We start from the raw sequence: 57,671 nt of genomic DNA, 5'->3' as shown, positions 1-57,671 counted from the left end.
GGCCCCGCTGAAGGAGGGCGTGGACCGCATCATCGTCTGCCCGCACGGCGCCCCGGCCCGCGACCGGGACGACGACATCACCTTCGCCGAGGTCGCGGCGGCCTGGCAGCACATCACCGGCCAGGACATCAGCGGCGGCAGCGCCGAGTGGGTGAGCTCCTTCAGCGACGCCACCCGCCAGGCCGACGCGTACCGGCGCGGCCGGGTGCTGCTGGCCGGGGACGCGGCGCACATCCATCTCCCGGCCGGCGGCCAGGGGTTGAGCACCGGCGTGCAGGACGCGGCCAACCTGGGCTGGAAGCTGGCCGCCACGGTGCGCGGCACCGCCCCGGCGGGCCTGCTGGACACCTACCACGGGGAGCGGCACCCGGTGGGGCAGCGGCTGATGATGAACACGCGCGCGCAGGGCACGGTGTTCCTGGGCGGTGAGCAGTCGGACCCGCTGCGCGCCCTGTTCGCCGAGCTCATCGAGCACGACGAGGTCAAGCGGCACCTGGCGGGGATCGTCAGCCACCTCGACATCCGCTACGACGTGAGCGCCCCCGGCACGCTTCCCGCCCACCCGCTGGTCGGGCGCCGCCTCGCCAAGCGCCCGCTGACCGGCGCCGACGGCGAGAGCGACACCGCGCGCCTGCTGCACCCGGCGCGCGGCGTGCTGCTCGACCTGGCCGACGACGCCGGGGTGCGCGCCGTCGGCGCCCGCTGGGCGGGCCGCGTCGAGGTGGTGACGGCCGCCGCCAAGCCCGTGGAGGGCGCCACCGACGTGCTGGCGGGCCTGGACGCGGTCCTGGTGCGGCCCGACGGGCACGTGGTGTGGACGGGCGAGGGCTTGGCGCACGGGCTCGAGGGCGCGCTGGGCCGCTGGTTCGGCGAGGGGCGAGCCGCGTAGTGGCGGCGGCCGCCGGGACACCCGTGACCGGCCAACCCGCGGGCGGGGTCCGCGAGATCGTCCTGGACGCGGCCGGTGTGTCCCTGTCCGCGCTGCTGAGCGAGCCCGCGGGCGGCGCACCGCGCGCCCTGGTCGTGGCGGTGCACGGCGGCGGCATGAGCGCCGGGTACTTCGACGGGCAGGCGCGCCCGGAGCTGTCGCTGCTGCGGCTGGGGGCCCGGCTTGGCTACACGGTGCTGGCGGTGGACCGTCCCGGTTACGGCCGGTCCGCCGCCGCGCTGCCGGACGGGCTGCGCGTCGCGGAGCAGACTCCGCTGCTGCGTGCGGCCGTTGCCGACTTCGCCCACCGTCGTCCCGTCGGCGCGGGCGTCTTCCTGCTGGCGCACTCCTTCGGCGGCAAGCTGGCCCTGTCGGTTGCCGCGCAGGCAACGGGCGGGGACGGGCTGCTCGGTGTGGACGTCTCGGGCTGCGGGCGGCGCTATGCGCCGGGTGCCGAGGACGATGTGCGCCGCGGCCGGCAGGGCGACCGGCGCCGGCACTGGGGGCCGTTGCGGCTGTATCCGCCGGGCACCTTCCGGGCCAGTGCGGGCACGGTCGCGCCGATGCCCGCGCGGGAGGCGGCCGACCTGCTGTCCTGGCCGGGGGCGTTCGACCGGCTCGCGCCCCGGGTGCGGGTGCCGGTGCGGGTCACCTTCGCCGAGCACGAGCTGTGGTGGCGCCACGAGGAGGGCGAACTGGCCGCCCTGGCGGCCGCGTTCACCGCCTCGCCCCGCGTCGTGGTGGCGCGGCAGCCGGACGCGGGGCACAACATCAGCCTGGGCTGGGCGGCCCGCGCCTACCATCTGCGGGCCCTGGCGTTCCTGGAGGAGTGCCTGCGCCCGGATGCCACCGGGCGCTGACCCTCCCCACCTCTCAGCCGTCCAGGACCACGATGTCCAGTTCCCGCAGCCGCTCGGGCCCGGCCACCAGGTCGATCGCGGTGATCTTCCCGTCCTCGATGGTGAAGTTGAAGACCACGATGGGGCGCACCTTGGACTGCCACACGGCGCCCACTGATCCGTCGACGAGGGCGATCCGGGCCGCTTCGGCGCCGCCGGAGAAGATGCTCGCCACGCCCCGCGCGCCCTCGGTGAGGGGGGCGGCGCCGATGCGGACCGCCGTGTCGTCGGCGTGCATGGTGGCGTCGGGGGCCAGCAGGGCAAGGAGACGGTCGAACTCGCCGTTGCGGGCGGCGGTGAGGAAGGCGTCCACGACCTTGTGCTGGCGCTGCAGGTCGGGCAGGGGAGAGGCGCCGTGCACGCGCCGGCGGGCGCGGCTGGCCAGCTGCCGGGTGGCCGCCGGGCTGCGCCCGATGATCGCGGCGATGTCGGCGAACGGCACGGCGAACGTGTCGTGCAGGACGAAGGCGAGCCGCTCGTCGGGGTCCAGGGTGTCCAGGACCACCAGCATCGCCAGGCCCACGGAGTCGGCCAGTACGGCCGCCTGTTCCGGGTCGGAGGTGTCCTCGGTGCGGGGCTCGCCCGAGGGTTCGGCGTGCTCCGCGAGGAACTCCTCGCGGCGGTTGCGGGCGCGGAGCATGTCCAGGCAGACCCGTCCCACGACCGTGGTGAGCCAGCCGTCGAGGTTCTCCACGCTGTCGGTCTCGCTGCGGTGCAGCCTGATCCAGGCCTCCTGCACGGCGTCCTCGGCCTCATCGGTCGAGCCGAGCATGCGGTGGGCCACGGCCTGCAGCCGCGGACGCTTCTCCTCGAACGCGCGCGCCAACCGTTCGTTTTCCTGCATGACCACCGTCGTCCCCTTCGATCCCGGTCGGTGTGTGACAAACGCCTGTCACATCTTCGCGCTGCCGGGCGTCATAGCAGTGACGAACGGGACCACCCGCGTGTGACGGGATGCGGCAGCCGCAGGCTACGCAAGGGCGCCGCGCCCCTGGTCGCGCTCTCTCCCGGATTCGGACCGGAGCTGTCGAGAGCAGGCTCCCTGACCCTTTGCGAGCATCCATGACAACACTACGTCGGCGACCAGACACCCGCAGTGACGATCCCAGCGCCGCAGCCGGTTTCTTGACCCGCTATGCCCGAATGGTCAGCGGCCGCCGCTCCAAGTGGGCCGTGCTCGTGATCTGGCTGGTGCTGATCTCAGCGGGCGGATCCCTGGCGGCCAAGCTGGGAGACGTACAGGACAACGACCCCGAGACCTGGCTGCCCTCCAGCGCCCAGTCGACCCAGGCGGTGAAGCTGGCCGAGGAGCACTTCGCCGACAAGGACAGCAGCACCGCCATCATCATCTACGCCCGCGGCGGCGGCCTCACCGACGCCGACCGGACCAAGATCGACGCGGACCGCGCCACCCTCCAGGACGACGTCGCCGTCGGCGACGTCGCCAAGGCCCAGGTCTCCGAGGACGGCAAGGCCGCCTTCCTCAGCTACCCGCTGCGCACCAGCCCCAGCGACAACGGCGTGCTCACCGACGCCGTCGGCGACTCCGAGGACATCGTCAAGAAGGGCGCACCCGACGGCCTCGACATCCGCATCGCCGGCGAGGCGGGCAGCGTCCGCGACTTCGCCGACGTCTACAGCGGCATGGACGGGGCCCTGCTGGGCGCCGCCCTCGGCGTCGTCGCCCTGCTGCTCCTGCTCACCTACCGCAGCCCCGTGCTGTGGCTGGTCCCGCTGCTGACCGTGTTCCTGGCCAGCCAGGTCGCCAGCGGCGTCGTCTACCTGCTGGCCAAACACGCGGGCCTGCTCGTCAACGGCCTCAGCGCGTACATCCTGATGATCCTGTGCGTGGGCGTCGGCACCGACTACGCCCTGCTGCTCATCGCCCGCTACCGCGAGGAACTCCACCGCCACGAGGACCGGCACGAGGCGATGCAGATCGCCGTGCGCCGCTCCCTGCCCGCCCTTGCGGCCTCCGCGGCCACCGTCGGCGTGGCCACGCTCTGCCTCGTCTTCGGCAGCATGAACTCCACCCAGGGCCTGGGCCCGGTCGTGGCCATCGGCATCGCGGTGGTCTTCCTGGCGATGACCTCGCTGCTGCCCGCCCTCCTCGTCATCCTGGGCCGCTGGACGTTCTGGCCCTTCGTACCGCGCCACACCCCCGGCTACGACGCGAGCGCCGAGAAGGAGCACGGCGCCTGGGCCCGCGTGGCCCAGGTCGTGGGCCGCAGGCCCCGCGTGGTGTGGGCCGCCTCCCTGGGCGTCCTGGCCCTGCTGGCGCTCGGCACCACCACGGTGGAGACCGGCCAGACCCAGGCCGAGCAGTTCACCAAGTCCGTCGACTCCGTCGAGGGCCAGCACCTGCTGGCCGACCACTTCCCCGCGGGCTCCTCCGCGCCCGCCGACATCTACGTGCCCGCCGCCGGCGCCGGCACCGCGCTGCGCACCGTCCAGGACGTGCCCGGCGTGCAGTCCGCCGCCACCGGACGCACCGCGGACGGCTGGACCCACCTGACCGCGGTGTTCGAGGACGCCCCGGACACCGCGGCGGCCAAGGACACCGTCGACCGGATGCGCACCGCACTGGACAAGACCGACGGCGAGAGCGCCGAGGCCGTCGTGGGCGGCCAGACCGCGATCGTGCTGGACACCTCCGACGCCCAGAAGGACGAGGAGATGCTGCTGATCCCGCTGATCCTCGCGGTCGTCTTCCTCATGCTGGTCCTGGTGCTGCGCGCGGTGGTCGCCCCGCTGGTCCTGCTCGCCTCGGTGGTGGTCTCCTTCGCCTCCGCCGTCGGCGCCGCCTCCCTGCTCTTCCACGCCATCGACTACCCGCGCATCGACCGCGGACTGCTGCTGATCGGCTTCCTGTTCCTGGTCGCACTCGGGGTGGACTACACGATCTTCCTGATGGCACGGGTCCGGGAAGAGGTCAAGGTGCGCGGACACCGCGAGGGCACCCTCACCGGCCTCACCGTCACCGGCGGGGTCATCACCTCCGCGGGCGTCGTGCTGGCGGCCACCTTCTGCGTCCTGGCCGCGATCCCGACCGTGTCCTCGCTGCAGCAGGGCCTGCTCATCGCGATCGGCATCCTCCTGGACACCTTCCTGGTGCGCAGCCTGCTGATCCCCGCACTCTCCCTGTCCATCGGCCCGCGCATCTGGCGCCCGGGCCACCCCGAGGACGAGGCGCCGCTGCCCAGCGAGCACCCGTCACAGACCGCCCGCGTCGACGTCGGCACCTGACCGGCGCGCCGGACGGAAGGGGCGCCGCGTCGAATTCCCCCGCGGCGCGGCGCCCGCGCCCCCCTCCGTCCAGGTCCCCGCAGACCCGGTGACCTGCAGCTGTCACACTCGCCCGCCCCCGTTCGTCATAGAAGTGACGCCGCCTGACAGCGGCGTCGGATGTTGGTCCAAGAGAGGAATAACCATGGAAGCGCGCCTGCAGAACCCGGCGATGATCCTTGACGCCACGCAGCCCGTCCAGGACATGTACAAGGCGATCTACTCCGGCGGGGTCCCGAAGACGACCCTGGACCTGGTCCACCTGCGCGCGAGCCAGATCAACGGCTGCAGCCCCTGTGTGGACTCCGGGGCCCGCGGCGCCCGCAAGGCCGGCGAGACCGAGGAGCGCCTGTTCGCCGTCGCCGCCTGGCGGGAGACGTCCTACTTCACCGACGCCGAGCGCGCCGCGCTGGAGCTGGCCGAGGCCGCCACCCGGCTGTCCGACCGCTCCGACCCGGTGCCGGACGACGTGTGGGAGCGGGCCACCGCCCACTACGACGAGAAGGGCCTGGCGGCACTGGTCCTGATGGTCGCCCTGACCAACTTCTTCAACCGCCTGAACGTGACTACCAAGGCGATCGCCGGCGCCTGGGGCTGACCGGCACAGCACACGGCTGAGGCCGGCCACCTCCCCCCGGGGTGGGCCGGCCTCAGCCGCGTCTGCGGCCCCTCAGAGCCTGTGTCACCGCCCGCGCGACCCCCGCAACGGCACGAGATTGATGCGCCACGACACCCCGAACCGGTCGGTCAACCACGCGAACCGGGCACTGAATTCATACCCGCCCGCCGGCATGATGACCTCACCCTTCTCGGAAAGGGACGTGTAGAGGCGATCGAATTCACTTTCCGATTCGCACTGCACATATATCGCGGTCGCGGGCGAGAACTCATACGAATCCCACGGGGCGAGATCGTATCCAACGGCCCCCGGCGGCGGCATGTTCGTGCACATGAACATCTGCCCGTCGAGTGTAAAGAGCGCGTGCTGCAGCACCCCTTCCTCCCACCCCGGCTCCCCGGCGCGCGCCCGGATCATCCGGTGCACCTCGGAGTTGTCGAAGAGCGAGGTGTAGAACTGCAGCGCCTCCTCGGCCTCCCTCCTGAAGGTCAGGAACGTCATCAGTTTCGGCGCCGGTGTCGCAGGCATCGTGGCTGCTCCTGTTCGTGGTGGTCGGTTGCCGGGCTGTTGCCCGGCACGACGGTATCCGCCGGTCACCACTGTTCAACCGAGCAATTCACCGGTTGAACAAAGCAGTCGAGTACGCCACCACCGAAGCTCATGGAGTGGTCGAGACACCGTCGTAACGATGTGGGCGTCTCGAACCGACCCGAAGGGTGAGTGTTCCGTGAGCGAGAACGCATTGCCGGCGGCGAAATCCGCCCGTTCCGAGCGGATCGCCGCGCGAACTCGCGGCGAGAACTGGAAGAAGCCACCGCGCCGCATAGAGACCTCGGAGTGCATCACCTGCGACAGCTGTCTGCGCGGCTGTCCCGAGGAGTTCGGCGCCATATTCGACCGCGGACTCGACGTCATCATCATTCCCGAGCTGTGCTCGGGCTGTCCTGCCTGCGTGTTGGAGTGCCCCGTCGACTGCATCTACGTCGACGAGGACTGGGACCCCACCGACGCCGCCCTGTGGAGCCACATCGACCTGTCCACGGGCACCTCATGAGCGGGCCCTCCGAGCGCGAGAGCCGCCGCGCCGCCAACGCCAGGAAGCGCATCAGCCGCCGCCCCAGCAGGCTGGGCACCCCCGCGGGCACCGCGGCAGGACCCGACCGCACCCGCGAGCCGGGCGCCGGCTTCCCCACCCTGCTGGCCCGGGTCTGGGAGCGGGCCCGGGCCAAGGAGGACCTGCGCTCCTGCGTGGACATCCTGCTCAGCCTCGACGGACACGTCCCGCCCGAGGTGCAGCTGCGGGCCCTGAGCACCTCGCAGGAGGCCGCCTTCAGGGCCCTGTGGGGCCTGACCTGGCGTCAGGACGAGCCCGGCCCGGCAGGCCCGGCCGCCGAGACGGCCCCGGTCGACCTCATCGAAGCGGCCGCCGAGGAACCCGTCTTCGTCGGCGAGCTGGCCCTGGCCACCACCGGCCGGATCGTCCTGCGCGGCCCCGCCCAGGGCCCCCTGGACCGCCGGGACCTGGTCGGCGGAGTACGGCGCGTGCCCTGGTCGCTGCAGGCCGCCCGCGCCTACCACGCCGAGCTGAGCCGCGCCGCCGCCCGCACCGCCGACACCGTCGCCGACTGCCGCGCCTGGCTGGACCGGCAGGGCGAGAAGGGCCGCGACGAACTCCTGGACCAGGCCAAGGAAGCAGCCCTGCGCACCGCCCCCTTCGTGCTCTACCAGGAGCACCGCCAGTACACCAACTTCCGCGAGCAGAACAGCCTCACCGGCAAGACCCTGTGGCCCGGCCACCCCGACTGCGTCCTGAGCAGCCTGCAGCAACTGCCCCTGGAACTGTGGTCGGACCACGACGTGCAGCTGGTGGTCGGCCTCACCCTGCTCATCCGCTCGGCCGGCGCGGGCCGGGTGGAGGAGGCCAACGGCACCCAGCTGCGCATCGACCACGTCGCGGCCATGCTGGAACGCATCCGCCGCTCCTACAACAGCGTCCCCGGCGAGCCGGTGGCCCCCGCCGCGTCCCACGGCGCGGAGGACCTGAAGACCCTCGCCGAGGCCCTGGGCGCACGCCGCCGGCAGGTGATCCGGCAGGTGCCGCTCTACCGCGAGATCCACGGCACGCTGATGCACAAGGTGGAACGCATCGCCACCGACACCCAAGAGGTGCGCCGGCGCGACGAGGAGGTCAGCCTGCGGCTGACCCGCAGCCTCCCGCTGACCGGCACCACCCTGGACGAGCTGGGCCACAGCGCGGCCGCCGCCCCGCAGTGGCTGGCCCGGCCGCACGGGCCCTATGCCACCGGCTTTGAGGCGCTGGTCCACGAGAGCGTGGCGGCCGTCGCCGAGGTCTTCGACGCCGACTTCGCCATGAGCCGCGGCATGCGCTCGCTGCCCGCCCTGATCGCCGGGCTGCGCGCGGAGAGCTGGGCGGAGATCTGCGGCTGGGACATCACCCACTACTTCTGCTGCGTGGTCCCAAGGCCCCGGGCCCGCGCCCACTTCGGCGGCTCGAAGGAGGCGGTGGCGGACGCGGCGTGGGCGATGTCCTCGCGCATGCAGTACAACTCCTGGCACTTCGTCCCCGGCAGCCTGCCCCGCCATCCCGCGGTGGTGGCCCGCGACCACTTCGTGCCGCCGACCATCCCCGACATCGCGTTCTTCTCCGACCAGCACCACCACGGGCACGTCAGCAACAACGTGCGGTTCTCCATCCGTTCCCCGCAGCCCGTGGAGGTGGCCGGACGCACCTTCAACGGCTTCGTCGACCTGCGCCTGCTGCGCTGCGCGGGCCGCCCCTTCGAGGAGGCGGACCTGCTGGCCGCGCACCGGGCGTCGCGCTTCGTGGCCCGCGCCACCACCCTGGCCGCCGAACTGACCGCCGCCGGGGCGCCGGTGGAGGTCACCGCATTCGACGCGGCATGGCACTGGCGCACGATCACCGGCACCGAAACCGGCACCGACACCGCCCGTCCCGGCCCCCTGGGCACCCCACGATGACCGCCCGGGGAATCGGCGAACTCACCCAGCACCTGCGCCGCAGGGAAACCACCGTCCTGGAGCACGTCCAGGCCGTGCTCGGCGCCGTCCGCGACCAGGACACCCTGGGCGCCTTCGTCACCGCCGCGGGAGACGAGGCACTCCAGGCCGCCGAACAGGCCGACCGCCGCATCCGCGAACGCGGCGACGACGCCTGGCACGGCGCCCCGCTGCTGGGCGTCACCGTCTCGGTCAAGGACCTGCTGCAGACCCGCGACCTGCCCACCACCCGCGGCTCCCTGCTGGAAAACCGGCGCGCCCGCGAAGACGCCCCGGCCGTCGCCCGGCTGCGCGCGGCCGGCGCCGTCATCATCGGCAAGACCACGACCTCCGAGTACGGCTGGAGCGCCGCCACCCTGGGCCGCCTCACCCCGCCCACCGCCAACCCCTACGCCCCCGGCCGCACCGCGGGCGGCTCCAGCGGCGGGGCCGCCGCCGCCGTGGCCACCGGCCTGGGCGAGGGCGCCCTGGCCACCGACGGCGCCGGCTCCATCCGGATCCCCGCCGCGTTCTGCGGAGTGGCCGGCTACAAACCCTCCTACGGACGCGTCCCCTACGTCCCCAACGGCGTCGACCGCCTCGCCCACCAGGGCACCCTGGCCCGCACCGTCACCGACGCCGCCGCCCTGGCCGCCGTCATCGCGGGCCCGCACCCCGCCGACCCCGACTCCGGACTCGGCTCGATCGACCAGCCCCCGGGCCGCCGCTCCCAGCACATCGGATGGATCGAGTACGACGGCACCACCGACGAGATCCGCAAGGTGACCGAACAGGCGATCGCCGCCCTCACCGGCCAGGGACACCGGGTCGAACGCATCGAGGTGCGCTGCGACGACCTCTACCCGGCCCTCGTCGACATCCTGGCCGCCGCCGAAGCCGCCGGCACACCCCGCGAGGACGAAGAACACTGCGACCCCGGACGCCTGGAAATCGTCCGCCACGGACGCTCCCTGAGCGGCACCGCCCTGATCCGCGCCGAAGAGGTCCGCCAGCAACTGCGCACCCGGCTGCGCTCGGTGATGCGCCGCCACGGCCTGCTGGCCATGGCCACCGTCCCCATCGAGCCCTTCGACCTCGGCGCCATCGCCCCGCCCTGGGCCGCCGACCCCCGCGACCTGCTCTGGCTGGCCTGGTCGCCCGCCTCCTACCCCTTCAACATGACCGGCCAGCCCGCGGTGACCCTCCCCGCCGGCCTCACCGGCTCCGGACTGCCCGCCGGGATCCAGCTCGTGGGCCCCGTCGGCGCCGACGAACTGGTCCTGACCGTGGCCCACCGGCTGGAAGCAGAACTGGGACCGCTGCCCCCGCCCCGCCTGCAGCACGCACTCGTCCCCGCCACCGAAAGGACCCCCTAAAACCATGTACACCCGCTCATGGCGCTCCGTAGCCGCCCAGGACGCCGTCGGCACCCCCTCCTTCGTCGCGGACCACGCACTGTGGAGCCAGGAACAGCTGGCCGCCGCCGAACAGATCGAGGCCGACCTGGCCCAGCTCGACTTCGTCCGCCTGGTCTTCTGCGACCCGCACGGCCTGGCCCGCTCCAAGACCCTGACCGCCGACACCTTCCGCTCGGTCCTGCGCAACGGCATGAACTTCAGCCCGGGCCCCTTCCTCTTCGACACCGGCCACGCCATCGCCGTCGACTTCCTGGGCGAGCCCGGCCTGGGCGTCGAAGAACTCGCCGGCGCCGGCAACTTCATCCTGGTGCCCGACCCCCTGACCTTCCAGCCCCTGCCCGGCACCCAGCCCCGCACCGCCTGGGTCATCGGCGACGAATACCTGCGCGACGGCACCGCACACCCCCTCTCCTCCCGCGCCGTGCTGCGCCGCCTGGACGCCGCCTACACCGCCCACGGCTACACCCCCGTGGTGGGCCTCGAAGTCGAGTGGTACCTCACCCGCCTGCTCGAGGGCGCGCCGGGCAACGAGGGCAACGGCTTCGGCCTGCAGGGCAGCGCCCCCCAGGTGGCGCCCCTGAACGCCGGCTACCAGTTCAACCTGGACGCCCGCTACGACTCCGTCGCCCCCCTCACCGACCCCCTGGCCCTGCACCTGAGCGCGCTGGGCCTGCCCCTGCGCTCGATGGAACACGAGTCCGGGCCCGGCCAGGTCGAATCCACCTTCAGCCCGATGCCCGCCCTGGACACCGCCGATGCGATGCTGCTCTTCCGCACCACCACCAAACGCTGGTGCGCCCAGCGCGGCCACCACGCCTCCTTCATGTCACAGCCGGGCCTGGACGCCTTCGACCCCAGCGGCTGGCACGTGCACCAGTGCGTCCTGGACACCGCCAGCGGACGCAACCTCTTCACCGCCGAAGGCCCATCCGGCGGACCCTCCCCGCAGGCCAAGGCCTACGCCGAGGGCCTGCTGGCCTGGAGCCGCGAGCTGTTCCTGCTGTCGGTGCCCACCGTCAACGGCTACCGGCGGCTCAACTCCCGCCACGCACTGGCCCCCACCCGCATCGACTGGAGCGTGGAGGACCGCAGCGTCATGCTCCGCATGGTCGGCGCAGGGCCGGGCGCCCACATCGAAAACCGCAGCGCGGAACCGTGCGCCAACCCCTACCTCGCCATCGCCGCCCAGCTGTTCGCCGGCCTCGAAGGCCTCACCGGCACCCCGGCCCCCGAGACCGGCCGCCCACCGGGCACCGCCTCACCCCAGTTCGTACCGCAGTCCCTGCACGAATCCCTGGACGCCTTCCGCACCGGCCGCGCCGAACAGCTCCTGGGCCGGCCCCTGGCGGCCTGCCTCACCAAACTCAAGGAGAGCGAACTGCACCGCTACGACACCTGGCGCGCCACCACCGGAACAGGCGAGGACCAGGTCACCGCATGGGAACAGCGCGAGTACTTCGAGGCGTACTGACCACCGCAGAACAGAGGTCGTTGCATGATTGCCCGATACACCCTGCCCGAGATGGCGGATCTCTTCTCCGACCAGTCGCGCTACGCCACCTGGGTCCGCGTCGAGATCCTGGCGACCGAGGCCCAGGTCCACCTGGGCCGCGTCCCCGAAGAAGCGCTCCAGGACATGCGCCGGGCCCGGGTACCGCTCGCGCACCGCATCGCGGAGATCGAGAAGGAACGCGACCACGAGGTCCTCTCCTTCCTCGCCGCCTACTGCGAGGACATCCCCGAACCCTCCGCCCGCTGGGTCCACCTGGGCATGACCAGCTACGACCTGGTGGACACCGCGCTGGGCCACACCCTGGCCCGGGCCGTGGACCTGCTGAGCACCGCGGGCAGGCGCCTGCGCCGCACCCTGGTGGCCCGCGCCCAGGAGCACTGGGACACCCTGATGGTCGGACGCACCCACGGCATCCACGCCGAGCCGACCACCTTCGGGCACAAACTCGCCGGCTACGCCTTCGCCGTCGACCGCTCCCTCAACCGCCTGGCCGCTGCCCGCGAAGCCGTCGCGGTCGGCACCGTCTCCGGCTCGGTGGGTACCTACGCGCTCATCGACCCGTTCGTCGAGGAACACGTGTGCCAGGCGCTGGGCCTGGGCATCGAACCCGCCCCCAGCCAGGTCGTCGCCCGCGACCGCCACGCCCAACTGGTCCAGGCCGTCGCCGCCCTGGGCGCCTGCGTCGAACAGATCGCCCTGGAACTGCGGCTGCTGCAGCGCACCGAGGTCGCCGAGGTCGAAGAACAGCGCGCCGGCGCCTACCAGGGCTCCAGCGCCATGCCGCACAAACGCAACCCCACCACCAGCGAACGGCTGTGCGGCCTGGCCCGCCTGCTGCGCGGCTACGCCACCACCGCACTCGAAGACGTCGCCCTGTGGCACGAACGCGACCTGGCCCACCAGGCGGCCGAGCGGGTCATCCTGCCCGACAGCCTCTCCGTCGCCCACTTCCAGGCCACCCGGGCCGAAGAACTGGTGGCCGGCCTGCGCGTGCACCCCGACCGGATGCGGGCCGCCCTGGACCACACCCACGGCCTCATCCACAGCTCCGCCGTCCTGGTGGAACTGCTGGGCGAGGGCACCGAACGCGAGCGGGCCTACCGCTCCGCACAGGCCGCCGCGAACCGCACCGCGGCCACCGGCACCCCCTTCAAGGACACTCTGGCCCAAGAAGGCGTCCACCTGCGCCAGGAGCTGCGGCCCGAACACTTCCTGGTCCACCACGACGTCATACGGCGGCGATTGGAGATGCTCGATGAGCTGGAAAACTGAACGCGTCAGCGGCACGGACCTCGACCTGGACGAGGTGCTGGCCGTCTACCACGACTCGGGCCTGGGCGAGCGCCGGCCCGTCCAGGACCGCGACCGGATGGCCGCGATGATCCGCGAGGCCAACCTCGTCGTCATCGCCCGGGAAACGGACAACACCCTCATCGGCATCGCCCGCAGCATCTCCGACTTCTCCTACGTCACCTACCTGTCGGACATCGCCGTCATCCGCCGCCACCAGCGCTCCGGAGTGGGCACCGCCCTGCTGGACGCGACCCGGCAACAGGCCCCCGACGCCAAGGTGGTGCTCCTGTCGGCCCCCGCCGCCACCGGCTACTACCCGCGCGTGGGCTTCACCCGGCACGACTCCGCATGGGTCCTCAACCCCGGACAGCCCCTGCAGGGACCGCCCCGCGCCCACCCCTAGACGGGCAGACCGTCACCACGATCCTCCGGGCCGCCGGCCGCACGTCCGGCGGCCCGCCCGGGCACAGCACACACCACGGGGGAGGCATGAGCCACATACCGTCACCGGCACTGCTGGAGCCCTTCGCCCCCGTGCCCGAAACCGCCCGGCCCCTGGAGCCCGGCGGCCCGGCACCGGCCCGCCCGCCCACCGGCCAGCGCATCCTGGTCGTGGACGGCGACGCGGCCCTGGCCGGATCACTCACGGCCCAGCTGCGCCGCCACGGACACGACCCGGTCGGCGTCCGGCACGGCAGCGCCGCCCTGCAGGCCTACGAGGACGTCGAACTGGTCCTCCTCGACCTCGACCTGCCCGACCTCGACGGCCTGGAAGTGTGCCGCGCGATCCGCGAGGTCAGCAGGGTCCCCATCATCATCGTCACCGCCCGCCGCTCCGAACTGGACTGCGTCCTTGGCCTGCACGCGGGCGCCGACGACTACGTCACCAAGCCCTACGGGCTGCGCGAACTCATGGCCCGCATCGAGGCGGTGATGCGCCGCACCCGCTGGCAGCCCGCCACGGCCAGGGAACTGGACCACGGCCGGCTGCGCATCGACGTCGACTCCCGCCAGGTCACCGTGGACGACCAGCCGGTCGCCCTCACCCGCAAGGAGTTCGACCTGCTGTACCTGCTGGCCTCCCAGCCCGACACGGTCATCCCGCGCAAGCAGCTCCTGCAGCAGGTGTGGGGCGACTCCTGGTCACGCCGCACCATCGACACCCACGTCAGCAGCCTGCGCGGCAAACTCGGCGCCAGCGCATGGGTCGTCACCGTGCGCGGCGTCGGATTCAGGCTGGGCACCGGATGAGCGGCCCGCCCACGCGAGCACCACGCGCAAGCCGCACACCAGTGCACCCCGCCACACCACCGCAGCCCCCACCCCGGCAGCGGTGCAGACACGCCCTGGAGACCACCATGCTCACCCGACGCAGTGCCCTGAGCGCCACGCTCGCCACCACAGGAGTGGCCCTGACCGGCGCCGGCCTCACCCCGCTGCTCGCCGCCCGCGCCCGCACCCAGCCCCCGCCCCAGGCGGCCCCGGCAGCCCCCGCGGCACCGGAGAAGTTCCGGCGCCCGATGCCCCTGCTGCCCGAGAAGAAGCCCCTGGCCCGCACCGGCCGCTCCGACCTGTACGTGATGACCATGAAACCCGCCCGCGCCGAGATCCTGCCCGGCATCCAAAGCGACGTCCTCACCTACGACGGCCACTTCCCCGGCCCCGTCATCAGAGCCCGCACCCACCACCCCGTGGTCATCAGACAGCGCAACCGCCTCACCGTGCCCACCGCCGTCCACCTGCACGGCGCCGCCGTCCCCCCGGACAGCGACGGCGACCCCATGAACGTCATCGAACCCGGCGCGGAGCGCACCTACCACTACCCCAACCGCCAGCCCCACGCCCCACTGTGGTTCCACGACCACACCCACCACCTCGAAGCGGAGAACACCTACCGCGGCCTGTCCGGCTCCTACCTCCTGACCGACCCCACCGAAGCCGCCCTGCCCCTGCCGGGGGGCCGCTACGAAGTCGTCATCGCCCTGCGCGACGCCCGCCTGGACGAACAGGGCCAACTCGCCTACGCGATGGGCGACCGGGCCCGCAACACCATCCTCACCAACGGCGTGCCCTACCCCTACTTCCAGGTCGCCGCCCGCAAGTACCGGCTGCGCCTGCTCAACGCCTCCAACCAGCGCCGCTTCGAACTGCGCCTGGCCGACGGCGGCCCGCTCGTCCAGATCGGCTCCGACGGCGGCCTGCTCACCGCCCCCCACACCACCGACCGCATCGCCCTGTCCGCGGGCGAACGCGCCGACGTCATCGTCGACTTCTCCCGCTACCCCCTCGGCAGCAGCGTGGTGCTGGACAACACCACCGGCACCGGACCCGCCGAAGAGATCGGCGAGGTCCTGCGCTTCGACGTGGTCCGCACCGCCCACGACCCCAGCCAGATACCCGCCCGCCTGCGCACCCTGCCGCCCCTGCCCCGCCCCGACACCGAGCGCACGGTGGTGCTGCGCATGGACGAGGGCGGCGAACACCCCGGCGCCTACATCGACGAGAAGGTGTACGACCCCGGGCGCGTCGACGCACACATCAAGTTCGGCACCAGCGAGATCTGGACGGTCACCAACGCCAACGCGCGCGCCGAGCACAACTTCCACCTGCACCTGGTGCAGTTCCGCATCCTGGAGCGCGCCGGAGGGCCCCCGCCACCGGGGGAGGGCGGCCTGAAAGACACCGTCTTCCTCGCCCCGGGCGAAACCGTGCGGCTCCAGGCCCTGTTCAACAGCTACCGCGGCCACTACCTCTACCACTGCCACATGTTCGAGCACGGCGTGCGCGGCATGATGGCCACGATGCAGATCAGATGAGGCGTTCCGGCCAGAAGGAGGAGCCCGTGGACGCGACGACGGGCGAGGCCGAGGGGACCCGGCGCGGCCCCCGGCAGCGCAGCGTACGCCTCGCGCTGATACCCCTGCTGCTCGCGATGCTGCCGTCCTCGCTGGGCACCACGATCGTGGCGACCTCGATGCCGACGATCGCCGGTGAACTCGGCGGCGTCGCCTACCTGTCCTGGGCCGTCACCTCCTACACCCTGGCCGCCGCGGCGTCCATCCCGGTGTGGGGAAAGCTCGGCGACATGTACGGGCGCAAGCGGTGGCTCGTCGTGGCGATGTCGGTCTTCCTGACCGGCTCCCTGCTGTGCGGACTGGCCCAGGACATGGGCGAACTGATCGCCGCCCGCACCATCCAGGGGCTCGGCGGGGGAGGGCTCGCGGTCGGCGTCATGGCCGTCATCGGCGAGCTGATCCCGCCCCGCGAACGCGGCCGCTACCAGGGCATGATCACCAGCGTCATGGTGTTCTCCATGATCGTCGGCCCGCTGGCCGGCGGCGGCATCACCGACGTCTTCGGCTGGCGCTGGGCCTTCTGGTTCAACCTGCCCGTCGGCGCCTTGGCCCTGCTCCTGATCGCCCGCCTGGTGCGGGTGCCCGGCCGGCGCCGCAAGGCACACATCGACTACGTCGGCGCGGTGCTCCTGGTCGCCTGCATCGTCTCCTTCGTCCTGGTGGTCACCTGGGGCGGCGTCGAGTACGCCTGGAACTCCGGCATGATCCTGGGCCTCACCGCCCTGTCCGCAACGGCCCTGGCGGGCTTCGTCCACGCCCAGTCCCGGGCCACCGAACCGGTCCTGCCCCCGCACCTCTTCGCCGACCGCAACTTCTGCCTGATGGCCGTCCTCAGCTTCACCAATGGCTTCGTCATGTTCGGCGCGGTCCTCTACCTCCCGCTCTACCAGCAGGCCGTGCACGGCGTCTCCGCCACCGGCTCCGGCCTGCTGCTCCTGCCGATGCTCGGCGCCCTGGTCCTGGCCTCCCAGTTCTCCGGGCGCACCGTCGCCCGCACCGGCCACTACAAGCTCCTCCAGGCGGGCGGCGCGGCCGCCATGCTCACCGGCACCCTGCTCCTCACCCAGGTGGACACCCACACCGCACGGCTGACCGCCGCGCTCTTCATGGCCCTGCTCGGGGCGGGCATGGGCTTTCTGGGGCAGAACGTGATGACCGTCGCGCAGAACAGCGTCGCCACCCAGGAAGTGGGCGTCGCCTCCGCCGCGATGACACTCTTCCGCACGCTGGGCCAGTCGGTCGGCGTCGCCGTCATGGGCACCCTGTTCAACCACCGCGTACGCGACGTGATGAGCGAAGGCACCGGCGCCACCGCCCTGTCCGGCACCCGGCTGGACGCCGACGGCATGAGCCGCCTGGATCCCGGCGTACGCGCTGTGTACCGCAGCGCCGTCGCCCAGGGCGTCCAGGGCGCCTTCGTGCTGGCCTCACTGGCCGCGGGCCTCGCCCTGCTCGCCGCGCTCCTGGTCCGCGAGATCCCCCTGCGCGCCGCCCGCAAGCAGCCCGAACAGCGCTCCTGACACACGAAACCGGCGCCGCGGGCCCCCTGTGCGGGACCGCGGCGCCGGAGACGGCGCAGGGGCGGCGCTCAGCGCGCACTGGCCTCCACCACGGAGATCGCCGCAGGCGTCTGCACCACACGCTCCAGCCGGAACCCGGCCTTGCCCAGCAGCTCGGAGTACTGGGCACGGGTACGTTCCTTGCCGCCGACCAGCAGCATCAGCCACAGGTCGACCAGCTTCCCCGAGTGCGGGCCGTTCAGCTTGTCCGGGACGACCATCTCCATCACCAGCAGCCGCCCGCCCGGGTTCATCGCCTTGCGGACGTTGCGCAGGATCTCCAGCGCCTGCGGCTCCGGCCAGTCGTGCAGGATGTGCTTGAGGATGTACGCGTCCCCGCCGCCGGGCACCGCATCGAACAGGCCGCCGTCGGCGATCGTGCACCGGCCGGACACGCCCTGCTCCGCCAGGAAGTCGGCGGCGCCGTTGGTGCCCACCCGCGGATCGGAGAGGATCCCGCGCGCCGAGGGATTCTTCTTCAGGACCCCGGCGAGCAGATCGCCCCGGCCGCCGCAGAAGTCGACCACGGTGCCGTAGCGGGCGAAGTCGCAGGCGGCCAGCAGCGGTTCGGTCTCGGTGCCCGACATGGCGCCCATGCCGTTGGTGAAGACGGCCCCGTACTCCGCGTTCGCCTCCAGATACTCGAACGCACCCATGCCGCGCACCTTGGGCAGGCTCGGCTCACCGGTGCGCACCGCATCGACCAGGTGACCCCAGTCCTCCCAGTGGATGGGATGACCCATCAGCCGGGCTATGCCGTACATGGACATCGGGGCGTCCTTGAGCAGCGACCGGGCCATCGGGGTCAGCTTGAACCGGCGGTCCTTCTGCTCGGCGAAGATGCCGTAGGTCGCCAGCAGCCGCAGCAGGCGGTGCAGCGCGTCGGGGTCCGCACCGGCCTTCCCGGCGATCTGCTCCGGCGTCAGCGGCCCGTCCACGAGGGTCTCGGCGATGCGCAGCTCGGCGGCCACGTAGATGGCCTGGCTGACCATGGCGCCCTGGACGAGTTCGAGCAGGGCGAACGGCGGCGGTGCGAGCTTGCGCGTCAGACCCTGCAGAGCGGCGCGCACGCTTTCGACGGCACGGACGACACGGGCGGGCGGCAGTGGCGGCATGACATTCCTCCGGCTTGGCGATTGCTTGACGGTTGAAGAACAGGAAGGGAAGAAGAGAGAGAAGGGGGAGGGGGAAAGCGGCGGGGGAGGGGGAGAGGGGCGGGGGAGGGAAAGGAAGAAGAGGGGCCGCCTCACCCGCGCAGCGCGCGGTCCACCAGCACCCCCGCCGCCCCGGTGTACCGCTGCGGATCGAGCAGCTCCGCCAGCTCACGCCCGCTGAGCACGCCCTCCAGCGCGGGCAGTTCGGCCAGCACCTCACCCAGCGGCCGGCCGGCCGCCCGCGCCCGCTCCAGGGCTCCGGCGAGCAGCTCCTTGGCCGCGGCCCTGCCGAGCCGGTCCGCCAGATACGCCGAGAGCCGCTCCGAAACGACCTGCCCTCCCGTCAGGTCGAGGTTGTCGCGCATCCGTTCCCGGTGCACGCGCAGCCCCGCCGCCAGCTCGGCGGCCGCATGGGCGGCGCCCCCGGTCAGCCGCAGGCACTCGCGCAACGGCTGCCACTCGGCATGCCACAGCCCCGCCGAACGCTCGTCCTCCGCCGGCAGACACTGCGCCAGGATCGAACTCAGCGCGGGCACCTGGACCGCGGCCGAGCGGATCAGGGTCGCCAGGACGGGGTTGCGCTTGTGGGGCATCGCGGACGAGGCGCCCCGGCCCTGCCCGGCGGGCTCGGCGACCTCACCGATCTCGGTACGGGCCAGCACCTGCACGTCCGCCGCCATCTTGCCCAGCGCGCCCGCGGTGTGGGCCAGCGCCGCCCCCAGATCGGCGACCGGCGTGCGCAGGGCGTGCCAGGGCAGCACCGGTAGGGCCAGGCCCGTCTCGGCGGCGAACGCCCGGGCCAGCCGGTCCACCACCTCCTCGGCGCTCCGGCCCCCGGCGCCGTCCGGCGCCTGCGCCGCGTACTGCAGGTAGCCGGCCAGCGTCCCGGCCGCGCCGCCCAGCGACACGAAGAGCCCCTCGTCGGCGACCCGTTGCAGCCGCGCGGCTGCCGCCAGCACCAGGTGCCGCCAGCCGGCCGCCTTGAGCCCGAACGTGGTGGGCACGGCATGCAGGGCCAGGGTCCGCCCGGCCATCACCGTGTCGCGGTGGTCGGCCGCCAGCGCGGCCAGGGAAGCGGCCGTGGCCCGCAGGTCCGCCACGATCAGCCGCAGCGCCCGCGCCGCCACCAGCATCGCCCCGGTGTCGAAGACGTCCTGGCTGGTGGAGCCGTGGTGCACGTACTCGGCGGCCTGCGGCGCCTGTTGGCCCACCAGCCGGGTCAGCGCGGCCACCAGGCCGACCACCGGGTTCGCCGTCCGGCGGGCGGCCAGGGCCAGTTCCCGCACGTCGAAGTGCTCGGCCCGGGCGGCCGCGGTGATCGCCTCGGCGGCCGCGGCGGGCACCGTGCCGCAGCGTGCCTGGGCCCGGGCCAGGGCCGCCTCCGCGTCCAGCATCGCCTGCAGCCAGGCGGTGTCACCGACCGCGGCCTCGACACCGGTGCCCACCCGCACCGGCGACAACAGCCCGGCATCCGGCTGCACGGCCAGGTCCAGGTCCAGGTCCAGGACCTGGGCCTGGGCCTGCTCTTCGGGGTCACTGCGCGTCGCGCTCACGGATGCACCTCTCTAGGTCCAGGAGCCATCGCCATGCCGTCCGCCCCGTCCGCCCCGTCCGCCCCGCCCGGCGCCGGGCCGTCGTCCGCCGGACCATCGTCCGCGGGGCCCTCGTCCGCACCGGGGGAGGACCGCGGCGGGGCGGGCAGCGCAAGCACCGCCTCCGCGATGGCGTCGGAGTCCTCCAGCGTCACCGACCCGACCCCGGGCCGGATCCCCGCGGCCGTCACCCAGTGCACCGACTCCGTGGGCACCCCATAGGCGAAGCGCCGCGGATGGGGGACCCCGGCCGCGCTCAGCAGCCGGAACGACCGTGCCACCGCCAGCCCGCCCGTCTCGTAGCCCTCGCCCGTCCCGGAGCCGTCGATGCGGTAGGGGCGGCACTGCCCCGACTCCAGCAGCTGCCGCATCAGCGGATCGCCCGTACGCCGCAGGTCGATCTCGGGCAGCCGGGCCTCGATCAGCGCGGTGGCCCGCACTCGGACACCGGGAATCTGCGCCGACGTCCCGACGAACCCGGCCGCCCCCGCCCCGCCCTCCTCGCCGCCGCCGCTGGTGGTGGTGACGCGGATACCGGGACACGACACGTCGAGCACACCGGCCTCCATCAGCGCGAGCATCTCCTCCACACGGCCCGCGGGCGGCCCGATGGACAGGTAGGCGTTGAGCGGCGTGTACCACCCGTCCAGCTCCTCGCGGTGCGAGGCGGCACCGAGCCCGCCGTGGTCGACGGCCAGCCGGATCTCGTTGCGCAGATCCCGCAGCACGTCCAGCGCGGCCTTCAGCGGCCCGCGCACATTCCCCCGGCGCGCCTCCACAACATCCTGGGACAGGTGTTCCCGCAGCCAGGACCGGAACGCCGCCAGATCACCGAACACACGGGAGCCGTACGGACGGGCGATGACATCCCAGTCCCAGCGCTCCGCCTCCCCGATCCCGGCGGCCGCCAGCACACCCTCCTCCGCCCGCCCCGGCGCCGCATGCAGGAAGCCGGACGCGAAACAGGCCACCGCACCAGGGGCATCGCCCCGCGCGGCCAGCAGCGCCTCGTAATAGACGCTGCGTACCTCCTTGGAAATCAGCGGCCACAGGTCGGTGCCGAAGCACAGCGGCCCCCCCTCCCCGCCGCGCAGCGCCGCCACGTGCTCGACGGTCAGCAGCCGCGGCCGGTAACGCCCGTGCGCGCCCTTCTCGTTGTCGCCGCGGGAGTGGTACGGGACACCGCGCCGCGAACCCGCGTGCAGCCGTGGCTCCCGCCCCGAGGGCCGGTAGACGAGCTGCCCCCCGACGCGCTCGAAGACGCCGCCCCGGGCATGGGTGAACAGCGACATGTAGTCGAAGAAGTTCAGGCCGAGCCCGCGCAGCAGCACGTCCTGGCCCGGCGCGATGCGCGACAGGTCCACGTCCGCGGGGTTGGCCGGAGGGACGTAGACGAGATCGTGCCGGGCCGCGAACTCGGCCAGCACACGCTCGCTTTCACCCGGCCGCACCGGCACGTGCCCCTGCGCCAGCACCACCGCGGACAGCCCCGCCAGCCGCGTCCCGTCCTCCAGCACCACCGTCTGCGCCCCGGCGAACGGATGCCCGCCGCCGTCCTTGAGCGCCACCGCCCGCACCCGGTGCACACGGATCACCACATGCTCCGGCGCGTTCGCCAGAACCTGCCCGAACGCCCAGGTCAGGTACCGCCCGTACAGGGCACGGGTGGGATACGTGTCCGGCCCCAGCGCCCGGGCCTCGGCGAGGACCTCCTCGTCGCGGGGCGTGGCGGGACCGGGCGGCAGCGAGCCCAGCCCCAGCGACCTGGCCCACTCGTACAGGCTCGGCCCCTCCTCCAGCGGGCCGCGGATGCTGACACTGTCGTCGGTGTACACCGTGACCTGCGAGGCGACGGTGTTCATCAGCAGATGGGGCGACTGCGCGGGCCGCCACACGCGGCCCGCGCCGGGCGGCTCGGGATCCACGACGTGCACGGTCACGGCGTCCCACAGCGGGGACTTCCGCTCCTGCGCGCAGACCCGCTCCAGCACGGACAACCCGCGCGGTCCGGCGCCGATCAGGCACACCTCGGTGCGCCGGCCGCTCACCAAGTTGTTCCGCCCGGCACATCGTCGTGAACCAAGGGTCCAGTGGGCATGGTCGCGTTCTCCTTGTCGCGGAGGGCATACCGGCCAGAGAGCAACCGCCGTGCGGTGCGCCCCCACACTCCCGACGGGGTCAGGAGGCGTGCTCAACCAGGACTCGCGTCCCGGCGGAGGCCCACGCGAGCCGACCAGGACACAGCTCTCCGCACGGATCACCCAGGCATGGATCACTCAGGAAGGAAGAGGCGGCGCATTACACGGCCCCGGGCCGCTCTCACGCGATTATCCGAACTCGGCCCGCAGGCGCGGGCGGAGGAATGCGTGAATGAGTGAATGAGGACATGGCGCCACGTCGGACGCCGGTCCGTCCGGCACGGCGGACAGATCACAATCCCGCAGACCTTATTACAAGTGCGCGCGGGAGGGGAGACCCTATGTACGGAAGGACGGCGGAGGTATTTCCTCCGCTTCACCCGGACCTGACCTCCCCGCACCCCGAGGGAAGCACTTGCCGCACCCGCCGACGAGTCGACACAATTCCGCTGGCCCATGAGTTATCGGTGGACAACGGCGAAAGTGACATCAGAGGGATACCTGAAAAGCGGTGGAGTATCTGCAGATCCGGGCCGCCAGCGGCTGACGTACCCGACGGATCGGTTAGCAGAGAGAGGCTGTGAAGTCTGCCATGCGACATGCGCTGCAGATCAGATTCGGTGCCGGCTCGCAAACGCGAAGCCGCCGGATTCTAGGAGGAATCTGTGAGGGTAAAGGTCCTCGGCCCGCTTGGTGCCGATGTTAACGGTGTGAATGTTGTGCCAACCGCAAGCAAGCCACGGCAGATACTGGCGCTTTTGGCCCTCTACCCAAGACGGGTCGTGCCGATCTCGACGCTCATGGAGGAAATCTGGGGAGTCGACCTGCCCGCAAGCGCCATGACGACCCTGCAGACCTACATCCTCCAGCTGCGCCGCCGCCTGGGCACGGCCATGGGCCCGGACGCCGCGGGCAGCGCCAAGGACGTCCTGGTCACCCGGTACGGCGGCTATCTCCTCCAGATCCCGCCCGAGCAGGTCGACGTCCACGAGTACGACCGCCTGGTGGCCGGCGGCCAGCGCGCCTTCGACAGCGGCGACGACCTGGCGGCGGCCACCCTCTTCCGGCGGGCGCTTGACCTCTGGGACGGGTCCGCTCTGGTCGACGTGCGGATGGGCTGCGTACTGGAGATCGAGGCGACCCGCCTGGAGGAGAGCCGCCTGGTCACCCTGGAGCGGCGGATCGACGCCGAGCTGCGCCTGGGCCGGCACTGCGAGTTCATCGCGGAGCTGAGCGACCTGATCGCCCGGCACCCCCGGCACGAGGGCCTGCACTCACAGGCGATGGTGGCGCTGTACCGCTCGGGCCGCCAGGCCTCGGCCCTGGACGTCTACCAGCGCCTGCGGGCCCGGCTGATCGAGGATCTGGGGGTAGAGCCGTCGCCGCAGTTACAGCGGCTTCATCAGGCGATCCTCACGGTCGACCCGCGCCTGGACGTCATCGCAGGCCCCCGGCGCTCATCCACGTACGACCGCTACGCGAGCTGAGCGGGCACATCCGCGGTGCCGTCGGCGGCATCTGCAGATCCCGGGGGAGTACCTCTCCTCGCGAAGGGATGCCGCCAACATCGCCCGCCACCACCGGGGGAGCGGACCACCAGGGGGTCGACTGCGGAATTTCCTCAGTTGGACACCTGGCTGGACGTCTAGTTGGACGCCTGCGAGCACTCGTCGCACAGGAGCTCCATGCGCATCGCCACGAAGTTCCACTGTGCCGCGCACGCCCGGGCCAGTGCGGCGATCTTCCTCGCCTGATGGGCGGGGGCGGGCAGCGCCAGACCGGGATCGCTCTTGCGGATGATGCGGGCCTCGAGCCAGCGGATCATCTCCCGGCCGTCGTTGCTGTACTTCAGGGCGGGGTCCCGCTTCAGCGACTCGAGCTGGGCCAGGGGATCCAGGAGCGGGCCCGCCGACTCCAGGCCCTGCGGCGCGCGGGCCCGGGCCTCCGAGCCGGGCAGCGGCCCGTCGTCCTGGCTGCGTAACCGTTTCTGCGCTTCCCGGGCGGCCGGTCCGGGCGCACCGGCCGCCTCGGCACTCTCCCGCAGGACGATGTCCGGCTCGCCGGGCAGAATTCCGGCGGTCTTCTGGCGTCCTTTGTGGGAATTCAGCGGCCGCACCCGGCCGTCCCGCCCGACCCTGAGCGGGGCCTGGGCGATCCGTCCCGCGAATTTACGGCGCAGCACCCCGACGGTCTTGCCGGAAAGTCCGGTCTTCACGGCGACCGCCCGGTCCGACCACTCGGGAAAACTCTCGAGGATCTTCATCGCCGACTTCTTGCGGTCGGAGAGGGCCAGCGCCAGGCCGTGCTTCATGTTCAGCTCGACGGCTAAGAGGAACGCTTCCCGATTCGAGCCCTCGAAGTAGCGCACCTCGATGGTTTCCTGGCCGTTCAGCCGGGCCACGGTCAGCCGGTGCATTCCGTCGATGACCTTCATGGTCGAGCGGTGCACGACGATCGGCGGAAGTTTATCGGTGCACGCGGCCAGGGTCCGCACATGATCCTGATCTATACCGGCAAGCCGAGGGGAATCCGCGTCACGGAGCATGTTGATCGGAATCCGGATGATTGAATCGGATACTTCGGTCGAGTGGTCGGGCCCGACGGGCCGACAGAATTGATCTTTAGGAAGTTCCCCCCCAGGGGTGGTCTCCCCTGGCATTCCGATCATCACGCTGCTTCTCCTCCCCCGGACCGAAGCGCATAACGCGGCGAGAGTATCATGAGATTCCGCCACGAACAGAGAACTCTCCGGGATTTCATGCAATTGCGTTATGCCCGTTTTTTCCGGAGAAGGCCCCCACCAACAGAAACCACCAGCGACCACCGCACCGGAACGGAACAAGACACCCCGCACAACACCCCACTCCTCACCCCAACCGCCCCGAACCCGCCCGGGACCTGGCCAGACACCCCCCCGGCCACCCCCGGCCCCCACAGCACACCCCAAGCCACCCGCCTCCGCAACGGGCCCTCACACCCCCCTCTCCGGACCGCCCCCGCACCGCCCGCCCCGGCCGCCCTTGCATTCAGCCACGCGGCACCCTCACACCGCACTGCTGAACAAATGCGTTCTTGCGTAAGTAGTGGCGTGCAAAGCAGTACTGAGGTGCCGGACGGTGCACGAGAGGCCAGTGGTGCAAAGCGCCCCCGCACGCCGCCCGGCAAGATGCCGCACGCCCGGCAAGCCCACTGGTCGCACAGCCCACGTTCACCACAACGCTCCGCAGCAGCCCGGCACCTGTGCGCCCCCGGGAACACCGCCGGGGAATCAGGGAAAATACCGAGATCCCGCACGGCCTCCGCGGACGACAGGAAAGACCCGTGCCACGTACACCGACGAAATAGCCCAGCCACGGCCGAAACCCAGCCGATTTCCTTGACCGGCCCCACACCGAAACTCGGCACTGGCCGCTCAACGAACGCACACGGCTTCCCAACCTCTGAACCACTCAGGCCTCGGCGAGCAGGTCCACGAACTGGTCACCGGTCGCAGTCCGGCGGACTGGTCCGCTTCGACCACGCGGCCCACCGCCTCGCCGCAGAACACAGCCCCGGCTCGGTCGCGGCGGAAAGCGGCTACGCCGACCAGTCCCACCCGCACCGCGACGTCATGACCTTCACCAGGGTGACACCCACAGCCGTCTCGACCGCACCCTGGCTCGCGGTCGACGACGTCGCCTGGACCGCCCCCACACACCCGTCCAGGCCCTGAGCGGCTCTCGGAGGACGTCGATAACCGGTTGCCGCGTCGTCCGGCGATCGGGAGACTCCCGCTCATGCCTACGACCGCGCGCGACCTGGCACTCGAACACTTCCGATGGATCGCTGGTCACGCAGATGTATGGGCGATCTTCCGGGACGCCAAGGCACTGGCCGCGGTAGTAGCCGGTCTCGTGGAACCCTTCCGGGACGAACGGATCACAGCGGTATGCGGGATCGAGTCGCGCGGCTTCCTTCTGGGCGGAGCCGCAGCGGTCGAGCTCGGCGTCGGATTCGTACCCGTCCGAAAGGGCGACGGCCTCTTCCCCGGCGGCAAAATTACGCGCCAGTCGTCTCCCGACTACCGACACCTCCGCCACACGCTGCACCTCCAGCGATCCTCGCTCGGCCCGGGGGACCACGTCCTGCTGATCGACGACTGGATCGAAACCGGCAGCCAGGCCACGGCCGTCAAGAGCATGGCAGAAGAGTGCGGCTCCACCTGGGCAGGATGCAGCGTCATCGTGGACCAGCTCGGCGAGTCGCCGCAGAACACCCTCAGCACCGTTCAAGGGCTGCTGACCGGACAGGACCTCCCACCGCACGAAGCCTGAAAGCAGAGCCTCGGGTCGGAAAGATCTTGGCCCACCCCGAGAACGACTCCTTAGACGCGGCCCCTCGACGAACACGTGCTACTCGCCCCAGGGGGGCAACCATCACTGGAAAGACACAGCCCACGACCCCAATCCCGAAATCCCGAACTGCCCACGTGAGCCGCAGTGCTGGACCCCACCACGAGTACGCACGGTGGGCCGGAGGAGCCTTTCATCATCCCCCCTCAACCCGCCGCCCCACAGCCCCAAGGGCAAGACTCCAGGGGTACGCCTTCGGCCTGCCGGAACCAGGCGGGTTGGGCACGAACCCGCCCTCGCCGTACAGGACCGTGACCCCCTGCTCCCGAAGCTCCGCCACACTCCGCTCGAACTGGCGATGCCGGGCGTAGGCCGCATTCACACACGGCACCGCCACGGTGGGAATGCCCTTCCCGATGCCCTCAGCGACGACACCCACCACGAACGACGACGTCAAGCCCAGCGCCCATGAGTTGACCGAGTTGAACGTCGCCGGAGCAAAAAGAATCACGTCCGCCTGAGGCCAGACGTCAGGCTCACCGGGCAACTGCACCTCGGCGCCACCGTCATCACCGCGCGTGCTCGCGACGAAGCCGCAGTGAAGGCCCACCTACAAGAGGCCAAGGAGATCGCCGACCGGGCCGGTCCTGTCGAACATGTGCACTGGCTGTCGTTCGGGCCGACGAACTGGGCCGCTCATGAACTGTCGGCGCTCACGGAGATGGGCCACTACGGGAAGGCCGTGGAGAAGGCCAAGAAGCTCCGTATGCCTGACTCATGGCCTACTTCACGCCGTGCTCACGTATGGATCGACCGTGGCCGGTCCGAGATGGAGACGGGCCACACTGACGCAGCGCTCACGTCAATCACCAAGGCGCGCGAGGTCGCCCCACAGCAAACTCGATATCACCCTGGTGCACGCGCCACGATCGAGGGCCTCGTGCACCAGCAGCGCAGAACTCCGGACGCCTTGGGGCACATGTCTGCGTGGCTCGGCCTGTGACACCCACTGTCACCGAAGAGTGACAGTTAGCGTGCCTCCACCTCATCACCCTGGCCTCAAGCGAAAGATGCCGACGGCAGGGGCAGATGGTGAACACACAGCAGACATCCAGTGCGGCCTTCGACTGGCTCGCACGCTCACAGCAAGAGCCGCACCAGGCCCACCGGGAATGGGCGGAGCGCGGAATCGCGCTGCTCCCGCTCGGCACGCGGTTCAACACGCTGCGCCTGCCCGCCCAACTCGTGACCACGGCCGTCGGCACCGACGAACTCGACACAGTGACAGCGACACTCGCCGAGCTGCTCTGCGGACCCGTCATCCACAACCGCCCGCAACACACGTACTACGCACTGGTCGAACCCTTCCCAAGGGCGCGATGGCCCTACCCCAACGACGCCCCAATGCTGGGGTCCGGCCACTTCCTGACGGTCCCGGCCTCCGACCTCACCGGCCCGACCGGCCCGACCGGCCTGTACTGGGCGGTGCGCCCCCGCATCGTCGGCGACCTGTGCCCGGTCCAGTCCGTCGCCGCCCTGGTCCGCATCGCCCGCAGCGAACTTCAGCGGAGGACACGGTGACTCTCAGGGAGACGACCGCCCAGGAGCGGCAGGCACAACAGGCGTACGGGGACCTCCTCGCCCACTTCCACGGGTGCGCCCCCTGCCGGGTCGAGAACTACTGCTCGGCGGGGGAGCGGCTGCGCCGTGCGCACCGTGCCACACGCTCGGCTCTCCCCGGGCCCACACCTACCACCGGCACGACGGCACCGCCGCGGGAGGGGACCTTGGAGTCACCACCCTCACGGACCTGATGGCGATCGCCGGAACCTGCACAAGGACCACCCAGCCAACCAGCCACCCCGCTTGACCTTGACACAGTGACAAGGTCTTCACTGCCTCCCAGAGAGGCAGGCCGATGACCACGACCACACAGACCCCAGACCCGGCACGAGCACTCCAGGCGCTGCAGGACAACCACGCGTCCGTACGCCTACGAGCCGCCCTGGCCGCCGGAACCACCCCAGACCCGCGCTACGTCGACACACTCATCGAACGAAGCGCAACCGAACCCGAATTCTTCGTCCGCGACATGCTGACCTGGGCACTCACCCGCCACCCCGTGCCCCTGACCCTGCCAAAACTGCTCCGGGAACTCCGCTCCGAGCACGCCCAGGCACGCAGCCAGGCCCTCCACACCCTGTCCAAGATCGCAGACCCGCAGGCCTGGCCTGCCATCACACCAGACCTGCTGACCGACACCGACGACGAGGTCGCACGCAGCGCCTGGCGCGCCGCAGTCGTCCTCGTACCGGAAGGCGGCCAAACCTCCCTGGCCACCACCCTGGCCACACAACTCGGACGCGGCGAGCGCGAGACACAGCTGAGCCTCAGCCAGGCACTGGTCGCACTGGGCGACACCATCGAACCGACCCTCCACAAAGCGACCACGGCCCAGAACCCCGACACACGAGCCCACGCACTCGCCACCCAACGCCTGCTGCACGACCCGGACGCCGGATTCACCCTGGCCATCGAGAAAGCCAAACGCACCGTGGCCCTCGCCGGCACCCCGCACGACGGACAATAGGACCTGTGCTGATCGGTGAGGTGGCAAGACGGTCCGGAGTCAGTGCCCGCATGCTCCGGCACTACGAATCCCTCGGCCTGGTCCAGCCATCGGACCGAACCGACTCCGGCTACCGCGAGTACTCCGCACAAGACATCCGGCGGATCTTCCACATCGAAAGCCTGCGCTCACTGGGCCTGTCACTCCGCGACATCGGGCGCGCGCTCGACGACCCCGACTTCACCCCCTCGGCACTCGTCGGCGACCTCATCCGCCAGACACACGACCGCATCGCCACCGAAACCGAACTGCTCACACGACTGCGCCGCATCGACGCCGCCGACCCCACCGACTGGCAAGACGTCCTGAAAGCCGTCGCGCTCCTCCAGGCACTGGGATCGCACAACGCCGACACCCGCCAGGGCGCAGCCCTCTCCACCGCCCACGGGACCCCCGTGCCGGTGGAGGCCCTGGTCGAAGCAGCACTGAGCGAAACGCACCCGAACGTCGCAGGCACCCTGCGATGGGCCCTGGCGCAAGCACCCGAACAGGCCCCGGCACTCCTGGCCAAGGGCCTTGACTCACCCGAACCCGCGGTACGCAGACGCGCCGTCCAGGCCCTCGCCAAAATGCCCGGCACCGAGACCGCCACACACCTGCACCACGCCCTCACCGACCCCGATGCCGAAGTCCGCGGGCATGCGGCCCTGGCACTGGGAACACGCGGAGAGACCAGAGCAATCCCGACGCTCATCGACATGATCGTCACGGGCAGAACCGACACCGACGCAGCCGACGCACTGAGCCAACTCGCGAGCGACGACACCGGGGCGGCCGACCGGATCGCCACCCACCTAGTCGACCACCTCGCCCACCACACCACCCAACCCCCCGCCCGCGGACGCCTGACCCAAGCACTCGCCGACATCCCGGGACCGACAGCCACACAAGCCCTCGCAGAGCTGTCACACGACGAGGACCCGGCTGTCTCACTGACCGCCGCCTACCTCCTCCAAGCCCGCCACTGAGCCACGGCAAACCCACACCGGCGGCCACACCCGCCCCCAAAAAACCCGGCGGCACACCGAACCGGAACGAACCGGGCCCAGCACAGGAACCCCTCGAAAAAACTTCACCCCTCCCGCAGTACTGCACTAGTTGTAGTTTCCGTGCGAGCAAACCAGCGCGGTACTCCCAGCTCAACCCGTCGTGGGACGCGCCCAAGGCCCGCTCCTCATAGCCTGTAAGACGCAACGCAACCGACCATCGCGGGGCGAACCGATGCGAGTGCGTTCCATCACTGCGCTCGATGACGCGACAGCTCAGTCGGCTGGTCACCCGCCCAGAAGGCACCAAGTCCGTTGAGCGGACCCGCGAATTCGAGCAGGGCCTTCTGAGCCCTGACGGCAAGAAAAAAAGGGGGATGGGACGTGAAGCGAATCATCGCGCAGATCGGCCTCGCAGCCACTGTCATCGCGGCAACAACGGTAGGGCTCGCGTCTTCGGCATCGGCAACGCAGGCGTGCACCAACCTGCCGGGACCGGCCGGTGGCAGGCTGCCGCTGTGCAAGACCTGGGTCTGGGACGGCAACGACTACGACGGCAAATGGTGGACGAACGGCCCGTCCACACTGCCGTCATACAGCTACCTGGAACGGTACGAGGACGGCGCGGTCCACAGGTCCTCGTACTCAGGCAGCTACAACGACCGCGACAAGGTGTACTTCCGGGTCTGCGACAGCCACGCCAATAGGTGCGGTCGCTGGTGGTAACAGCCCCCGCACTGCCCGCGGGCCCGACGCCCTCCCGCCGGGGAACGCAGCAGAGGCCTTGACGCAGAACCTGTTCGTGGAGGCCATCGCGTCACCCTCCTGGAAGGACGAGAGGTGCGCGATGGCCTCGCCTCAGCACGATCTGCTCCGGCTGATGAAGGGCACGGCCACGCGTCCCGACCGCGGAACACCCAACGGCTACAACGAAACCGCCCCACCCGACTGGGCACACCACTGGCCGGCGGAACTGCTCTGGGTATCCCACACACCACAAGTTCCGCCGTGCGAGACGTGAAGACATCCCCTTGCCGGACAGGCCCTGGTGCTCCTCGCACCCGCGGGGATGCTCCCACCACGCTCTGACAGACTCTGCGGCGGACGGCCGCGCCTTCTCCAGCCGACGAAGGGGCGGCGGGCCCCCGCCCGGCTCCCCCCGCCTTCACTCGGTGTCAGGCAGTGCACTTTTGCCACCCCGAGCAGTAGTCAGACCCGCCATCCACCTGCACGCAGCCCCTGATGCTGTAGACCGTCCCCTCGGGGCTGGTGTGGGCCGGGGGGGGGGCGATGCAACCGCCCCTGCGCATGACGATTTCGTCATATAGGGTGGAGGTGTGCCCACTGAAGACATCTACCGCCACCTGCGTGAGTTCCGGGACACCCTCGGCAAGCCCGCACCGATGTCCTGGCCCGAGATCAGCGGCGGCCAGCTCATCATGATGATGAGCCCCAAACTCCAGCACCAGCGCGTAGCCCACCGCCTCCGCGTCCAACTGGAGCCCCAGCTCGACGACGACCTGGCCCTCATGCTGGAAACCGACCTCGAGGATGCCGCCCTCGGCATCCTGCGCATCCCCGACCTCGTGGTCATCGACGAGGAGCTGCTGCACTCGGACGCCGAGTCGATCGACCCGCGCCGCAGCCACCTGGTCATCGAGGTCGTCTCGCGCTCGAACCCGGCCAACGACTACACAGGAAAGCTCCACGACTACCCCGCCATGGGCATCCCGCACTACCTGATCGTGGATCCCCGGGACGGCACGGCCGTGCACCACTGGGCGCCGTCGCGGCGAACCGGCGAGGCAACCTACGACAACCGGCAGCACTACACATTCGGCGACACGGTCACCATCGACGCATGGAAGATCGACACGAGCGTGCTGCCGATGTACGGCGCGGAGTCGGGCCTGTGACCGACACCGCCGCGCTCGTGAGCCACTGGCGGCGTCAATGCGGCATGTCCCAGGCCGAGTTGGCCAGCGCCGCCGGGACGGGTCAGGCCGCCATCTCCCGCATCGAGAGCGGCCACGACATCCCGACGCTGCCTGTCCTGGAGCGAATCGCCACCGCCCTGGGATGCAGCCTCGCGATCACATTCACCACGGCCCCCTGACACGCGGCTGCTAGCGCCCCCGGCTTCCTCTGGGTCTGTCGAGCCATCTCCCAGACCACCGATCCCGTGGTCGCGGGCACTGGCTTCACGGATCAGTAGTGGCCCCGTTCGGGAAGGGGTTTTGGCTCAGTCGAGGGTGGTCAATGCGATGTCCACGAGGGGTTCGAGTGCGGAGGCGTCTGGCGTGATCTTCGAGGAGACCAGCAGCCCGTTGAGGAAGGTGACCAGGAACGCGGCGACCGTGTGCGGGGCCTGCCGCGCCGCGATCTCGCCCCGCTCCATCGCGGCCCGCAGCACCTCGGTCAACGCCTCCCGGCTCGCGTCCTGCATGTCGCGCACGGTGCGGCGGGTGGCCGCGTCCTGAGGCAACCGCTCGCAGACGGCGTTGACGGCCAGGCAGCCTTGGCCGCCGTGCCCGATGGCGATGCGGATCCGCTCCGTCAGCAGCGTACGAATCGTCGCGCGGGTGTCCGCCCCCTCCTCCAGACTGCGCAGGGCGGCCGCGGCAAGGGTGGTGCGGTAGTGCTCCAACGCAGCCCTGTACAGGCCGTCCTTGTCGCCGAACGCCGCATACAAGGATCCCTGTCCGATCCCCAGGTGCTGGGTCAGGTCGCGCACAGAGGTCGCCTCATAGCCGCGCGTCCAGAACAGCTCCATCGCGCGGCTCACCGCCGCCTCGGTATCGAACTCCCGGGTCCTTGCCATGGCTCCACCGACTTATCTGGATCGCACGATCAAGAAAGCGGGAGCGGTGGACTGGCGGTGCACAGAGCCGCTGGTCAGTCTCATCCAAAGCAGCGGCAGCCAGGTCACACGGACGCTGTAGCGGCCCATTGAAGATAGAGAGCTCCAAGCCCGGGTCGCTGCCGCGGGAGGAGTCCGACTACTTCTGGCGGGACTCCTCCGGACGGCCGGTGCACGGAACGATCGCCGACTGGGAGGACAACTGGTGGGAGGTGCACGACGGGTCCCTGTGGGTCTCCTCGGAGGGCGTCGCCTACCTGGACCCGCCTGCCAGGCATGCGATGGTCCTTGGATACGGAGGTGCCACCGCCGTCGTGGCATGTGCGGCGTACGTCCTGTGGGCCCGCCACAAGGCACACGCGGTGGACGACGACCTTCGATCAGCCGATCCCGTGGCCCGTTCGACGTTCACCAAGTCCGCGTAGTCCAACGCGGATGCGGGCCCCGCACCGTGACTAGACCGATAGCCCCCTGGTCAGTGGCCGCCTATCTCAGAGCCTTTGCTGAGAAGGCTTCAATGGACGACCTATATCGCGGAAACTCCCCAGCAAAGCCCGGCGACCACAATCCAATCGGCCACATAGGCCGATCCCACCAGCAGCACAAGCAGCGATAAATTCACCAAATTCTGACGGTCGCTATCGGCCCAAACTCCAGCAAAATATCCGGAGTTACGGTATCGTAGAGACCACAGTTACTGTGAAGCACCGCTGTTGTGTCACAACAGAGATGTCATCGCTGAGCCAGCGTCAGGCTTCCATTGGGGGTGTTCTGAACTGCGGCAAGGGATACTCTTCGGTGGTCGCTAGTGGCATCACCTGCTGACATCTTGTGGCATTTCTGCTGGACAAGTTGATGGCACTTCCCAAGGAGCCCCGCTGAAGGCGGCCAGCAGCGGCCCGCACCAAGGCGAGCAGCACGCCCTCTCGAGGCCGGGCTGCTGCTCGAGCTTGAACGCGACCTCCGAACGGTCGTTGGCGCGCTTGAAGCTGAAGCGCCCTTGGTGCATCCGGAAGTCTCCTGTGAATCGCTTTCGAGAACATCTCCGGTGCGGGACTCGCGGCGGCTATCCTAGCGAGGCTGAAAACTCCAGCAGCACGGTGAGTGCTGCTGGGGCTGCCGCGCGCGCATCGCTTGGCGGGACGCGATCCATCGGCGATGTCGTGTGTATGGGGTGGTGCGGTTCCCCTGTGTGGTTCGCACTATCTGATGACGCCCAGCAGGATCCTGGTGAGCGTATGGGGTGGTGCGGGTCGCCTGTGTGGCTCGCACCATCTGATGACGCCCAGCAGGATCCTGGTGAGTTCGATAGCGAGCCTCAGGGCGCCGCAGGGCATAGATCACGAACCCCTGTGCCTGCTTCGTACTCTCTCAGCACACCAACAAACCCCCCTTCGAGCGTTAGCTGCAGCCCTAATCCAGGGTGTAAGCAGCTCGGCGCGGACCCCGCAAGGTGGTGACGAGTTGCTTGCACGGGCAGCGGACACCTTGGCCCTCTCCAGTCCACGAGGCTCGCTCTGAGACCGGCGCCGCTGCCCAACCGGACACCACCGGGGCTGACCTACCCCACTCCGTTCGCTGTCCCGAAGCTCAACTTCACCTCAGGGATGACCTGTTCATGTGTGCGCTGCAGCGAGTTCGTTCATCATGCGCTGCATGAAACCGGAGACCAGACGCCTTGCCCTCACCGTAGTAGGTACGGCCGCAGCCATCGGGTATGTCCTGCTCCTGTGGCGCGGACCATGGTGGGTCGACGGCGCCCACCTTCGGGAAAAGAACCTTCAGCCGGCCGATGGTGTGGTCATCACCGGCTTCCGGACCATGCTCGTCGCCCTCGGGGCAGGAGCGATCACCGGGCTTGGCCTCCACTACACCCACCGCAACCACCGGCATGCCGAGAAGCTATACGAACACAGCCAGGAGCAGTTCGCCCACCTGCGTGAGAAGGACCGCGAGCAAGCGGAGCTGACGCGCGAGGGACAGGTCACCGAGCGATACGTCGAAGCGATCAAATTGCTCGGGTCCGACAATCTTCACGAACGGCTCGGCGGCATCTACAGCCTCGAACGAATCATGAACGATAGCGAGAGAGACCATCGGACGGTCGTCGAGGTCCTGTCGGCGTTCGTGCGCACCCCAGCACGGGACGGAAGCAGGTCGAAGAGAGGGACAAGAAAGGGCGCAGCCGAGGACTTGGCGGAGAGGCCATCCACACTGCTCGCCCCTGACGTCACCGCGGCCTTGACGGTCCTTGGACGTCAGCCGGTGCGTCAGAGCCATCTCGTGATGGACCTGAGCGGGGCCCACCTCACCGGGGCTACCATCCACGACGTCGACCTTCAGGACGCAAATCTGCAGGGCGTCGAACTCACGGGTGCCCGTCTGGAAGGCGTCGTGCTGGCAGGCGCCCATCTCGCATCGGCAGCGCTGACGGGTGCCACATTCTGGGAGGGCGACCTGTCCGACGTGATCGCCCCGGACGCCAACTTCACCGCAGTGAACGTCGTGGGCACGAAGTTCACGAACGCGGTTCTGACGAGAGCGATCCTGGTGGGGGCGGACCTCACGCACGTTGACCTCAGCCATGCGTCGTTGCCCCGTGCGACTCTGACACGCGCACACCTGAGCAAGGCCGTCTTGAGTCACACACATCTTGAGCATGCCGACTTGAGCGAGGCGAACCTGGAGGGCGCCGACTTGACCCGTGCTGACCTTGTCGGCGTGAAACTCCAGGGAGCAGTCCTTACGGGGGCCGAACTCGGCGGAGCAAACCTGGCTCGCGCCGACCTCACGGATGCCGACCTCACTGCCGCCAACCTGAGTACGGCCAGAGGCCTAAGGGTTCGTCAGCTCATCAAGGCGCACATCACCCACGACACATCACTCCCCGAGAGGCTGGCCGATGACCCACAGGTCAAGGATCGGATCGACGAGTGCGAAGCGGCCCAGGCGGAGCCGCGCCCTCTGCCTCGCGGCTCCGAGTAGGCCTCGCGGCCGATGGCACTGTGCAGCCTGAGCAGTACCTCACGCCAACTCGCTGTCAGTGCCGGGAGGTACCGAACGATTACCTGAGGGCCTCCATCACGCCGTCCGCGGCGAACTTCTGCACGCCCATCAACCGCACTCGGTCCCTTCCGATTAATCCGCTCAGTTGGCGGCGCCGGGAATGGTGCGGTGTGCCGTCCGCGATCCGTGCGGAGGCACCCTCACTTGCAGGCGGCGCAGGAATCCTCTGCGGGATCGCTGCGCCAGCTGGGGCCCACAACGGGTGTTCAGTGCGCCGCTGCGGGGAGTGCCTGCATCCGCCTTGGTCCGGCTCAGCTCAACTCGTCGAACAGCGAGGGCTGGATCGCGGTTGCCGGGCGAGGCCGGGGGAGCAGGCGGGCGGGGTCTGGGGGAGGCAGTGGGGTGCCGTGTCGGCCGTCGGTCAGTGCGTGGCGGCATGCTTCTCGCAAGACGGGCAGGTCGTGCCGTGCTCCGAGCAGGCCAAGGAAGTCCTGGATGCTCCAGTCAATGAGCGCGCCTTGGCGTGAGAGGTACAGCGCGACGGTGGTGATGTCATGCTCGTCGCTGTAGTCGAGTAGAAGGTAGCCGGCGAGCTGGTAGATCTCTGCACGGTTGATGCGTTCCGGGCGGATTGTTGCTTTGCAGTCGATGAGTGCGCCGTCGAGGATGAAGTCGGCGTCCGCTCCGCCGACTTGGAGGCTGCCGTCGAACACGGGGCCGCAGACCCGAGCGGTGGCGGGCAGCAGGCGCAGGTTCTCGAACGGGCCGGAGCGGGCGGCGAGGTCCATCTGCTGGCGGATGTCGTGGACCACGTAGTCGGCGACCGCATCGGTGAGATCGCTCAAGGTCGCATCTGGCGCGCACTCACCGAGACTGTTCCCGCGCATCCAGCCGCAGTGGCGGAAGATCGCCTCAAAACTGGAGGCGATATGGCACAGCCGGATGAGCCGATCCTCTTCTGCACCAGTAAGGCACAGGGGCTGTCCCGCGTCGCTCTCATACCGGGCCAGCTCGTCCAGCATGGCGTCGCCCGCCTTCTGCACGGCGTGGATCACCTCCGGGCTCGGCCAGCCGTTGTCGTCGAGAACGGCCCGCACGATGCCCTCCTTGATGGGGGAGCCGGCCGGCGCTCCCAGGGAGATGCGCAGACGGTGGTCGATGGTGTGACCGAGCATCCGGTACTCGGGCTTCAGGCCGGCTTCTGCCTGCGGCTTCAGCGGGGCGGGAAACCGGGCTAAGCGTTTGCGGTAGTCGGCCAGGACGTCCCTGATTCCGGGAAGCTGCTCCGCCAGAAAGCACGAAATGGGCGAGCGGGGATCTTTGAGGTGCGAGGTGAGACTCATGTGGGCATCTTGACGGCCGGCTCTGACACGCATCCGAGGTGAAACGTTCTTGCGGGAGTCGCCTGAAGACGCATCAAGCCACATACGGCTCTCCGCGCCTGCAAATCCGTCCTCCTCACCAGGCAAGACGTCTGAGGTATGCCCTCGCAGAGCCGCTCGGCGGCGAATCCACGCCAATTGCGTGGACGTACAGGGCAGTTGGCTACGGCTTCGGCGGCTGCGAGAGCGACGGATTGTCAGACCTTGCCGCTAGATTCTTGTTGTCCTGCGTCGGCCGTGCGGCCAGCCAATGTCATGGACATGCTTAAGCGGGGAAGTGCCGCTCGGATACTCCCGAGTTGGAAGGTCGCCTTTTGTTGCCCCCCGTGCTCACCGGTGGCCGAAAGTGGCTCATGCGTGACGAGGGCGTGCCTGCCCATTCGCTGCACGGCCGCTGGTAGCGCGGCTCCGCCGTGGCCGAATCTTGCGTCCTCCGGCCCTGCCGTGCAGGGCTGCCGGAAGGCCGGCTGAGGGCACGGTCTTTCCGTGCACCCTCCGGCGAGTCCGCCGACGCCACGGTCTCGAAGGAGTGAGATGTCGGAAATATTCCATACCGTGAAGTGCGACCTGAACTCATTCCACCGAACCCCTGCCCATCTAACGTGCCGTGCACCGGAGCCCATCAGCCCCCCAGCCGACACACAACTCGTTCACCCGGCAACCGTGTTGTGCGGCCATCAGTGCTTAGTCCACGCCGTGATGCGGTGTCCCTCCCAATCGAAGGCGCCCTCCGGCACCTGCGTATGCGCACCCACACCGCGGCCACGTAACCCTCGGAGACATCTCGCATGGGATTCGGACGGCTAGGAGCCCAGGGCATGCCCGGGGCAGTAGCCCTCACCACCACACTCGACGACCTCGCCCAGGTCACCGACCCCTACCTGACACCGCCCGATCGCCTGAGACGCAACCTGCTCTACCTGACCCGCTCCCGCACCGGCTACACCTACATGCAGGACTGCGGCATCCGCATGGACCGGCGGATGATCACCGCCTGGCTCGCCGAGGAACGCCTCCCCGCAGCCGTCCAGCAGCGACGCCTGGAAGACGCCTTCCGCCTGCTGCGGCGCCGCAACATGGCGCCCAGCATGAGACGCCGGCTCAACGCCCGCGGCGGGACCCGGGTGGAGATCTACCCCGTCGACCAGAGCGGGGTCGAGGACAAGCACCAGCGCACCGCACGCTGGCGGCACAAGAATATCTACCGCTGGGACCCCATCGTCACCGCCTGGTCACGCAGCGACCTGCACGAACTGACCCACCAGTGGCACGCAGTGATCACCGACCTCGACTCCGACTGGCGCATGTACGAGTACGTCACCCACCTCGGCTTCGGGGCCTGAACCCCCGCCGCCACTGCGACGACCTTCGCCCCAGCCTCAGCCCAAAGGAACACCCTCATGGAGCCCCCGGGGCTTGACGACCTCACCGACGACGACCTGGCCCGCCGAAAGCGAGTACGCCGTGAACTTAGGGGCCCGGCCACACGCGCCCTGCTGGACTTGTCCAAGCGCGGCGAGCTGACCACCGCGCATGTCCACCTGTCCGCCCACACCCTCGGCGTGCACGTGCGGACCGTGTGGCGGGACCTTGCCCGCGCCCGCCTCGGCGAGCCCCTGCAGCGCAACCGGGACCGCTTCGAGGTCACCGACGACATCCGTACTCTGCTGGCCTACCACCGAGGCAACGTCAAAGCCGTCCACACCGAACTTGCCCGGGAAGCCGAGAAGACCGGCTCGATACCGGTGAGCCTGTCCACCGTGCACCGGGCCGTCAAGCGCGACCTCACGCCAGGCGACCGGGCCGGCCTACGCACCGGACTGCCGGCTGCCCGCGGCCACGACCCGCACCTGCGTCGCCCGCCCACCGCCCGCAACGAGGAGTGGGAAGGCGACCACAAACAGGCCCCGGTCCACGTCTGGGCAGACGGACGGCTGGTCAAACCATGGGTGACCTGGTTCTGCGACTGCCACACCGGCATGATCATGGGCTGGGCCATCACCCCCCATTTCCCGCACCGCGGCTCCATCCTGGCCGCCCTCAGATCCTGCATCCTGCACGGCGACACCTACGGCCCGGCCGGAGGCCTGCCCACCAGAATCCGCATCGACCGCGGCAAGGACTTCCTGTCCCGAGCCGTCCAGGACGCCCTCGGCGCGTTCACCGTCCAAGTCGACGTCCTGCCCCCGTACACCCCCCACCTCAAGGGCAGCATAGAGAACCTCAACCACGCCGCGACCAGCATGTTCTTCTCCACCCTGCCCCGCTACACCCACGCCCAGAAGCTCGACGCCCGCCGCCGCTCGGGGGAGAAGGACCCCGCCCTGACCTTCGAAGGCTTCGTCGAACTGTTCGCCAGATGGGTCCACACCCGCAACACCGAACACCAGATGGCCGGCTACGGCGACCTCACCCCGCTGCAGTGGTGGAACAGCGAAGACACCCCGCTGCGCGAAGTCAGCGCCGAGGACCTGCACGCCTTCCTCCTGGAAGGCGACCGCTCCGCCCGCACCATCACCGGCCATGGCATCCGCTTCAAACAACGCGACTACATGGCCGGCTGGATGACCGGCCGCTCCGGCACCCGCGTCCACATCCGCTTTCAGCCCCACCACCTGGAGCACATCGAAGTCTTCGACGCCGACAACCGCCGCCACCTGGGCACTGCCTACCTCGCCGACCAGGCCACCGACGAGCAGATCGAGCAGGTCTACCAGGCCCGCACTGAACGCGCCCGCCGCCTGCGCCGCGATCTACGCCGCGCCGAGACACTGCGCCGGCGCCGCTTCAAGGCACACACCACCGCCGGCCCAGCCCGCACAGAGGCGGCCATGACCCGCAAAGAAGCCGCGAAGGAACTGCGCAGCCTGCGCTCCAGCCGGACGGCCGATGACCTGCCCGCCAACTACATGCCCCGCCGGATCACCCCCTCCAGCCGCTGGGCCCTCCCCGGCACCGCCGCAGCCTCGCCCGAGGAGCGTCCATGAACGCCCAGTCCGCCGCCCCCAGGCCGGGCCGCCCGGGGCATCCGGGGCAGCAGGTGCGCTTCCGGGGCTGCCCCTTCACCACCACCTGGATGCCCTCCTATGCCCAGCGCACCGTCCGGATCCGCCCCACGCCACCGACACCGCCACCGGCCGGCTCCCGGGCGCCGCCTACACCCAGACGCCCCTCCCCGCACCCGCCCACCCCGCCCCGACTACCGCGAAAGACATCGACGTGAGTGACACCGACACCCCGCAGACGACGCCCCGCCCAGACCTCGACGAGGTCGTCGGCGAACCCGACTTCTACCTCAACCTCACCGACGCCCGCATCGTCGCCACCGAAGCCCTCCTCGAAGCCAGCGAAAACATCGCCGACACCATCGAAGCCCGAGCGATGTCCTGCATCTATGGAGACGCCGGACTCGGCAAGACCTTCTCCGTCCTGACCGCTCTTAAGGAAGTCTCCGCCGAACGCGTCCTGCTCCTGCAGTTCCGCTCCCGCCCCACCCCCCGCGACATCCGCCAGGAACTGTTCACCGAGCTGCACCTCGAAGGCGAACCGCCTCCCCACCCAAGCGAGTTCGACCGGCTCCTCAAGCGCACCCTTGCCCGCAAGCCCTACGTCCTGGTCTGCGACGAGGCCCAGCAGTTCAGCCGCGAATGCTTCGAGTTCGTCCGCCACCTGTGGGACACCGGCAAGGGCAAGACCCGCCCCGCCGTCCTCTTCGTCGGCGGCGAAGAGGCCTACAAGACCCTCTACAGCGAACCCGCCCTCGCCTCCCGTATCTACATCTGGCAGGAGTTCGCCCCCATGGAGCCCGAGGAAGTCCAGCGCAACATCCCCCTCTTCCACCCCGTCTGGGCCAACGCCTCACCCGAACTCATCGACTACGTCTACGAAGAAGGCGCCGGCGGCACCTTTCGTGTCTGGTCCAAGATCACCTACCACATCCTGGAAGGCATGAAGCGCCGCGGCCTCACAAAAGTCGACGAAACCATTGCCCGCTGGGCCATCCGCCGCGCCCTGCCTCACCGCCACCGCTCCCGCCGCCCCCAGCAGGACGCCGGATGACCACCCCCGACAACACCCCACGCGCGCCCCACTACCTCAGCCTGCCCGGCGCCCGCACCGTCATCACCCAGGCCGTGCGGGCCGCCGGCCACGCCCTCGACAGCGCGCTGCGCCAACAGCACATGATGTCCCTGATCGCCGACCCCGGCGTCGGAAAGACCTTCACCCTGCACCTGCTGTGCGAGCAGCGCCCAGACCTGCCCGTCCTGCGGCTCCTGCCGCGACCCCAAGCCCGCCCCGACGACCTGCGCCGCAGCCTTCACCACGCCCTCAACCTGCCCGGCAACCCGCCCACGGACGCCGGCATCTGCGACGACTACTTGCGCCACGGCCTGGCCCAGACCCCTCGCCTCCTCGCCGTCGACGAAGCCCACCAGCTCTCCGTCGCCTGCATCGAGTACCTGCGATACCTCCACGACGACCCCGCCCCAAAGGCCACTGTCCTGCTCCTGATCAGCCGGCCCCGCCTCAGAGCCCTGCGCTCACAACCCGCCCTGCTCAGCCGCGTCACCACCTGGCACCACATGGAACCCCTCGACGAGAGGGAAGTCCGCACCGTCCTGCCCGCCTTCCATCCCCTGTGGCAGAGCGTGCCCACCCACACCCTCACCCGCCTGGACCACCTGTGGGCACACGGCAACCTCCGCCGCTGGGCCGCACTCACCCATCAGCTCCAGGTCCACCGGCGCCGCCACCCCGACCGCCCACCCGACCCGGCCGCCCTCCTGCGCCGCCTGGACCCCCGACCCGCACCCACCACATGAGCACACCACCCCCCGACACCGCACCGCAGCAAACCCTTCGCCCCTGGACCCCCACCTGGGCCCCGGCCCACACCGACCCCGGCCTGTCGCCCCTCACCGTCATCACCGACCCCCACGACCAGAGCGCCTACACCACCACCGCGCTCGCCGCCCACCAGCCCGCCGCCGGCCGCATCACCGTCCACCCCACCCCCCTGGCCACCGCACCCGCCTACCTCGCCCACGACCTCATCCGCGCCCTCGGCAAGCACCTCCCGCCCCCAGACCTCGAGCCACCCTGGTGGACCACCAACGCCGACGAATCCTGGCGCGTGGCCGTGGCATGGACCCACGCCCTACACATCAGCCACTACGTCATCTGCCGAGCCCACCGCATCACCGCCCGCCACCTCGAACACCTCATGGCCCTCCGCGAACACACCCGCACGCGCCTCACCCTCATCGTCAGCGGCCCCACCCCAGCCGCCCTGGCCGCCACCGTCAGAACCATCCCGCACCACCACATAGACACCCTCGACCGCACCCGCCAACACCTGCAGGACGACCAGCAGATGACGCCCGCACCCCCGGGCCGCTACCGCTGGTGGCTGCCCGCTCCCTTCCCCGCCCCCCTCAACGAACCCTGGTACGAACTGCCCCCGCGCCCCAGCCGGCCAAAACCCCCCACCCACGACACCACCCGCCGACGCCGCACCACTGCCGGCCCCGCCCCGCCGACCGCCCCCGCCCTGCCCTCGACGACAACACTCGCCCACCCCGACACCGGCCCTGAGACGGTGGCCCGGCGCATCCACACCCGCATCGCCCACCCCGTGCACGCCGCAGCCGTCGCCGTCCGCGTCCTGGCCGGCTACGACACCGACCAACTGCCCCACGTCACCACCCCCACGCCGCAGCGCCCGCGCGCGGACCTGCCCTCCGACCTGCCCCCATGGGCCCTCTCGCTCCAGGACGCCGCCCGCACCTACACCCAGCTACAGGGGCACATCCGCACCGACCTGCCTGCCCACTTGACCGGAGCCGACAAGCCCTTCCGGCTCACCCCCTGGGATCAGGACGACGTCACACGAGCCACCGAAATCTGCCGTCTCATCCCCGCCCCCACCCGCCCACATTCCTCCAGGAAGAGCAGGCCATGAACGGCTATCCGACGCCCTCCTCGCCGCACGCACCCCCTGCCACAGCACGCCGACCGCCCCCGCCTACGAGCCGCCCTCAACCTCAGCACCGAGCAATTCGCCCAAGGGATCGGGCCCAGCACCTGCACCCTGCAGACCTGGGAAGAAGGCACACACAAACCGGCATCCGACGGGGTTAGCCACCCCACCGCCCACCCCAACCTGCCACACCAGTAGGGGCTTTGACTCTCAGGGCAGGACAGCCGCCACATGATCCTGAATGCGCCATCCCGACCGCGCAGCGCCGACAGTAGCCGCCGGCGCCCAGGCTCAACAGGGCGCGACGGTCCGCAGCAGAGCCTCTCCCGCCGCATCGCCCACCAAGAACGCCCTTTGTCCCGGGAAGCACGGTGCGCCTCAGGTATCGAGCCGCTCCTGGCACAGCTATCCCGCGATGATGAGAATCCGAGGGGCGCGGCCCGTGAGCCTGACAGATTCGGCGCGTGCCGGCAGACCATGGTGAGGAAACCGCCTGGATGCGCTCCTCGCCGACCGCTCGGCGCAACGCCTCCCTCGGCCCTGCCCCGCCCACCGCACACGCCTGCCGGCCAAACAGCCTCCGCGCGAAAGGCGCCTCATGAACCCCTTCGAATCCATCGACGCTCTGCTTGCCACTGCGCACCTCCCGCTCCCGCAGCCTGCCGAACGTGGCAGACTGCGCCGCCAGCTCCAACTGGAACCAGAGCCAGTGGCCCAGGCGGTAGGCGTCAGGGCAGACCTCCTCATGGCTTGGGAGGAAGGAAGCGACCCCGAAGGCGTGGCGCGTGTCCGCTACGCCTACTTCCTCAATGCCGCCCATCTCCTCACGCAGACAGCCGTGGCACACCCCTCCAGCCCTCCTGAGGGGCATGCGCCCGCCACCTGGACTGCCCGCGGAGAGCGCCCTGCGCGGGCTTCCTCCGGCAGCGTACGGCCGCCACAGCAGCGGACAGGCCCCGAGGCTCCCGACCCGATTGCCACCGTCGTCAACGCCGCCCTCGACTACTACGGGGGTGACCGGGACAGGACGATGAACGAACTTGTCCGCCGGGCCATCCCTCACGCGATGCGATTGTTTGCAGCTACTCGCGTGGGCGGCCGCTACGACATCGTGTGCTACCCGGCCATGCCCGATATCTTGACCAGGGCCAGTTCTCAGGTATCCGACCAGATCTGGGAAGCCCGGCCCAACTGGCGCTGCCCCACAGACTCCGTCAGCACCGCACCTGTGACCGCTTTGGACATCAACGGCGCCTACTTATCCGCCCTTAAGACACACCTCCCCCTGGGCGAACTGAAGCACCGTGTCGGGGCGCCGCACGACCGGCGCCGCTCGGGTGTGCATCTCATCACCCCGCCGGCCTGGCATCACGACGCCTACCTGCCCAACCCGCTCGGCGCCCGCACCGAACCAGGCCCTGTCTGGGTCACCGAACCCACCCTGCGGCTCCTGCTGGAATTGTCCGGACCACAACGGGACCTGTGTGAACCACCCGTCATCCACGAGTCCTACACCTCCGGCTCCACCGAAGGCCTGCTCGAAAAATTCCGGGTCCTCCTGCGCGACGCGCGCACCCAAGCACTGAGCCAAGCAGACGAGGTGACGCTGGCCTACGTGAAGAGCATGTACGCCAAGTTCGTCTCCACCATGGGGGACTCGACACACAACCGGGAACTCCACCGGCCCGACTGGATGCACATCATCCGCGCCCAGGCCTTCACCAACCTTTGGAGAAGAGCGCACAAGGCGCACGCCGAGGGCCTCACCCTCGTGCGCCTGTGCGGCACCGACGAACTACACGTTCAAGGCGACTGGCGCAGCGTCTTCACGGAGGGCCCGGCACTCAACGAAGTCAAAATCAAGAGAAAAACCGATGAACCATAACAACAGGTGACCGAGCCGCTCACGCACGACGCCGTCGAACTCATCCTCTCTCAGGTTGTCGAAGAAGCATCCGGCCACAAAGCCTGATGGAGGTCGGCGGCCAGTTAGGATCCCCCAACTGCGGCCACCTGATGGGAAGCCATCTGTCCACGGTAGATCTCACAGTCAGCGACGGATTCCAGCGCCCGGACCCAGACGCTCTCGACCTCGAACGGAACATCATGTCGTGCACCAGCGGCCTGTCTTCGGCCGACGAGGCGCACGCCGAGCGGTGCAGCCGCTGCGGCAACCTCATCGGCGACACTGACTGCACGCCGTACACCTGTCACCACCCCTGCGCCCACTGCGGCCACATCGGAGATGTGCACCGGGACTGGTACGTGCGTCTCGGGGAGAAGTGGTTCTGCCGCCGGTGCCCCGAAGGTCGGGAGCACTGGCATGACTACGTTCCCGCCGCCGACACCGCCCTCGGGCGGCAGCACGCGCAGCCGCAGTGACGGTCCGTGTCCGGTGTGCCGCCTGTGGGGATCTGATCTGGCTCAATGGTTGGGGCCACCAGTGGGGAATAGCTGGCCGTACACGGAGAAACGATCTTGGCCGCTGTCGGATGGATCGGCCCGAGGGGGAGGGGAGGTATCGAGAACATCGACGGCGAATATGGAGGTCCCACTCCCGTTGAGTCGTGGGCGGAGAGGTGGTGCAGCAACGGGTGGGGATGCTCCTTCCGCCTTTCTCGCACACCGCAGGGCCTGCCCCTGATACCCCGCCGGTCACCCCCATCGGGTCGCGTAAGGGGGGCGTTCGGCCAGGCCCCCGTAACCCCTCCCGTGTGGCCTCCGATCACCCTATGGCACGTTCGGTTGTGCCGGTTGGTCGCGACAGACACGGGCCGACGGCCCGCTGGAGTTGCGCAGGGACCGCGGACGGCAGCCCCTTGTGCGACAAGGCCCCGCGCGGGCTGCCCAAAGTGAAGGCAGGCGGTCAGCTGCAGGAGCCTGGGGCGCAAAAGCGACCTTTGCTGCTGTGGTGGCAGGCGTTGTAGGCGCGGCCGCAACACCTGGGACGTATCCGCTCGTTCATGACCAGCTGTGAATCTATGGGCTGGAAAGTGCTGGATACCGGTGATGCTAGGTTACGTGCCGGGGAGCGGCGAGCTGGATCCGCCGCAGCGGCGCCAGGCTGCAGAGCCCGCGCGGGGCGCGGGCAATCGGCCAGCCCAGGGTGCGAAGGCTCTGTACGGTTCGACTGTAGTGGGGAACGTGGGGCAGGCAGGGGCGCATTCGGCGGCAGGTCAGATGACCGGATACCTCTACCAGTGCGAACTGGCGCTGCTGGAACTGGCCCGGCGCAGCTGGCAGGACGTCACGGTCGAGGTCCGTATGGAGGTCCTCGACGACATCGAGTTCCTGCACCAGGAGAGCGACGACCCAGCAGAGCTCCTGCAGTCCAAACACCGCGGAGCGGCCGGTCCGCTCAGCGAGACCGGCAAAGACGTCTGGCGCTCGATCGCCTCCTGGATCGACGCCCTCGCCCTGCTCGGCAACCCGTCGGCAGCCGACATGCCAGTCCTCAGACTCGTCTCCACCCAGGTGGCCACCGCCGGCACCTTCCTCCACCAGCTGCGGCCCGGAGAGGGCCGGAACGTGTCCACTGCACTGGGACGGATGGAAGAGATCGCGGCAGCCCCGGACGGGCCGGACACCACGGGCAAGGACCGCCGTCTCTTCCTGTCCCTGGCCCCGCCCCAACGCCGCCGGCTGGCTGACGCCATCGTCGTCAGTGACGGCGCCCCCCTGATGTCAGACCTGGACCTTAGTCTGGCCAAAGAACTGGGGATCACCCCCAGTTCGCATGCTCGGCAGGTACTCGAGGAGATCAAGGGGTGGTGGTACGGCATGGCGGTGCGCCTGCTGGAGCGCGACACCTCCCCGCGCAAACTGTCCTCGGTCAGCGCACAGCAACTCCTGTGCCGCCGGGACGAGGTCACCGACCGATACGCGGGACGCGACCTGCCCATCACCGAGTCGCTGCGCCACCTGACCGACGCCGAGATCGCCAGCTACGAAACCCGGCTGATGGTGGACCAACTGCGCTGGATCGGCCTGGACGACGACGACATCGTGCCGCACCTGCGCGACTACCACCACGCCACAGCCCAGCGGTCCCAGTGGCTGCGCACCTTCAAGATCACCGAAGCCGAACTCGAAGAATATGAGCGGGAGCTGTGGCACGAGTGGGACCACATCCACCGCCGCCGCACCCGTCGCAAGAAACCAGGCATGAGCGAGGACGACCTCCAGGACATGGGCCTGGACGTGCTGGACGACACCCTGGCCAAAGCGGCGGCTACCCCGGCCCGCCCCGGCAGCACCACCACGTCCTGGATCGGCCGCGGCACCATGCACAGCCTCGCCGACCGCGCCGACCCCACGGCCGAGCCCGACGAGTCGGTGGGCTGGCACCCCAACTACCGCAACCGGTGCCCGCGCCGTGACGAAACACAGGAACCATGACCGCCACTCGCCGCCCGCCTGAGGCGCAGGCCCTGTTCAACCCGGCCTTCGGCGCCTACCTGCTGGCCACCAGCATCCACGCCGCACACAAGAAGAGCGGCCAGCCGCTGCCGTGGCCCAGCGCGTTCCTCGTGCTGCCCCTCGTGCTGCCCGAGGACTACCGCCAGGACCTGCCGTCGAAGTCGACCGTGTCACTGACGTCCTGGCTCAACAGCAACCCCCGCCACCGCGCCGCGTTTGCTGAGCGGGCCGCGGCCCTGACCGACTACACCCGCGCCAGCCTGCGCACTGCCCTGCGCCACACCGCCATAGAAGTCACCCCCACCGGCCTGCGCTGCCCCCGCACACCGCGCCCCGCCTCCAGCGCGACCGACGAGGTCGCCGCCTGCGCACGGGCCTCCGCCCTCGTCGGCCGCTGGCTGGCCGTGACCGAACCGGCCACCGCGTTCACCGCCCTGGGCGTCCGCCCCTAACCCAGCCTCAGCACAAGGAGCCCCAGAACCGCCATGCAACTACTCGCCGTGGCCCTCTACCACCGCGACCGCGACACCAGGCCCACACCCAGGGTCGTCCGGTTCCGGCCCGGGGCACTCAACATCCTCACCGGCGAGTCCGAGACCGGGAAGTCCGTTCTCCTCGAGATCGTCGACTACTGCCTGGGACGGCGCGCCCCCGGGCTGCCGGACCAGCCAATCGACCGGACCGTCGGCTGGTACGCCCTCCTGGTCTCCTTCAACGACCACACCCGCATGATGGTCGCCCGCCCCCGCCCCAGCGGCGCCTCCACCACCCAGGCCATGGTCCGCACCGGCGACGAGAGCCTCGACCTACCCCGTGCACAAGATCTCGTAGCCGACTCCAACACCGCCGCGCTCCGCAGCGAACTGAGCGCCCGCCTGGGCATCGAGGACTTCCGCTTCCAGCCGCCCCAGGGCGCCGCACGCTCGCCCTTCGACGTCTCCATCGCCCAAGCCGCCCTGCTGTGCTTCCAGAGCCAGAACGAGATCGCCGACAAACAGCGCCTCTTCCACCGCCAGGGCGAAAACGGCATCGCCCAGACCATCAAGGACACCCTGCCCTACTTCCTGGGCGCCGCAGGCCCCGAACAGGCGCTGCGCCGCTACCACCTGAACGACGCCCAACGCGTCCACCGCGCCGCCCAGCGCAAACTCGACGACGCCCTGCGCCAGCGCAGCACCGCCGACGCCGACGGACTGGCCCTGATCCGTCTCGCCGAGAACGAGGGCCTGCTCGCCGACGTCCCCGCCGCCCCCGAACCGGCGCACATCCCTGTGCTGCTGCAGCAGGCAGTCACCGCCCCAGCCACGGTAGTCCCCGTGGTGGCTCACGGTCGGCGACAAGATCTTGCCGAGGAACGCCGTGCCCTGCGCGAACAACTCCAGCGCTACGACGAGGCCCTGGCCACCGTAGACCGCTGGCGCGACCAAGGCGCCGCCTTCACCGGCGAACTGCACCTCCAGCTCGGCCGCCTGCAGACCCTTGACCTACTGGGTCCCGAAGCCGACCACGACACCGCCGTCTGCCCGATGTGCGCCCGACCCTTGGAGAGTCCCGATCCTGCGGCCGCCGACATCACCGAACTGACCGAACACCTCGCTCTCGAGCTCGAACGGGCCCGGTCCCTTCAACCTGTCCGCGACACCCACCGCCGCAGTCTGCTCACCGAACGCGAACAGATCACCGAACGGCTGCGGCTCAATGGCGCCCAGATGCGGGAACTCATCGCCAGTGACCAGGCGATGCAAACCCTGCAGGACCAACACGTTCGCATCGCCCACGTCCAAGGACGCATCATCCAGGCCCTCGCTCACGCCCCGGTGCCCGACAACGATCTGGCCCGCCTGCGCAGTGAGGAGGAACTGGCCCGCGACCGCGTGGCGAGCCTGCAGGAAATGATCGATGAGGACGATGTCGCCGCCGAAACCGAACGCCGTCTCACCGACGTCGCGACCAACATGACCATCTGGGCCAGGCGCCTCAACCTCGGACAGGCCACAGCCGCAGATGAAGTCCGCATCAGCCTCAGCCAGCTGAACGTGGTGCTGCGCCGCACGGCGGACCGGCTCCCGCTCAACCGGATCGGCAGCGCCAAGAACTGGATCGGCTACCACCTGGTTGCCCACCTGGCCCTGCACACCTACTTCCGCCTCCAACACCGCCCCGTGCCAGGCTTCCTCATGCTCGACCAGCCCACCCAGGCCTTCTTCCCCGAGAAGGTCCGCGATGCCACCACGGTCCATGACGCCGACTGGGAGACCGTCACCGCTTACTTCGAGCTCCTGCGGGACGTCACCGAGCTCAATGAAGGAGCCCTGCAGATCATCGTGTGCGACCACGCCAACCTGCCCGACCCGTGGTTCCAAAAATCCTTGATCGGCAACTGGCGTCCCCGCGATGGCCGCCCAGTGGCCCTGATCCCCACCGACTGGCTCAGCTGACCACCACCCTGCCCAGCTGCCCTTGAACCAAGCAACGACAGTCAGGCCAGCGCGGCCTCCGCTCACGCATCCGGGTCGGCCCGCCGTGCCAGGGCATCGCACAGACCTGCCTCGATATCCATGGCTCGGCCGAGGTCTTCGCGCGCATCCGTGTAGCGGGACTGGAGCGCGCTTCGTGCAGGCCGTCCTCCGCATCGATGACGCCCCCCACACCATCGACGAGCTGTTGCGGCCCTCAGATCGTTTTCCGGCGCCGTCTTGGCAGCAAGGGCGCGAGGGAGCACTTCTTATGATTTTCTCGTATACACCGCAGTGACGCTCGAGCCACCTGCTGCGCTGCACGTCGAGAGAGCTGCTTGCGCACGCAGCACACGTATCAGCAGCGCGGTCTCCGGCTGGTAGCCGGTGCTGGCGTGGCCACCGGGCTGGTGGAGGGAAAGCAGGGAGGCCGCGGCCAGATCCGCGATGAGAATGCGGGTACTGAGAAGTTCCTGGATTGCGGGCGCCGCACCGGAGATGGTGGGAGCAAGTGGACAGCGCGAAGCGGTCCGTCGGCACCGGTTGGTTGCGGGAACGAGTGAGGCCTTGGCGGCAGTCCACCGACCGACCTTTTGCCTGGCACGCAGCCGAGAGCACGCGGCTGACCTGCGGTCGACTGGTGAAGGCCCCTGGATGAGGCGATCAGCGCCGTGGCAGGCTGCTGGAACAGCACCGAAGGATGCCCGACGCTATCGACATCAGAGACATGATCAACCGGCAGCACGCGACCCCGTCGGAAACAGCGGCCATCGCTAGCCGACGGGCTTTGTCATGTCGGATAGACCTGTGAGGGTGCAGTGAGCGTTCACCTACGGTGCTTGGCCTCTCGCCAGAGGTCGTTTAGCAGGTCTGGGTCCTCGCCACAGGCGCTCACGAACTTCTCCACCAGCTGCCAAGAAGGAAACTTGGCACTGCACAGTACCCGGCTGAGGTAGGACGCAGTCACGCCGGTGGATCTGCCAAGGCTCCTCAAGGTCAGTCCGGATTCCCGCTGGAGCTTGGAGAGAACCGAGATCAGATCCTGGCCGGAGCTGGAGCCATCCTGCTGCTGCGACAGCGCCCCTTGCAGGGAATGGTCGTGCCGCGCAGCCTGTGGGAGCCCTCGTTGAGCAGCCGCACGCTGCACCTTACGGTCGGTCTGGGAGCGTGCATACAGCTTTTGTGCGTGATCCGTACTGATGTGGAGTGCACGGCCGATGGCAGTCCAGGGCTGCCTGTCTCGTCGGGCTTGCCGTACGGCGCCGGCGGTCAACACCTCCATCTCATAGCGAATCCTCACAGCGGCGTGCAGAGGGTCAACGCCTACAGCACCTGGCTTCGTCAACAGACGGACGAAGTGCCGCACCTCTTCCTGCATGTCCAGAGCTAGTTGTACGAGTTGCTCGTCACTCTGCGTTTGCCGCTTGTCCACACGCTTGCGGTGCCGATACGCGGCTTGTCTGCAGCTGTCGGAGCAGTAGAGCCTGGGGCGCCCGCGGGTGGGGTGAGAAACGCCAGGGTTCAGGCAGTGCGCGCAGATCGGCTGCCTCAGCGCTTCATCCTCCACGTCCATCACACCTCTCACCCTCCCGAGCCAGTGCGACCTGGCGCCCCTCCGTGACGGAAAGGGTTTCATCAACAGAGAACCGTCACTCAATTCTGTTGCCTTGAACTGCTATTTGTCGATGAAAATGAAGAAGCCGGAGCCCCACGGGTGGGGACTCCGACTCTCGTCCTAGTGCCTCAGACCAGGCCACGCGCATGTGCAGCATGCCAAGAGAGCTTGGCTGCCTCGATCACAACTGCGCAGATCAGGCCGATGGCTAGGGCGATCAGCCATTCGCGCGCAGAGCGCCTCGGCCGGTTGGATCCAGCGGCGCGGATCACGAGGATCACGCCATGCGGATCGGCAACGAACCAGGGCACTTTCAGTGTGTACCGGTCAAGCCCGAGGTTGCCCTGCTCGTCGTACTTGCGCAATTGGGGCACTGCACCCCCCTTACGGTTGAACAGAAGCAGAGGCCCTGCGTGCAGCCGCCATACCTGGCCCTGACATGGGCCGTTGCGGTGAGACGTGGTCAGCCAGCTACTTCGATCGCTTCGATGTTGACACCGTACTGATCCCGCGCCCCTTCTCATGCCGGAAACGGCCGGAACCATCAGCGACTGTCGTTGGACACAACGATGGCCGGGAGGCAACGTCTGATGGTGGCTAACGCGCCGTGCTCGCCGGGTGTCATATATCGAACTCCATGGCCTCGGAGAGTGTCAGAAACCTGCACTCTCCTGTTGCGAGGTCGACCCTCACTGGAGTGCATCCGATCACCATGTGCTCGAATCGCTCTGTGCGAATGAATTCCTCGCTATTGCAGGGGGCGATGAGTGCCCCATCGCGAACGACCATCTGCTCCCTGTCGATGATCAGAGGCACTTCGGAGGTGAGATCTGATTTGAGGAACTCGTCGGCGAGCAGAGCGGCTTCGACAGGCTGAATCATGTCATTTTGTCCTCATGAGCTGGAAGCTACCCCACCAACCGATATTCTTGGCATGCCCCGTTTGTCCATCCAGGAAGATTACGTCGTTGCCCACGTTGACCACGTTGAAGGCATGAGCGTTTCTCCCCCTGGAGGCGACTACGATGCCGCGCGCTCCAGGTCCGCCTCGCGCGATCTCTTCGACTATCGAACTGAGGTTCGTGGGCTTGAAGTTCTTGCCCGGGTAGAAGCGGAGCATGGGGCCTACCGGGCCTCTGGGGATGAGTCTGGCAGATGCGGGGTTGCCCGCGAGGGTCTGGTCGACCGCGATGGCACAGGCGCGGCAGTTCACGTCTCCGCCGAGTGGGTTGATCAGCTTCACCAGTTCCGGGGTCACAGGGGTCTTGTACGACAGGCCCCTGACCGTGACTCCACCTCCGCCAACTCCCCAGCGGACGTTGCCGATGGTAGCTGCCAGGCTGTCAGCGCTGCTTGCTGGGATCTTCGGGCCGGGCAGAAGGAAGAGGCCGAACTGGCCGATCCCGCCGAGACATTGCATGGTTCCGTCGGCGATGTTGCCTTGCTGGTAGGAGTCGACGCCGCGGCGTATCGGGCCGACTCCGGTGAACTCGTCGATGCATCCGGTCCAGCTTGACCTGCCGTTCGACTTCGCGTAGTCGGATCCCGACTTGCAGGTCTCCGCGAGTGAACTGCCGAATTTGTCGAGCGCGGGGGAGAGCGGGATCCACTCGGTGCCCGGAATTTCAGCAGTCCAGCAGCCTTCGTCACCGCTGCCGGGGATCCACCAGCAGGTTCCTGCAGGGTCGTAGCGGTTCGTGGGGCTGTTCTGGGTGTAGGTGTAGCTGGAGTCGGCCGGGGTCTCTTGTCCGGGTGTGTGGGGATCGCGGCCGGTGAAGCGTCCCTGTGCCGGGTCGTAGGTGCGGGCCCGCATGTTGTAGCCGAGGGCGTCGGCCAGGTCTGGGTCCTCGCCTCCGGTGGGTTCCTTGTACTGGCCGGCGTAGCCGAAGTTGTTGTTCGGCTGATTGGCGTCGACTCCGGGCCCGCCGGTGCCGAAGGCGCTGGTGTAGTCGTACGTCTTGGCTGTCGTGCCCGTTGACGTGGTGAGGTCGGTGATGGAGCCGACGAGGTCGCGGTGGTAGTAGTACGCCGCGTCTGTGCCGGACACCTTGCGGTGCTCGGATTCGATCTCGTTGTACGGGGTGTACTGATAGTCCGCGTACAGGGCGCCGGTGGAGGTGTACTCGGCGGCGAGTTGCGGCAGGCTGTTGTTGATGTCCCAGGCGAGGGTGACGCCGGTCTTGGTGCGCTTGGTCCGGTTGCCGTCGGCGTCGTAGGTGAATCCCCATGTCGTGCCGCTGGCGGTCATGCTGGTGAGGCGGTTGTTGGCGTCGTAGGCGTAGGTGCGGGCGCCGGCCTTGGTCTGGTTGCCGTCGGCGTCGTAGCCGTAGTCGGTTGTGGCGGAGCCGGTGACGGTCTTGGTCAGCTGGTCGGCGTCGTCGTAGCTGTAGGCGGTGGTGTTCTTGGGCGTGGTGCGTGTTTTGCGGTTGCCGACCTTGTCGTAGGTGTAGGTGGTGGTCGCTGTGGCAGTGGGGCAGGTGTCCGCCTGGGTGGCGGCGGTGCACTCCGTTTCCAGACGGCCCGATTTGTCGTAGGTGTAGTAGAGGGACTCGGCTTTGGACGTGCGCTGTGAGTCGATGCGCTTGGGCTGTCCCGCCGGGTCGAGAACCGCATGCCAGCCCGACAGGGTGGCTCCTGCCCGCGTGCTGGCGATGTCGGTGATGCGGCCAGCTGCATCGAACTTGCGGGACTCTGTGTAGCCGTTGCCGCTTGGTAGCTTGGTGCTGGTGAGCCTGCCCGCCGCGTCGTAGCCGTAGGTGCTGGTGGCGGTGTCCGTCTTGGCGGTGTGACGGTTGCCGTCGTCGTCATAGGTGAACGTCGTGGCTCGGCCGTGGGGCAGGGTGCGGCTGAGCAGTTGTCCGGCGTCGTCGTAGTCGTAGACGAATCCCTTCGACTGTCCGGGGACCGAGGCTGTCTTGAGCCGGTTCGCGGGGTCGTAGGTGAAGGTGCGGGTGCCGGTGGCATCCGTGACCTTCTTGCGGTTGCCGAGGCTGTCGAAGACCGTGGTCACGTCCGGCGTGCCGTCGGAGTAGGTCGTCTTCGTCGGCCGCCCGAGCGGGTCATGTGTGGTGGTGGCGACCGTGCCGCGCGCGTTGGTGACGGTTTCGCGGTTCCCGTCCGGGTCGTAGCCGTAGGTGACCTTGCGGCCCAGCGGGTCGGTCATCGTCTTGAGACGGCCGACGGCATCGTAGGCGTACGTCGTCGTGTGCTTGTTGTCGTCGACGCGCGTCTTGATGTTCCCCGCGGCGTCGTAGGTGTAGGTGGTCACCCCGCCGTCGGGTGCAGTCACGGCCTCAATGCGGCCCAGCGTGTCGTAGTCGGTCTTGGTCGCCTCCCCGTTCTGGTTGGTGGCGAGCCGCTGTTGGCCCAGGGCGTCGTACTCGAACTTCTGGGTGTGCCCCAGAGGGTCCGTGACTTGCTTGAGGCTGCCGGCATCGTCGTACTCGTAGGCGGTGGTGAACTTGGCTGGGTCCGCGCCCTGTTCATTGCCGCGCGCGTCCACCTGGGTCTCCAGCTGGCCGTCCGCGTCGTACGTCCAGGTCTGCTTGTGGCCCAGGGGCGAGGTGATGCTGGAGCGGTTTCCGTCGGCGTCGTAGCCGTAGTGAGTGATCTTGCCGAGGGGATTCTTGACCGTCTCCAGGAGGTCGTTCGGCTTGTAGGTGAAGAAGGTGGACTTCTTCAGCGGGTCGATGACCTGTATGACGTTGCCGTTGTCGTCGTACTTGGTTTCGGTGACTCCTTTGAGAGGGTCGGTGACCAGGGCCGGCCGGTTGAGGGCGTCGTACTCCGTCGTGGTCGTCGCGCCGGTGGGGTCGACGGTTTTGGTGAGGTTCCCGTTCTCGTCGTAGCCGTAGGTCGTGGTGTACTTCGCGGGGTCCGTGCCCTGGACGTTGCCACGGGGGCTGGTCATCGACGCCAGCCGGTTGGCCGGGTCGTAGCCGTAGGTCGTCTTTGCGCCGCTGGGGTCAGTGACGGCCTTGACGTTGCCCACCGCGTCGTAGTCGGTGAGGGTCACCCCACTGGGTGTGGTCGCCTTCGTGACACGGTTGAAGTTGTCGTACTCGTACTCGGTGACGCGCCCTGCGGCGTCGGTGATCTTCTTCTGGTTGCCGTTGTCGTCGTACCCGTACGTGGTGACGTGGCCGGCCGGGTCGGTGACGGTCTCCAGGAGGCCTGCCGTGTTGTACGTGTTGGTGGTGGTGTACTTCGCCGGGTCAGCGCCTTCTACATTCCCGCGGGGGTCGGTGGTGGTCAGCTGCCTGCCAGCCGGGTCGTAGGTGTAGGTGGTCTTGGCGCCCGAGGGGGAGGTTTCCGACTCCAGGTTGCCCTTGGTGTCGTAGTCGTACGTGGTGACCTTGCCCCGGGGAGACGTCACCGTCTTGATGTTGCCCCGGCCGTCGTAGGTGTACGTCTGCTTACCGGAGGGCCCGTTCTCCTCCTTGAGCCTCTGGTCGGCGTCGTAGTCGTAGGTGGTGGTCGCGCCGCGGCCGTCCGTGTAGGTCTTGATCGTGTTGTTCGTGTTGTAGGTCCACGCCTGCGTCAGCGGCCCCTCGGACCTGGTTTTCAGGTTGCCGCGCGCGTCGTAGGTCATCGCCGTGTGGTTGCCGCGTGCATCCACAGCGTCTTTGAGGCGCGCCTTCGCGTCGTAGGTGAACGTAGTGATGTTGCCCAGCGGGTCGATGCGGTTGCGCAGCATGCTGCCGTGGTACAGGTCCGTCCAGACGCCGCCGTTGCCGTCCTGGTAGGTGGTCTCCAGCGTGCCCGGCGTGTACTTGGTGACTTTCCCTTCGGCATCGGTCTGCTCGCGTACATCACCGGATCCGCTGTATGACGTCTGCATCACGACCTTGCCAGCGGCATCGGTGATGCTCGAGAGCCATCCCTCCTCGTAGCCGTAGGTGACCGTGCCGCTCTCAGTCTTCACCGACGTGAGCTGTCCGGAGGTATAGCCGTAGGTGACGTTCCGGGCGCCGGGCAGGTCGACGCCGGTGAGCAGGTGGCTGGCCGGGTCGACGGTGACTTTGATCGTGTGGCCCACGCCGTCAGTGATCGAACTCAGGTTGCCGTCGGTGTAGGTCAGGGAGAGTCCGACTCCGGCTCGGTCCTTCCAGGAGGTGAGCTTGCCCCCGCCGTTGAAGGTCAGCTTCCCCTTCTTGGCCGTGGTCAGCGTGAACCCATCGGCGGCCGAGCCTGACAGCGTGGCTGTCACTCCTGCAGACGATGCGGTGTAGCCGCCCGTAGCCGAGTCCTTGGTGTACACGACGCGTGATCCGTTGTCGGCCACATAGGTGACCCTGGAGTCGGTCACCACCAGGCGGGCGTCATAAGCCAACGACCAGCCCCTGCCCAGCATTCCGGCAGCGTTGTTGTCGGACGCGTATGTACGCCGCAGCGCAAAGGACACCCCGGGCGCCGGGACGGCGCCGTCCACGGCGGACTCGTTCAGCGCCCCCGTAGCCGTATTGACCGGATCACCCATATACCCCTGGATTGGGGACCGGCCGGTAGTGTCCTCACACACACAGCCATACGTCTCACCGGAGGGAAGGGAAACCGGCCTTCCCAGCGCTGCAATGTTGGGACCACGCACCTCGGCACTCCAGCCAGTGGCGCACCTCCACCCCAGCGGGTCCGTATGGGTGCCCCGATCTGCCGAGACAGCGATCTTGGCGTAGTACTCGACGCCCTCGGTCAGGATCGTCGGATCTGAGACCCCCCAGTTGAGCGTCTTCCCGG

At 69.2% G+C, this 57,671-nt stretch carries 46 protein-coding genes and 1 pseudogene (2 of these 47 cut by a window edge); 34 read left to right on the top strand and 13 right to left on the bottom strand.

The genetic code is table 11. The features are described 5' to 3' along the window. Positions 1–889, top strand: the 3' portion of a protein-coding gene (locus AC068B_RS32895; protein WP_478675190.1) for an FAD-dependent monooxygenase. Its footprint begins 635 nt before the window's first position; the window shows 889 of its 1,524 coding nt (coding positions 636–1,524); the start codon falls outside the window, past its left edge; its stop codon occupies positions 887–889. 23 nt (positions 890–912) lie between these two features. Further along, positions 913–1,788, top strand: coding sequence for an alpha/beta hydrolase (locus AC068B_RS32890; protein WP_478675189.1), 876 nt, complete (start codon positions 913–915; stop codon positions 1,786–1,788). Between the two features lie 13 nt (positions 1,789–1,801). Here the strand turns inward: AC068B_RS32890 and AC068B_RS32885 are convergent, their stop codons facing one another. After that, positions 1,802–2,671, bottom strand: coding sequence for a sigma-70 family RNA polymerase sigma factor (locus AC068B_RS32885; RefSeq protein WP_356268661.1), 870 nt, complete (start codon positions 2,669–2,671; stop codon positions 1,802–1,804). Positions 2,672–2,952: 281 nt separating this feature from the next. On the opposite strand from AC068B_RS32885, the gene AC068B_RS32880 reads away from it, so the two are divergent. Both AC068B_RS32880 and AC068B_RS32875 read left to right on the top strand, forming a co-directional pair. After that, positions 2,953–5,073: an MMPL family transporter gene (locus AC068B_RS32880; protein ID WP_478675188.1), complete on the top strand. Its 2,121-nt coding sequence runs from the start codon at positions 2,953–2,955 to the stop codon at positions 5,071–5,073. Positions 5,074–5,257: 184 nt separating this feature from the next. Beyond that, positions 5,258–5,710, top strand: a complete 453-nt coding sequence (locus tag AC068B_RS32875) for a carboxymuconolactone decarboxylase family protein (protein WP_055567053.1) — start codon at positions 5,258–5,260, stop codon at positions 5,708–5,710. An 84-nt stretch (positions 5,711–5,794) separates the two neighbouring features. On the opposite strand, the gene AC068B_RS32870 is transcribed toward AC068B_RS32875, so the two are convergent. After that, positions 5,795–6,259 carry a VOC family protein gene (locus AC068B_RS32870; protein WP_478675187.1) on the bottom strand — a complete coding sequence of 155 codons (465 nt, stop codon included), beginning with the start codon at positions 6,257–6,259 and terminating at the stop codon, positions 5,795–5,797. Between the two features lie 199 nt (positions 6,260–6,458). On the opposite strand from AC068B_RS32870, the gene AC068B_RS32865 reads away from it, so the two are divergent. The 9 genes from AC068B_RS32865 (at position 6,459) to AC068B_RS32825 (ending at position 17,348) form a co-directional block, all read left to right on the top strand. Then, positions 6,459–6,785, top strand: coding sequence for a 4Fe-4S dicluster domain-containing protein (locus AC068B_RS32865; RefSeq protein ID WP_478675186.1), 327 nt, complete (start codon positions 6,459–6,461; stop codon positions 6,783–6,785). Beyond that, complete coding sequence (locus AC068B_RS32860) at positions 6,782–8,731, top strand: hypothetical protein (RefSeq protein WP_478675185.1); 1,950 nt, start codon at positions 6,782–6,784, stop codon at positions 8,729–8,731. Before AC068B_RS32865 ends, AC068B_RS32860 begins: the two co-directional genes overlap by 4 nt. Further along, a complete protein-coding gene (locus AC068B_RS32855) occupies positions 8,728–10,125 on the top strand; it encodes an amidase (protein ID WP_478675184.1) in 1,398 nt (465 codons plus the stop codon). The genes AC068B_RS32860 and AC068B_RS32855 overlap by 4 nt, the downstream gene beginning before the upstream one ends. Before the next feature lie 4 nt (positions 10,126–10,129). Continuing rightward, positions 10,130–11,638 carry a glutamine synthetase family protein gene (locus AC068B_RS32850; RefSeq protein ID WP_478675183.1) on the top strand — a complete coding sequence of 503 codons (1,509 nt, stop codon included), beginning with the start codon at positions 10,130–10,132 and terminating at the stop codon, positions 11,636–11,638. Between the two features lie 24 nt (positions 11,639–11,662). Continuing rightward, positions 11,663–12,952: an adenylosuccinate lyase gene (purB, locus tag AC068B_RS32845; protein ID WP_478675182.1), complete on the top strand. Its 1,290-nt coding sequence runs from the start codon at positions 11,663–11,665 to the stop codon at positions 12,950–12,952. Continuing rightward, positions 12,936–13,376 (top strand): GNAT family N-acetyltransferase, encoded by a 441-nt coding sequence (locus AC068B_RS32840; protein WP_478675181.1) that lies wholly within the window; start codon positions 12,936–12,938, stop codon positions 13,374–13,376. Before purB ends, AC068B_RS32840 begins: the two co-directional genes overlap by 17 nt. Before the next feature lie 86 nt (positions 13,377–13,462). Next, positions 13,463–14,224 (top strand): winged helix-turn-helix domain-containing protein, encoded by a 762-nt coding sequence (locus AC068B_RS32835; RefSeq protein WP_478675180.1) that lies wholly within the window; start codon positions 13,463–13,465, stop codon positions 14,222–14,224. Positions 14,225–14,331: 107 nt separating this feature from the next. Next, complete coding sequence (locus tag AC068B_RS32830; protein ID WP_478675179.1) at positions 14,332–15,789, top strand: multicopper oxidase family protein; 1,458 nt, start codon at positions 14,332–14,334, stop codon at positions 15,787–15,789. Positions 15,790–15,815: 26 nt separating this feature from the next. Further along, complete coding sequence (locus tag AC068B_RS32825) at positions 15,816–17,348, top strand: MDR family MFS transporter (RefSeq protein ID WP_478675178.1); 1,533 nt, start codon at positions 15,816–15,818, stop codon at positions 17,346–17,348. 68 nt (positions 17,349–17,416) lie between these two features. On the opposite strand, the gene AC068B_RS32820 is transcribed toward AC068B_RS32825, so the two are convergent. The 3 genes from AC068B_RS32820 to AC068B_RS32810 all read right to left on the bottom strand — a co-directional run bounded on the left by AC068B_RS32820 (position 17,417) and on the right by AC068B_RS32810 (position 22,181). After that, entirely contained in the window at positions 17,417–18,502 is a 1,086-nt protein-coding gene (locus AC068B_RS32820; RefSeq protein WP_478675177.1) for a methyltransferase, read from the bottom strand. A 131-nt stretch (positions 18,503–18,633) separates the two neighbouring features. Then, positions 18,634–20,040, bottom strand: coding sequence for a nitrosuccinate lyase (locus tag AC068B_RS32815; protein ID WP_478675290.1), 1,407 nt, complete (start codon positions 20,038–20,040; stop codon positions 18,634–18,636). 50 nt (positions 20,041–20,090) lie between these two features. Then, positions 20,091–22,181, bottom strand: a complete 2,091-nt coding sequence (locus AC068B_RS32810; protein ID WP_478675176.1) for an FAD/NAD(P)-binding protein — start codon at positions 22,179–22,181, stop codon at positions 20,091–20,093. Between the two features lie 755 nt (positions 22,182–22,936). On the opposite strand from AC068B_RS32810, the gene AC068B_RS32805 reads away from it, so the two are divergent. Beyond that, positions 22,937–23,758 (top strand): AfsR/SARP family transcriptional regulator, encoded by an 822-nt coding sequence (locus AC068B_RS32805; RefSeq protein ID WP_356268623.1) that lies wholly within the window; start codon positions 22,937–22,939, stop codon positions 23,756–23,758. 158 nt (positions 23,759–23,916) lie between these two features. Here the strand turns inward: AC068B_RS32805 and AC068B_RS32800 are convergent, their stop codons facing one another. Beyond that, positions 23,917–24,720 (bottom strand): hypothetical protein, encoded by an 804-nt coding sequence (locus AC068B_RS32800; RefSeq protein WP_478675175.1) that lies wholly within the window; start codon positions 24,718–24,720, stop codon positions 23,917–23,919. A 1,327-nt stretch (positions 24,721–26,047) separates the two neighbouring features. Between AC068B_RS32800 and AC068B_RS32795 the strand changes: the two genes are divergently transcribed. Then, positions 26,048–26,584 carry a phosphoribosyltransferase family protein gene (locus AC068B_RS32795; protein ID WP_478675174.1) on the top strand — a complete coding sequence of 179 codons (537 nt, stop codon included), beginning with the start codon at positions 26,048–26,050 and terminating at the stop codon, positions 26,582–26,584. 214 nt (positions 26,585–26,798) lie between these two features. On the opposite strand, the pseudogene AC068B_RS32790 reads toward AC068B_RS32795, so the two are convergent. Continuing rightward, a pseudogene (locus tag AC068B_RS32790) lies at positions 26,799–27,152 on the bottom strand (HFCD family protein); the annotation flags it as partial. A 48-nt stretch (positions 27,153–27,200) separates the two neighbouring features. Between AC068B_RS32790 and AC068B_RS32785 the strand changes: the two are divergent. The 7 genes from AC068B_RS32785 (at position 27,201) to AC068B_RS32755 (ending at position 32,333) form a co-directional block, all read left to right on the top strand. Continuing rightward, a complete protein-coding gene (locus AC068B_RS32785; protein ID WP_478675173.1) occupies positions 27,201–27,605 on the top strand; it encodes a hypothetical protein in 405 nt (134 codons plus the stop codon). A gap of 86 nt (positions 27,606–27,691) precedes the next feature. Beyond that, complete coding sequence (locus tag AC068B_RS32780) at positions 27,692–28,183, top strand: hypothetical protein (RefSeq protein WP_478675172.1); 492 nt, start codon at positions 27,692–27,694, stop codon at positions 28,181–28,183. Positions 28,184–28,520: 337 nt separating this feature from the next. Beyond that, positions 28,521–29,192 (top strand): HEAT repeat domain-containing protein, encoded by a 672-nt coding sequence (locus AC068B_RS32775; protein WP_478675171.1) that lies wholly within the window; start codon positions 28,521–28,523, stop codon positions 29,190–29,192. A 5-nt stretch (positions 29,193–29,197) separates the two neighbouring features. Next, positions 29,198–30,199: a HEAT repeat domain-containing protein gene (locus AC068B_RS32770; RefSeq protein WP_478675170.1), complete on the top strand. Its 1,002-nt coding sequence runs from the start codon at positions 29,198–29,200 to the stop codon at positions 30,197–30,199. 402 nt (positions 30,200–30,601) lie between these two features. Beyond that, entirely contained in the window at positions 30,602–30,943 is a 342-nt protein-coding gene (locus AC068B_RS32765; protein ID WP_468569198.1) for a hypothetical protein, read from the top strand. A gap of 611 nt (positions 30,944–31,554) precedes the next feature. Beyond that, positions 31,555–32,133: a Uma2 family endonuclease gene (locus tag AC068B_RS32760; protein ID WP_478675169.1), complete on the top strand. Its 579-nt coding sequence runs from the start codon at positions 31,555–31,557 to the stop codon at positions 32,131–32,133. Beyond that, on the top strand, positions 32,130–32,333 hold the full coding sequence (locus tag AC068B_RS32755) for a helix-turn-helix domain-containing protein (protein ID WP_356268613.1): 204 nt from the start codon (positions 32,130–32,132) through the stop codon (positions 32,331–32,333). The genes AC068B_RS32760 and AC068B_RS32755 overlap by 4 nt, the downstream gene beginning before the upstream one ends. Positions 32,334–32,459: 126 nt before the next feature. Here AC068B_RS32755 and AC068B_RS32750 read toward each other — a convergent pair whose 3' ends face one another. After that, positions 32,460–33,038, bottom strand: a complete 579-nt coding sequence (locus AC068B_RS32750; RefSeq protein WP_478675168.1) for a TetR/AcrR family transcriptional regulator — start codon at positions 33,036–33,038, stop codon at positions 32,460–32,462. A 128-nt stretch (positions 33,039–33,166) separates the two neighbouring features. Between AC068B_RS32750 and AC068B_RS32745 the strand changes: the two genes are divergently transcribed. After that, on the top strand, positions 33,167–33,502 hold the full coding sequence (locus tag AC068B_RS32745; protein ID WP_478675167.1) for a hypothetical protein: 336 nt from the start codon (positions 33,167–33,169) through the stop codon (positions 33,500–33,502). 1,231 nt (positions 33,503–34,733) lie between these two features. Further along, a complete protein-coding gene (locus AC068B_RS32740; RefSeq protein ID WP_478675166.1) occupies positions 34,734–36,062 on the top strand; it encodes a pentapeptide repeat-containing protein in 1,329 nt (442 codons plus the stop codon). Positions 36,063–36,394: 332 nt separating this feature from the next. On the opposite strand, the gene AC068B_RS32735 is transcribed toward AC068B_RS32740, so the two are convergent. Beyond that, on the bottom strand, positions 36,395–37,426 hold the full coding sequence (locus tag AC068B_RS32735) for a hypothetical protein (RefSeq protein WP_478675165.1): 1,032 nt from the start codon (positions 37,424–37,426) through the stop codon (positions 36,395–36,397). An 857-nt stretch (positions 37,427–38,283) separates the two neighbouring features. Between AC068B_RS32735 and AC068B_RS32730 the strand changes: the two genes are divergently transcribed. From AC068B_RS32730 to AC068B_RS32685, 10 genes are all read left to right on the top strand, one after another. Further along, positions 38,284–38,808, top strand: coding sequence for a transcriptional regulator (locus AC068B_RS32730; protein WP_478675164.1), 525 nt, complete (start codon positions 38,284–38,286; stop codon positions 38,806–38,808). A gap of 57 nt (positions 38,809–38,865) precedes the next feature. Next, a complete protein-coding gene (locus AC068B_RS32725; protein WP_478675163.1) occupies positions 38,866–40,452 on the top strand; it encodes a transposase in 1,587 nt (528 codons plus the stop codon). A 232-nt stretch (positions 40,453–40,684) separates the two neighbouring features. Then, positions 40,685–41,524 (top strand): AAA family ATPase, encoded by an 840-nt coding sequence (locus AC068B_RS32720; protein ID WP_478675162.1) that lies wholly within the window; start codon positions 40,685–40,687, stop codon positions 41,522–41,524. Beyond that, positions 41,521–42,288, top strand: coding sequence for an AAA family ATPase (locus AC068B_RS32715; protein ID WP_478675161.1), 768 nt, complete (start codon positions 41,521–41,523; stop codon positions 42,286–42,288). The genes AC068B_RS32720 and AC068B_RS32715 overlap by 4 nt, the downstream gene beginning before the upstream one ends. Next, entirely contained in the window at positions 42,285–43,427 is a 1,143-nt protein-coding gene (locus tag AC068B_RS32710) for a hypothetical protein (protein WP_478675160.1), read from the top strand. The genes AC068B_RS32715 and AC068B_RS32710 overlap by 4 nt, the downstream gene beginning before the upstream one ends. A gap of 616 nt (positions 43,428–44,043) precedes the next feature. Next, complete coding sequence (locus tag AC068B_RS32705; protein ID WP_478675159.1) at positions 44,044–45,330, top strand: transcriptional regulator; 1,287 nt, start codon at positions 44,044–44,046, stop codon at positions 45,328–45,330. Between the two features lie 221 nt (positions 45,331–45,551). Next, positions 45,552–45,827, top strand: coding sequence for a hypothetical protein (locus AC068B_RS32700; RefSeq protein ID WP_478675158.1), 276 nt, complete (start codon positions 45,552–45,554; stop codon positions 45,825–45,827). A 798-nt stretch (positions 45,828–46,625) separates the two neighbouring features. After that, positions 46,626–47,843, top strand: coding sequence for an ABC-three component system protein (locus AC068B_RS32695; protein WP_478675157.1), 1,218 nt, complete (start codon positions 46,626–46,628; stop codon positions 47,841–47,843). Then, positions 47,840–48,316 (top strand): three component ABC system middle component, encoded by a 477-nt coding sequence (locus AC068B_RS32690; RefSeq protein WP_478675156.1) that lies wholly within the window; start codon positions 47,840–47,842, stop codon positions 48,314–48,316. Before AC068B_RS32695 ends, AC068B_RS32690 begins: the two co-directional genes overlap by 4 nt. 33 nt (positions 48,317–48,349) lie before the next feature. Next, a complete protein-coding gene (locus tag AC068B_RS32685) occupies positions 48,350–50,302 on the top strand; it encodes a DUF3732 domain-containing protein (RefSeq protein WP_478675155.1) in 1,953 nt (650 codons plus the stop codon). 844 nt (positions 50,303–51,146) lie between these two features. Here AC068B_RS32685 and AC068B_RS32680 read toward each other — a convergent pair. The 4 genes from AC068B_RS32680 to AC068B_RS32665 all read right to left on the bottom strand — a co-directional run. Continuing rightward, positions 51,147–51,602 carry a helix-turn-helix domain-containing protein gene (locus AC068B_RS32680; protein WP_478675289.1) on the bottom strand — a complete coding sequence of 152 codons (456 nt, stop codon included), beginning with the start codon at positions 51,600–51,602 and terminating at the stop codon, positions 51,147–51,149. Between the two features lie 461 nt (positions 51,603–52,063). Continuing rightward, positions 52,064–52,300, bottom strand: a complete 237-nt coding sequence (locus AC068B_RS32675) for a hypothetical protein (RefSeq protein ID WP_478675154.1) — start codon at positions 52,298–52,300, stop codon at positions 52,064–52,066. Positions 52,301–52,556: 256 nt separating this feature from the next. After that, the gene (locus AC068B_RS32670; RefSeq protein ID WP_478675153.1) at positions 52,557–52,817 is read right to left on the bottom strand and encodes a hypothetical protein; all 261 of its coding nucleotides are present in this window, start codon (positions 52,815–52,817) and stop codon (positions 52,557–52,559) included. A 1-nt stretch (position 52,818) separates the two neighbouring features. Beyond that, a protein-coding gene (locus tag AC068B_RS32665) for a DUF6531 domain-containing protein (RefSeq protein WP_478675152.1) crosses the window boundary here: on the bottom strand, positions 52,819–57,671 show its 3' portion. It continues 403 nt past the right edge of the window; 4,853 of the gene's 5,256 nt are visible here — the last part of the coding sequence; the start codon falls outside the window, past its right edge — the gene reads right to left on this strand; the stop codon is at positions 52,819–52,821.

It is taken from the genome of Streptomyces sp. NPDC042371 (assembly GCF_056437465.1).
The sequence above is the reverse complement of the archived record's forward strand: the minus strand, read 5'-3'. Positions and strand labels throughout refer to the sequence as shown.

What these genes read in the sequence shown, in the direction of transcription:
- AC068B_RS32715 (WP_478675161.1), top strand. Translation starts at nt 41,521, where the DNA reads ATGACCACCCCCGACAACACCCCACGCGCGCCCCACTACCTCAGCCTG.
- AC068B_RS32710 (WP_478675160.1), top strand. Translation starts at nt 42,285, where the DNA reads ATGAGCACACCACCCCCCGACACCGCACCGCAGCAAACCCTTCGCCCC.
- AC068B_RS32735 (WP_478675165.1), bottom strand. Translation starts at nt 37,426, where the DNA reads ATGAGTCTCACCTCGCACCTCAAAGATCCCCGCTCGCCCATTTCGTGC.
- AC068B_RS32855 (WP_478675184.1), top strand. Translation starts at nt 8,728, where the DNA reads ATGACCGCCCGGGGAATCGGCGAACTCACCCAGCACCTGCGCCGCAGG.
- AC068B_RS32740 (WP_478675166.1), top strand. Translation starts at nt 34,734, where the DNA reads ATGAAACCGGAGACCAGACGCCTTGCCCTCACCGTAGTAGGTACGGCC.
- AC068B_RS32685 (WP_478675155.1), top strand. Translation starts at nt 48,350, where the DNA reads ATGCAACTACTCGCCGTGGCCCTCTACCACCGCGACCGCGACACCAGG.
- AC068B_RS32875 (WP_055567053.1), top strand. Translation starts at nt 5,258, where the DNA reads ATGGAAGCGCGCCTGCAGAACCCGGCGATGATCCTTGACGCCACGCAG.
- AC068B_RS32750 (WP_478675168.1), bottom strand. Translation starts at nt 33,038, where the DNA reads ATGGCAAGGACCCGGGAGTTCGATACCGAGGCGGCGGTGAGCCGCGCG.
- AC068B_RS32680 (WP_478675289.1), bottom strand. Translation starts at nt 51,602, where the DNA reads ATGGAGGTGTTGACCGCCGGCGCCGTACGGCAAGCCCGACGAGACAGG.
- AC068B_RS32835 (WP_478675180.1), top strand. Translation starts at nt 13,463, where the DNA reads ATGAGCCACATACCGTCACCGGCACTGCTGGAGCCCTTCGCCCCCGTG.
- AC068B_RS32700 (WP_478675158.1), top strand. Translation starts at nt 45,552, where the DNA reads ATGTCGTGCACCAGCGGCCTGTCTTCGGCCGACGAGGCGCACGCCGAG.
- AC068B_RS32850 (WP_478675183.1), top strand. Translation starts at nt 10,130, where the DNA reads ATGTACACCCGCTCATGGCGCTCCGTAGCCGCCCAGGACGCCGTCGGC.
- AC068B_RS32820 (WP_478675177.1), bottom strand. Translation starts at nt 18,502, where the DNA reads ATGCCGCCACTGCCGCCCGCCCGTGTCGTCCGTGCCGTCGAAAGCGTG.
- AC068B_RS32775 (WP_478675171.1), top strand. Translation starts at nt 28,521, where the DNA reads ATGACCACGACCACACAGACCCCAGACCCGGCACGAGCACTCCAGGCG.
- AC068B_RS32795 (WP_478675174.1), top strand. Translation starts at nt 26,048, where the DNA reads ATGCCTACGACCGCGCGCGACCTGGCACTCGAACACTTCCGATGGATC.
- AC068B_RS32830 (WP_478675179.1), top strand. Translation starts at nt 14,332, where the DNA reads ATGCTCACCCGACGCAGTGCCCTGAGCGCCACGCTCGCCACCACAGGA.
- AC068B_RS32730 (WP_478675164.1), top strand. Translation starts at nt 38,284, where the DNA reads ATGCCCGGGGCAGTAGCCCTCACCACCACACTCGACGACCTCGCCCAG.
- AC068B_RS32690 (WP_478675156.1), top strand. Translation starts at nt 47,840, where the DNA reads ATGACCGCCACTCGCCGCCCGCCTGAGGCGCAGGCCCTGTTCAACCCG.
- AC068B_RS32705 (WP_478675159.1), top strand. Translation starts at nt 44,044, where the DNA reads ATGAACCCCTTCGAATCCATCGACGCTCTGCTTGCCACTGCGCACCTC.
- AC068B_RS32885 (WP_356268661.1), bottom strand. Translation starts at nt 2,671, where the DNA reads ATGCAGGAAAACGAACGGTTGGCGCGCGCGTTCGAGGAGAAGCGTCCG.
- AC068B_RS32725 (WP_478675163.1), top strand. Translation starts at nt 38,866, where the DNA reads ATGGAGCCCCCGGGGCTTGACGACCTCACCGACGACGACCTGGCCCGC.
- purB (WP_478675182.1), top strand. Translation starts at nt 11,663, where the DNA reads ATGATTGCCCGATACACCCTGCCCGAGATGGCGGATCTCTTCTCCGAC.
- AC068B_RS32840 (WP_478675181.1), top strand. Translation starts at nt 12,936, where the DNA reads ATGAGCTGGAAAACTGAACGCGTCAGCGGCACGGACCTCGACCTGGAC.
- AC068B_RS32860 (WP_478675185.1), top strand. Translation starts at nt 6,782, where the DNA reads ATGAGCGGGCCCTCCGAGCGCGAGAGCCGCCGCGCCGCCAACGCCAGG.
- AC068B_RS32695 (WP_478675157.1), top strand. Translation starts at nt 46,626, where the DNA reads ATGACCGGATACCTCTACCAGTGCGAACTGGCGCTGCTGGAACTGGCC.
- AC068B_RS32870 (WP_478675187.1), bottom strand. Translation starts at nt 6,259, where the DNA reads ATGCCTGCGACACCGGCGCCGAAACTGATGACGTTCCTGACCTTCAGG.
- AC068B_RS32780 (WP_478675172.1), top strand. Translation starts at nt 27,692, where the DNA reads ATGGTGAACACACAGCAGACATCCAGTGCGGCCTTCGACTGGCTCGCA.
- AC068B_RS32670 (WP_478675153.1), bottom strand. Translation starts at nt 52,817, where the DNA reads ATGATTCAGCCTGTCGAAGCCGCTCTGCTCGCCGACGAGTTCCTCAAA.